This is a genomic window from Bacillus sp. FSL M8-0063 (assembly GCF_038005545.1).
Lineage (GTDB): Bacteria > Bacillota > Bacilli > Bacillales > Bacillaceae_G > Bacillus_A > Bacillus_A wiedmannii.
The window spans coordinates 1-57,671 of sequence record NZ_JBBOTJ010000002.1 but is presented as its reverse complement, the minus strand read 5'-3'; the positions used below and the strand labels follow the sequence as shown (position 1 = coordinate 57,671).

General features: G+C 35.2%; 60 protein-coding genes, 1 pseudogene and 3 riboswitches (1 of these 64 running past the window's edge). Of the genes and pseudogenes, 37 read left to right on the top strand and 24 right to left on the bottom strand.

Features of this window, described 5'->3' with window-relative positions:
- Nucleotides 1-644: the 3' end of a S9 family peptidase gene (locus tag MKX31_RS22735; RefSeq protein WP_340981587.1), read on the top strand. 1,321 nt of this gene lie to the left of the window's left edge; 644 of the gene's 1,965 nt are visible here — the last part of the coding sequence; the start codon falls outside the window, past its left edge; it ends in the stop codon at nt 642-644.
- Nucleotides 645-762: 118 nt separating this feature from the next.
- On the top strand, nt 763-1,329 hold the full coding sequence (locus MKX31_RS22730) for a DUF4256 domain-containing protein (RefSeq protein ID WP_088048207.1): 567 nt from the start codon (nt 763-765) through the stop codon (nt 1,327-1,329).
- Between the two features lie 72 nt (nt 1,330-1,401).
- Here the strand turns inward: MKX31_RS22730 and MKX31_RS22725 are convergent, their stop codons facing one another.
- Both MKX31_RS22725 and MKX31_RS22720 read right to left on the bottom strand, forming a co-directional pair.
- Nucleotides 1,402-1,908 carry a DoxX family membrane protein gene (locus tag MKX31_RS22725; protein WP_088048208.1) on the bottom strand — a complete coding sequence of 169 codons (507 nt, stop codon included), beginning with the start codon at nt 1,906-1,908 and terminating at the stop codon, nt 1,402-1,404.
- Nucleotides 1,909-2,065: 157 nt separating this feature from the next.
- Nucleotides 2,066-3,352, bottom strand: coding sequence for a DUF5068 domain-containing protein (locus tag MKX31_RS22720; protein ID WP_088048209.1), 1,287 nt, complete (start codon nt 3,350-3,352; stop codon nt 2,066-2,068).
- A 433-nt stretch (nt 3,353-3,785) separates the two neighbouring features.
- Between MKX31_RS22720 and MKX31_RS22715 the strand changes: the two genes are divergently transcribed.
- On the top strand, nt 3,786-4,562 hold the full coding sequence (locus MKX31_RS22715) for an SDR family oxidoreductase (protein ID WP_142289416.1): 777 nt from the start codon (nt 3,786-3,788) through the stop codon (nt 4,560-4,562).
- A gap of 37 nt (nt 4,563-4,599) precedes the next feature.
- On the opposite strand, the gene MKX31_RS22710 is transcribed toward MKX31_RS22715, so the two are convergent.
- The 4 genes from MKX31_RS22710 to MKX31_RS22695 form a co-directional block, all read right to left on the bottom strand.
- Nucleotides 4,600-5,268, bottom strand: coding sequence for a methionine ABC transporter permease (locus MKX31_RS22710; RefSeq protein ID WP_000527133.1), 669 nt, complete (start codon nt 5,266-5,268; stop codon nt 4,600-4,602).
- Nucleotides 5,243-6,283, bottom strand: a complete 1,041-nt coding sequence (locus MKX31_RS22705) for a methionine ABC transporter ATP-binding protein (RefSeq protein ID WP_222655835.1) — start codon at nt 6,281-6,283, stop codon at nt 5,243-5,245. The genes MKX31_RS22710 and MKX31_RS22705 overlap by 26 nt, the downstream gene beginning before the upstream one ends.
- Nucleotides 6,284-6,295: 12 nt before the next feature.
- Nucleotides 6,296-7,108 carry a MetQ/NlpA family ABC transporter substrate-binding protein gene (locus tag MKX31_RS22700; protein WP_088048212.1) on the bottom strand — a complete coding sequence of 271 codons (813 nt, stop codon included), beginning with the start codon at nt 7,106-7,108 and terminating at the stop codon, nt 6,296-6,298.
- A gap of 85 nt (nt 7,109-7,193) precedes the next feature.
- A riboswitch (SAM riboswitch) is annotated at nt 7,194-7,308 on the bottom strand.
- Between the two features lie 80 nt (nt 7,309-7,388).
- Nucleotides 7,389-8,297 carry an NAD(P)-dependent alcohol dehydrogenase gene (locus tag MKX31_RS22695; RefSeq protein WP_088048213.1) on the bottom strand — a complete coding sequence of 303 codons (909 nt, stop codon included), beginning with the start codon at nt 8,295-8,297 and terminating at the stop codon, nt 7,389-7,391.
- Between the two features lie 145 nt (nt 8,298-8,442).
- Between MKX31_RS22695 and MKX31_RS22690 the strand changes: the two genes are divergently transcribed.
- From MKX31_RS22690 to MKX31_RS22665, 6 genes are all read left to right on the top strand, one after another.
- Nucleotides 8,443-9,207 (top strand): hypothetical protein, encoded by a 765-nt coding sequence (locus MKX31_RS22690; RefSeq protein WP_088048214.1) that lies wholly within the window; start codon nt 8,443-8,445, stop codon nt 9,205-9,207.
- 112 nt (nt 9,208-9,319) lie between these two features.
- Nucleotides 9,320-10,756 (top strand): FAD-binding oxidoreductase, encoded by a 1,437-nt coding sequence (locus MKX31_RS22685; protein ID WP_141525451.1) that lies wholly within the window; start codon nt 9,320-9,322, stop codon nt 10,754-10,756.
- The gene (locus tag MKX31_RS22680) at nt 10,753-11,286 is read left to right on the top strand and encodes an MFS transporter (RefSeq protein WP_000222364.1); all 534 of its coding nucleotides are present in this window, start codon (nt 10,753-10,755) and stop codon (nt 11,284-11,286) included. The genes MKX31_RS22685 and MKX31_RS22680 overlap by 4 nt, the downstream gene beginning before the upstream one ends.
- A gap of 78 nt (nt 11,287-11,364) precedes the next feature.
- Nucleotides 11,365-13,083 (top strand): DUF3981 domain-containing protein, encoded by a 1,719-nt coding sequence (locus MKX31_RS22675; RefSeq protein WP_088048216.1) that lies wholly within the window; start codon nt 11,365-11,367, stop codon nt 13,081-13,083.
- A gap of 127 nt (nt 13,084-13,210) precedes the next feature.
- Nucleotides 13,211-14,461: a multidrug effflux MFS transporter gene (locus MKX31_RS22670; RefSeq protein WP_088048217.1), complete on the top strand. Its 1,251-nt coding sequence runs from the start codon at nt 13,211-13,213 to the stop codon at nt 14,459-14,461.
- A gap of 249 nt (nt 14,462-14,710) precedes the next feature.
- Entirely contained in the window at nt 14,711-15,214 is a 504-nt protein-coding gene (locus MKX31_RS22665) for a hypothetical protein (RefSeq protein ID WP_088048218.1), read from the top strand.
- Nucleotides 15,215-15,236: 22 nt separating this feature from the next.
- Here the strand turns inward: MKX31_RS22665 and MKX31_RS22660 are convergent.
- Nucleotides 15,237-15,446 (bottom strand): annotated as a pseudogene (locus MKX31_RS22660) (DUF3951 domain-containing protein); the annotation flags it as partial.
- A 171-nt stretch (nt 15,447-15,617) separates the two neighbouring features.
- A riboswitch (SAM riboswitch) is annotated at nt 15,618-15,723 on the top strand.
- A gap of 128 nt (nt 15,724-15,851) precedes the next feature.
- Between MKX31_RS22660 and MKX31_RS22655 the strand changes: the two are divergent.
- From MKX31_RS22655 to MKX31_RS22635, 5 genes are read left to right on the top strand one after another with little or no spacing between them, the layout of a single operon-like run.
- The gene (locus MKX31_RS22655) at nt 15,852-16,769 is read left to right on the top strand and encodes an ABC transporter permease (protein WP_242290153.1); all 918 of its coding nucleotides are present in this window, start codon (nt 15,852-15,854) and stop codon (nt 16,767-16,769) included.
- Nucleotides 16,770-16,785: 16 nt separating this feature from the next.
- A complete protein-coding gene (locus MKX31_RS22650; RefSeq protein ID WP_064474406.1) occupies nt 16,786-17,790 on the top strand; it encodes an ABC transporter permease in 1,005 nt (334 codons plus the stop codon).
- A complete protein-coding gene (locus MKX31_RS22645; protein ID WP_340981584.1) occupies nt 17,747-18,757 on the top strand; it encodes an ABC transporter ATP-binding protein in 1,011 nt (336 codons plus the stop codon). The genes MKX31_RS22650 and MKX31_RS22645 overlap by 44 nt, the downstream gene beginning before the upstream one ends.
- Nucleotides 18,754-19,527, top strand: coding sequence for an ABC transporter ATP-binding protein (locus tag MKX31_RS22640; protein WP_064474404.1), 774 nt, complete (start codon nt 18,754-18,756; stop codon nt 19,525-19,527). Before MKX31_RS22645 ends, MKX31_RS22640 begins: the two co-directional genes overlap by 4 nt.
- A gap of 13 nt (nt 19,528-19,540) precedes the next feature.
- The gene (locus MKX31_RS22635; protein WP_154131611.1) at nt 19,541-21,130 is read left to right on the top strand and encodes a peptide ABC transporter substrate-binding protein; all 1,590 of its coding nucleotides are present in this window, start codon (nt 19,541-19,543) and stop codon (nt 21,128-21,130) included.
- Between the two features lie 29 nt (nt 21,131-21,159).
- Here MKX31_RS22635 and MKX31_RS22630 read toward each other — a convergent pair whose 3' ends face one another.
- The gene (locus tag MKX31_RS22630) at nt 21,160-21,627 is read right to left on the bottom strand and encodes a YusW family protein (protein WP_064474402.1); all 468 of its coding nucleotides are present in this window, start codon (nt 21,625-21,627) and stop codon (nt 21,160-21,162) included.
- Nucleotides 21,628-21,799: 172 nt separating this feature from the next.
- Between MKX31_RS22630 and MKX31_RS22625 the strand changes: the two genes are divergently transcribed.
- Genes MKX31_RS22625 through MKX31_RS22615 form a run of 3 tightly spaced genes read left to right on the top strand, consistent with a single transcriptional unit; the run spans nt 21,800 to nt 23,246 of the window.
- Nucleotides 21,800-22,699, top strand: coding sequence for a helix-turn-helix transcriptional regulator (locus MKX31_RS22625; RefSeq protein WP_088048221.1), 900 nt, complete (start codon nt 21,800-21,802; stop codon nt 22,697-22,699).
- Nucleotides 22,700-22,710: 11 nt separating this feature from the next.
- Nucleotides 22,711-22,902, top strand: coding sequence for a hypothetical protein (locus MKX31_RS22620; protein WP_064474400.1), 192 nt, complete (start codon nt 22,711-22,713; stop codon nt 22,900-22,902).
- Nucleotides 22,903-22,937: 35 nt separating this feature from the next.
- Nucleotides 22,938-23,246 carry a hypothetical protein gene (locus tag MKX31_RS22615; protein WP_064474399.1) on the top strand — a complete coding sequence of 103 codons (309 nt, stop codon included), beginning with the start codon at nt 22,938-22,940 and terminating at the stop codon, nt 23,244-23,246.
- Nucleotides 23,247-23,285: 39 nt separating this feature from the next.
- On the opposite strand, the gene MKX31_RS22610 is transcribed toward MKX31_RS22615, so the two are convergent.
- The 7 genes from MKX31_RS22610 to modA form a co-directional block, all read right to left on the bottom strand.
- Nucleotides 23,286-24,929: a peptide ABC transporter substrate-binding protein gene (locus MKX31_RS22610; RefSeq protein ID WP_340981580.1), complete on the bottom strand. Its 1,644-nt coding sequence runs from the start codon at nt 24,927-24,929 to the stop codon at nt 23,286-23,288.
- A gap of 408 nt (nt 24,930-25,337) precedes the next feature.
- Nucleotides 25,338-26,978 carry a peptide ABC transporter substrate-binding protein gene (locus tag MKX31_RS22605; RefSeq protein WP_088094838.1) on the bottom strand — a complete coding sequence of 547 codons (1,641 nt, stop codon included), beginning with the start codon at nt 26,976-26,978 and terminating at the stop codon, nt 25,338-25,340.
- 132 nt (nt 26,979-27,110) lie between these two features.
- A riboswitch (SAM riboswitch) is annotated at nt 27,111-27,215 on the bottom strand.
- Between the two features lie 153 nt (nt 27,216-27,368).
- Nucleotides 27,369-28,202, bottom strand: coding sequence for an aldo/keto reductase (locus MKX31_RS22600; protein WP_064474396.1), 834 nt, complete (start codon nt 28,200-28,202; stop codon nt 27,369-27,371).
- A 1-nt stretch (nt 28,203) separates the two neighbouring features.
- Nucleotides 28,204-29,007: a pyrroline-5-carboxylate reductase gene (proC, locus tag MKX31_RS22595; protein ID WP_340981579.1), complete on the bottom strand. Its 804-nt coding sequence runs from the start codon at nt 29,005-29,007 to the stop codon at nt 28,204-28,206.
- Between the two features lie 212 nt (nt 29,008-29,219).
- Entirely contained in the window at nt 29,220-30,071 is an 852-nt protein-coding gene (locus tag MKX31_RS22590; RefSeq protein WP_000353549.1) for a GRP family sugar transporter, read from the bottom strand.
- A 300-nt stretch (nt 30,072-30,371) separates the two neighbouring features.
- On the bottom strand, nt 30,372-31,046 hold the full coding sequence (modB, locus tag MKX31_RS22585) for a molybdate ABC transporter permease subunit (RefSeq protein WP_046956647.1): 675 nt from the start codon (nt 31,044-31,046) through the stop codon (nt 30,372-30,374).
- A 5-nt stretch (nt 31,047-31,051) separates the two neighbouring features.
- Nucleotides 31,052-31,858 (bottom strand): molybdate ABC transporter substrate-binding protein, encoded by an 807-nt coding sequence (gene modA, locus MKX31_RS22580; protein ID WP_098110821.1) that lies wholly within the window; start codon nt 31,856-31,858, stop codon nt 31,052-31,054.
- Between the two features lie 133 nt (nt 31,859-31,991).
- On the opposite strand from modA, the gene MKX31_RS22575 reads away from it, so the two are divergent.
- Nucleotides 31,992-32,939, top strand: a complete 948-nt coding sequence (locus MKX31_RS22575; protein WP_103656048.1) for a helix-turn-helix transcriptional regulator — start codon at nt 31,992-31,994, stop codon at nt 32,937-32,939.
- A 65-nt stretch (nt 32,940-33,004) separates the two neighbouring features.
- Here MKX31_RS22575 and MKX31_RS22570 read toward each other — a convergent pair whose 3' ends face one another.
- Both MKX31_RS22570 and MKX31_RS22565 read right to left on the bottom strand, forming a co-directional pair.
- Complete coding sequence (locus MKX31_RS22570) at nt 33,005-33,106, bottom strand: DUF3948 family protein (RefSeq protein ID WP_001060020.1); 102 nt, start codon at nt 33,104-33,106, stop codon at nt 33,005-33,007.
- A gap of 255 nt (nt 33,107-33,361) precedes the next feature.
- Complete coding sequence (locus MKX31_RS22565) at nt 33,362-34,228, bottom strand: LysR family transcriptional regulator (protein WP_103656046.1); 867 nt, start codon at nt 34,226-34,228, stop codon at nt 33,362-33,364.
- A 128-nt stretch (nt 34,229-34,356) separates the two neighbouring features.
- Between MKX31_RS22565 and MKX31_RS22560 the strand changes: the two genes are divergently transcribed.
- Nucleotides 34,357-35,325: a DMT family transporter gene (locus MKX31_RS22560; protein ID WP_064474391.1), complete on the top strand. Its 969-nt coding sequence runs from the start codon at nt 34,357-34,359 to the stop codon at nt 35,323-35,325.
- Nucleotides 35,326-35,346: 21 nt separating this feature from the next.
- Nucleotides 35,347-35,487, top strand: coding sequence for a YrzO family protein (locus MKX31_RS22555; protein ID WP_000894064.1), 141 nt, complete (start codon nt 35,347-35,349; stop codon nt 35,485-35,487).
- Nucleotides 35,488-35,547: 60 nt separating this feature from the next.
- Here the strand turns inward: MKX31_RS22555 and MKX31_RS22550 are convergent, their stop codons facing one another.
- A complete protein-coding gene (locus tag MKX31_RS22550) occupies nt 35,548-35,643 on the bottom strand; it encodes a DUF3948 family protein (RefSeq protein ID WP_001060007.1) in 96 nt (31 codons plus the stop codon).
- A 336-nt stretch (nt 35,644-35,979) separates the two neighbouring features.
- On the opposite strand from MKX31_RS22550, the gene MKX31_RS22545 reads away from it, so the two are divergent.
- Entirely contained in the window at nt 35,980-36,585 is a 606-nt protein-coding gene (locus tag MKX31_RS22545) for a lysophospholipid acyltransferase family protein (protein ID WP_000277789.1), read from the top strand.
- A 73-nt stretch (nt 36,586-36,658) separates the two neighbouring features.
- On the opposite strand, the gene MKX31_RS22540 is transcribed toward MKX31_RS22545, so the two are convergent.
- A complete protein-coding gene (locus tag MKX31_RS22540; RefSeq protein WP_001060010.1) occupies nt 36,659-36,754 on the bottom strand; it encodes a DUF3948 family protein in 96 nt (31 codons plus the stop codon).
- A gap of 305 nt (nt 36,755-37,059) precedes the next feature.
- Between MKX31_RS22540 and MKX31_RS22535 the strand changes: the two genes are divergently transcribed.
- From MKX31_RS22535 to MKX31_RS22515, 5 genes are all read left to right on the top strand, one after another.
- Nucleotides 37,060-38,037: a LacI family DNA-binding transcriptional regulator gene (locus MKX31_RS22535; protein WP_064474390.1), complete on the top strand. Its 978-nt coding sequence runs from the start codon at nt 37,060-37,062 to the stop codon at nt 38,035-38,037.
- A gap of 147 nt (nt 38,038-38,184) precedes the next feature.
- Nucleotides 38,185-38,514 (top strand): PH domain-containing protein, encoded by a 330-nt coding sequence (locus tag MKX31_RS22530; protein WP_064474389.1) that lies wholly within the window; start codon nt 38,185-38,187, stop codon nt 38,512-38,514.
- 117 nt (nt 38,515-38,631) lie between these two features.
- Nucleotides 38,632-39,468, top strand: a complete 837-nt coding sequence (locus MKX31_RS22525; RefSeq protein WP_064474388.1) for a YitT family protein — start codon at nt 38,632-38,634, stop codon at nt 39,466-39,468.
- Nucleotides 39,469-39,606: 138 nt separating this feature from the next.
- The gene (locus MKX31_RS22520) at nt 39,607-39,963 is read left to right on the top strand and encodes a YxeA family protein (protein WP_048563001.1); all 357 of its coding nucleotides are present in this window, start codon (nt 39,607-39,609) and stop codon (nt 39,961-39,963) included.
- A 746-nt stretch (nt 39,964-40,709) separates the two neighbouring features.
- Nucleotides 40,710-41,543: a TatD family hydrolase gene (locus MKX31_RS22515; RefSeq protein ID WP_340981576.1), complete on the top strand. Its 834-nt coding sequence runs from the start codon at nt 40,710-40,712 to the stop codon at nt 41,541-41,543.
- A 191-nt stretch (nt 41,544-41,734) separates the two neighbouring features.
- Here MKX31_RS22515 and MKX31_RS22510 read toward each other — a convergent pair whose 3' ends face one another.
- Nucleotides 41,735-43,384 carry a polysaccharide deacetylase family protein gene (locus tag MKX31_RS22510; RefSeq protein WP_340981575.1) on the bottom strand — a complete coding sequence of 550 codons (1,650 nt, stop codon included), beginning with the start codon at nt 43,382-43,384 and terminating at the stop codon, nt 41,735-41,737.
- A gap of 250 nt (nt 43,385-43,634) precedes the next feature.
- On the opposite strand from MKX31_RS22510, the gene MKX31_RS22505 reads away from it, so the two are divergent.
- A complete protein-coding gene (locus MKX31_RS22505; protein ID WP_064474425.1) occupies nt 43,635-44,168 on the top strand; it encodes a transglycosylase SLT domain-containing protein in 534 nt (177 codons plus the stop codon).
- Between the two features lie 11 nt (nt 44,169-44,179).
- Here MKX31_RS22505 and MKX31_RS22500 read toward each other — a convergent pair whose 3' ends face one another.
- Complete coding sequence (locus tag MKX31_RS22500) at nt 44,180-44,974, bottom strand: DUF4931 domain-containing protein (RefSeq protein WP_064474386.1); 795 nt, start codon at nt 44,972-44,974, stop codon at nt 44,180-44,182.
- 134 nt (nt 44,975-45,108) lie between these two features.
- Nucleotides 45,109-45,237 (bottom strand): hypothetical protein, encoded by a 129-nt coding sequence (locus MKX31_RS22495; protein WP_064474385.1) that lies wholly within the window; start codon nt 45,235-45,237, stop codon nt 45,109-45,111.
- A 420-nt stretch (nt 45,238-45,657) separates the two neighbouring features.
- On the opposite strand from MKX31_RS22495, the gene MKX31_RS22490 reads away from it, so the two are divergent.
- Together MKX31_RS22490 and abc-f are read left to right on the top strand one after the other, a co-directional pair.
- Complete coding sequence (locus MKX31_RS22490) at nt 45,658-45,792, top strand: RAxF-45 family protein (RefSeq protein ID WP_046956655.1); 135 nt, start codon at nt 45,658-45,660, stop codon at nt 45,790-45,792.
- 124 nt (nt 45,793-45,916) lie between these two features.
- Complete coding sequence (gene abc-f, locus MKX31_RS22485; RefSeq protein ID WP_149173327.1) at nt 45,917-47,797, top strand: ribosomal protection-like ABC-F family protein; 1,881 nt, start codon at nt 45,917-45,919, stop codon at nt 47,795-47,797.
- Nucleotides 47,798-48,042: 245 nt separating this feature from the next.
- Here the strand turns inward: abc-f and MKX31_RS22480 are convergent, their stop codons facing one another.
- Entirely contained in the window at nt 48,043-48,240 is a 198-nt protein-coding gene (locus tag MKX31_RS22480) for a hypothetical protein (protein WP_000369259.1), read from the bottom strand.
- 237 nt (nt 48,241-48,477) lie between these two features.
- Between MKX31_RS22480 and MKX31_RS22475 the strand changes: the two genes are divergently transcribed.
- The 6 genes from MKX31_RS22475 (at nt 48,478) to MKX31_RS22450 (ending at nt 56,101) form a co-directional block, all read left to right on the top strand.
- Nucleotides 48,478-50,178 carry an ABC transporter substrate-binding protein gene (locus tag MKX31_RS22475; RefSeq protein ID WP_064474383.1) on the top strand — a complete coding sequence of 567 codons (1,701 nt, stop codon included), beginning with the start codon at nt 48,478-48,480 and terminating at the stop codon, nt 50,176-50,178.
- A 241-nt stretch (nt 50,179-50,419) separates the two neighbouring features.
- Nucleotides 50,420-52,147 carry an ABC transporter substrate-binding protein gene (locus tag MKX31_RS22470; protein ID WP_064474382.1) on the top strand — a complete coding sequence of 576 codons (1,728 nt, stop codon included), beginning with the start codon at nt 50,420-50,422 and terminating at the stop codon, nt 52,145-52,147.
- 108 nt (nt 52,148-52,255) lie between these two features.
- On the top strand, nt 52,256-53,212 hold the full coding sequence (locus MKX31_RS22465; RefSeq protein WP_064474381.1) for an ABC transporter permease: 957 nt from the start codon (nt 52,256-52,258) through the stop codon (nt 53,210-53,212).
- A gap of 12 nt (nt 53,213-53,224) precedes the next feature.
- Entirely contained in the window at nt 53,225-54,148 is a 924-nt protein-coding gene (gene opp4C / locus MKX31_RS22460) for an oligopeptide ABC transporter permease (RefSeq protein WP_340981574.1), read from the top strand.
- A gap of 10 nt (nt 54,149-54,158) precedes the next feature.
- Nucleotides 54,159-55,139: an ABC transporter ATP-binding protein gene (locus tag MKX31_RS22455; protein WP_000030797.1), complete on the top strand. Its 981-nt coding sequence runs from the start codon at nt 54,159-54,161 to the stop codon at nt 55,137-55,139.
- Complete coding sequence (locus MKX31_RS22450) at nt 55,136-56,101, top strand: ABC transporter ATP-binding protein (RefSeq protein ID WP_340981573.1); 966 nt, start codon at nt 55,136-55,138, stop codon at nt 56,099-56,101. Before MKX31_RS22455 ends, MKX31_RS22450 begins: the two co-directional genes overlap by 4 nt.
- A gap of 36 nt (nt 56,102-56,137) precedes the next feature.
- Here the strand turns inward: MKX31_RS22450 and MKX31_RS22445 are convergent, their stop codons facing one another.
- Nucleotides 56,138-57,010: a Cof-type HAD-IIB family hydrolase gene (locus tag MKX31_RS22445; RefSeq protein WP_142315334.1), complete on the bottom strand. Its 873-nt coding sequence runs from the start codon at nt 57,008-57,010 to the stop codon at nt 56,138-56,140.
- 451 nt (nt 57,011-57,461) lie between these two features.
- Here MKX31_RS22445 and MKX31_RS22440 point away from each other — a divergent pair, with 451 nt between their 5' ends.
- Together MKX31_RS22440 and MKX31_RS22435 are read left to right on the top strand one after the other, a co-directional pair.
- Nucleotides 57,462-57,569: a DUF3948 family protein gene (locus tag MKX31_RS22440; protein ID WP_000664237.1), complete on the top strand. Its 108-nt coding sequence runs from the start codon at nt 57,462-57,464 to the stop codon at nt 57,567-57,569.
- 41 nt (nt 57,570-57,610) lie between these two features.
- Nucleotides 57,611-57,671, top strand: a 61-nt coding sequence (locus MKX31_RS22435) for a DUF3948 family protein (RefSeq protein WP_033666960.1), incomplete at its 3' end; no start/stop codon positions are given.

Below are 57,671 nucleotides of genomic sequence, written 5' to 3'. Positions count from 1 at the left end.
ATCCGATTGAACAGTTTGTTGAAAAAGGCTTTATCGTTTTAGAACCAAACTATAGAGGAAGTTCTGGTTATGGTAATGAATTTTTAAAAGCAAACTATAGAAAACAAGGATTTGCTGATTATGATGATATTATATCTGGAGTGGATGCACTAGTTGAAAAAGGGATTGTAGATAAAGATAGAGTAGGAGTTATGGGATGGAGTAACGGAGGATATATATCAGCTTTTTGTTCTACATGCAGCAGTAGATTTAAAGCTATTTCAGTTGGGGGCGGAATTACGAACTGGGGTACCCATTATGTAAATACAGATATCCCTTACTTTATTAGCATGTATTTAGGAAATACTCCATGGAATGATCCAGAGATATATAAGAAAACATCACCAATGACATATATTAAATCAGCCTGTACGCCTACGTTAATTCAACATGGGGAAATGGATGCAAGAATTCCAATTACAAATGCATATGAGCTATATGAAGGATTAAGAGATATGGAAGTTGATACAGAACTAATTATATTTAAAGGAATGGCATATAGCTCGGATCAGCCAGGAATGAGAGTAGCTATTATGAGGCAGAACTTGATGTGGTTTTCACACTATATTCTTGGAGAAAGCATGAAAGGTTTTCGTACTATATAATGGATATCCGCACAGGGATTTTTCGTTGTGCAATTGTATCAGAGTGTTGTAAACTGTATGCAAACCATTATTGAAAAGATTTAAATGATTATAAGGAAACGTAATTCGGAGGACTAATATGACAGAGAATACAAATGCATTATCTGTAGAACAACGTGAAGAACTACTAAAAGTATTACAAGCACGTTTTGAGAAAAACATGAACCGCCATGAAGGTCTTGAATGGGCTAAAGTTGAAGCAAAGCTAGCTACTAATAATGAAAAATTATGGTCAATTCATGAAATGGAAGTAACTGGCGGTGAGCCGGATGTTGTTGGTTATGATGAAGAGAAGGATGAGTATACTTTCTATGATTGTTCAAAGGAGAGTCCTAAAGGTCGCAGAAGTTTTTGTTATGATCTGGAAGCGTTAGAGGCAAGAAAAAAACATAAACCAGAAAATAACGTTATTGACGTGGCAGCTGCTATGGGCATTGAATTATTAACAGAAGAACAATATCGAGAGTTGCAACAGCTTGGGGATTTCGATATGAAATCATCAAGCTGGGTACAAACGCCTTCAGATATTCGAGAACTCGGTGGTGCTCTATTTTGCGATTATCGTTTTGGACACGTTTTTGTGTACCACAATGGAGCAGATTCATACTATGCTGCTAGAGGATTTCGCGGTTCGTTAAAAGTTTAAATTTGAAGTAAGTAAGAAAAGAGCCTATACGTAGGCTCTTTTTCTTACTTATATTTTAAAAGTAAACTGTTACTACGCAGTTTTACTTAATTTATATGTTTCATGGTTGTTTTTACGGAAAAGTTTAGGGAAAACATAGCCATCTAATCCAATGCGTCCAGCGTTATGACCTGCAACTAAAATGAACATAGTCAGAATAAGTAGATTTGGGTTTACACTAACAGTTCCACTTAGTAAAAAGGAAAGATTCATTATAACTCCAAAGAATGCAGCAGTTTTTGTTAATCCGCCTAAAATTAAACCTAGACCTACTAAAATTTCTCCCCATTGAACTAAAAAGCTAAATAGGTCTGCGTTTGGAAGAACAAAGTGTTGAAGGAAATCTGCCCACCAACTTTGTACGGCAGGGTGATCACCTGACGCTTGAGCGATAGCTCCCTTTAGAAAACCACTTGCATCAAAAGATTGTCCAAAAACTTTACCTATCCCAGCAGCGAGCCATGCATATCCTATGTAAAAACGTAAAAATAATAATATGAAAGCAGCACGTTTATCAGTTCTTAAAAAATTGATAACCATTGAAATCCCTCCAATATTTTATTTACATGTTTATTATATATCCAATGTGAAAAGATTCACAATGGATAAAGTGTGAACAAAAATGGTGTTTTTATAAAATAAAGAAGGCATATAACAATCATATGTTATATGCCTTTTCTAATATATACTTAGTAATTTATTTAGGTAATGTAAATTTAGCTTTTTTACCTTGTGAAATATCTTTTGCTTCTTTATTTCTCATAGGTCCTAACTCAATCTCAAAGCTTTTGTCTTTCCAAATCTTTTCATACTGCTCTTGATCTAAAATATACACTTGCAGTAACTCTCCAGATGTTCCTGTTTTGACTGAAGCGTTATAGTCGTAATTTAGTAGCATACCTTCATTAATCGTATATTGTGTACCATCATTCACTCTCAATGTAGAGCTTATAGGAGATAGTGAAACGTCTTGAGCATCTTTGTTATCAAGCTTGAATTTCACTGTTAATAGAACAAGACCGTTTTTAAAATTTGCAAAGCGTGGAGCTTCGACGGAATTTGGTGTGAATTGAGTGAATTGGTATCCGTCTAATGTAACATTAACAGCGCCTAATTCTTGGCTGTTATTAATACTTGATTTCTCTTTTAACATTTTTTTATCGCCCATGTTATTAGCTGTAGCTTTATCTTGGTAGAAAGTATTATCTGTTGCAACTTTTTCAGCGCCTTGCTTGTTTAAACTTAATGAAAAGTTTCCAGGGCTTCCGATTGGAGCATCAAATTTTCCTTTATTAGCTTGTGCAGTTGGGACTGTGACGGAGACTGTTGAGAGACTTGAAATTTTCGCTAGATCATCTTTTCCGAATGGATAAGCGATATAACCAGAAATAGTTTCTCCTGCTTTTACTAAGTAATCATTCGTTGGAGCAAGCTTAGTTGGGAGCTGGTCTTCTTTTGGAATTAAGTCTTTATAGTTACTATATGTTTTCTGTGCACCAGTAAATGATATGTCCAATGCTGGCATATAGTAAATATCTTTAGCTGAACTATTTTTTACGCTGTAGTTCACAAGAATAACTCCGCCCTCTGTTTGACGATTAAACGGAATGTCGAAATTTGTATGGAATCCATTTAATTCAACTAATGTATAACTGTTCATTGATACTGAAACATCCTCAGCTTTATACATTTGTGGTTCCTTATTTTCAAAAAGAACTTTTGTTTTACCACCTGTTTCTTTTTCCATATAGGAAATCAGCTTAGAGTAATCGCTTGAGCTAGTAGCTGTATTTTCAGGCTTTTTATCTTCGGATTTTTTTTCTTCAGGTTTATTTTCTTTCGTTGTATCCGTTTTTTCTGTTTTGCTTTCTTTTGTTACATTCTCTTTTTGTTCTTTATTTGTCGTATCGCTTTGACCACAGCCAGTTATTACAAACGCTGCTACGATTACTGTAGAAAATAAAGAAAGTAATTTTTTTGACATGTTTCTTCCCCCTATTTGTGTAAAACTAGACTCTCACATTAGCCCCACGTTTTATTATAAAAAATAAAGACATTATTTACCAGTGTTTTTCTGATTGTTTTAATTATTTAATTATTTTAATATACTAAAATTAGCAGAAGGTCGGCATGGAATATTGATTTTTATTTTTTTATCATTTGAAATATTACATCATATTGGTATGATAGAAATAGAGATATATGGAAAGGGGACAAGGACTTAATATGTGGATGAGCTTGTAATGATTAGAAACTAGATAGATAAATTTTTCTCTCATAAGTGAGGGTTTATTTAGTTATCTGTAAATCATTCAAGGACTGCATATTTGGCTTGTATATCCCTTTTGTAAGGATAATGTGTAGGGAAATTCATATCTCTTATATAAAGTATGCGTCCTTTAAAATTGGAGGAGTATATGATGAATCAATTAAAAAATAAAATAGCAGTTGTTACAGGTGTAAGTCGTCTAGATGGTATAGGCGCAGCAGTTTGTAAAGAATTAGCTGGAGCAGGATACGATATATTTTTTACGTATTGGACAGCGTACGATCAAGAGATGCCTTGGGGCGTTGATCAAAGTGAACAAACACAATTAAAAGAAGAGTTACTAGAAAGCGGTGTTAAAGTATTGAGTATGGAGTTAGATTTAACTCAGAATGATGCACCGAAAGAGCTTATAAATAAAGTTACTAAACAACTAGGCTACCCTCATATATTAATTAATAATGCAGCGTATTCTACAAATAATGACTTCTCTAATTTGACTGCTGAAGAACTAGATAAGCACTACATGGTAAATGTCCGTGCGACTACATTGTTAAGTAGTCAATTTGCCCAAGGGTTTGATAAGAAATCTGGTGGTAGAATTGTTAATATGACATCGGGACAATTTAAAGGACCTATGGCAGGAGAACTAGCGTATGCAACAACGAAGGGAGCTATTGATGCTCTTACTAGTACGTTGTCAGCTGAGGTAGCTCATTTAGGAATAACAGTGAATGCAATTAACCCAGGTCCAACTAGTACAGGATGGATGACTGAAGAGATAAAGCAAGGATTAAAGCCGATGTTTCCTTTTGGTAGAATTGGTGAGCCAAGGGATGCAGCAAGACTCATTACATTTTTAGTAAGTGAAGAAGCAGAATGGATTACTGGACAAGTCATTCATTCTGAAGGTGGATTTAAAAGATAAAAATAAGGTATCTCACCCTGGTGAGATACCTTATTTTTTAATCTTTCTTCAATCTTCGTGCAACACCATTTCCTAAAGACTGTAGTCCTTGAACGAGGATAATTAAAATAAAGACGGTTGCATACATTACTTCAGGTTCGTAGCGTAAATGTCCGAATCGATATGCTAAATCACCAAGACCGCCAGCACCTACAAGTCCAGCCATTGCTGTTGCGCCAATTAAGCCGATTGTTGCGATTGTTAATCCAAGTATAAGGGAGGGACGAGCTTCTTTCACCATAACGTGCCAAATGATTTTTATAGTAGAGATGCCCATCGCTTGGTAAGCTTCAATAACACCACGATCTACTTCTAGTAAAGCTGTCTCCATTAATCGTGCAATATAAGGAGCTGTGAATACGACAAGTGGTACGATAACACCTTGCACACCAATGGATGTTCCCATTAGAAACTTTGTAAAAGGTAAAATGAAGAATAATAGAATGATAAATGGAAGAGAGCGAATGATATTAATAATGGTATTAAGAATAGGATAAATGATTTTATTTTCGTGCTGTCCACCAGGTCTTGTTAAAACAAGTGTGACGCCAAGTGGTAATGCAATAAGGATAGAGATGAATAGTGAAATAGATGTCATTTGAAATGTTTGAATGGTTGCTTCCCATATGACTTTACCCCATTCATCCAAAAAGGACTTGTTTCCCATAGCCTGTTCTACCTCCTTCTACAATGATCCCTTGCTCTTGTAAGAATGCTAAAGCGCGGTCTACTTCATTTTTTTCCCCTTGCATATGAATGACTAGTTTCCCATATGCTTCATGTTTTAACTGTGTAATATTACCGGATAGAATATTTGGATACACTTGAAAACGTTTTGTAGCGATAGCTAACGCTGGTTCGCCAGAAGAAGTTCCTATAAATGAAAGTGTTACGATTTCCCCGGTTCTTTGAAGTTCTTTTTGTACTTCTTCTGGAATTTTAGCTGCAAAGGCGCTGTTTACGAATTTCTTCGTTGTTGCATGTTGTGGGTTTGTGAAGATATCCTTCACAGTCCCGCTTTCGACTACTGTTCCATGTTCCATAACAGCAACTCGGTCACATATACGCTGGATAACATTCATTTCATGTGTAATTAATAAAATTGTGATCCCAATTTCTTCATTAATCTTTAATAACAAATCAAGAATAGATTCAGTTGTTTCTGGGTCTAAAGCACTCGTTGCTTCGTCGCTTAATAACACTTCCGGTTCATGTGATAGTGCACGAGCGATTGCTACACGTTGTTTCTGGCCGCCAGAAAGTTCACTCGGGTAGGCATCTTTTCGATTGAAAAGATCGACAATACGTAAATACTTTTCTACTCTTTTTTCAATTTCTACTTTTGGAATGCCAGCAAGGCGTAAAGGTAATGCGATATTTTCATAAACTGTCACGGTTTTAAGTAAGTTGAACCCTTGAAAAATCATTCCGATTTTTTGTCTCGCTTTTGCGATTTCTTTTGCTGATAAAGTTGTTAAGTCTTTGTCGTTTACAATGATATTTCCTGTCGTTGGTTTTTCTAATAAATTTACACATCGAATTAATGTACTTTTACCAGCACCACTATATCCAATGATTCCAAATACTTCACCCTTTTTTACTTGAAGGGAAGTAGGTTTAAGAGCTTCTACATTCCCTTTTTTTGTTGTAAATATTTTGGATATATTTTTTAATTCAATCATTATCGTCAGCTCCTACCAAGACGGCAAAACAGAACCATCAAATTTTTTCTCGATAAATTCTTTTACTTCTTTAGATTGATAAGCTTTCTTTAATTTATTTACAACAGCATCATCTTTATTTTCAGTACGAACAACGACCCAGTTTACATATGGTGAATCTTTTCCTTCACGGAAAATAGAATCTTTCGCAGGGCTTAATTTTGCACCTAATGCAAAGTTTGTATTAATTGCAGCTGCTTTCACTTCACTTAGTTGTGTCGGTAATTGAGATGCCTCTAATTCAACGATCTTTAATTTCTTTGGGTTTTCAATTACATCTTTCGCAGTCGCTTTTTCTGTAGCCTTTGGATCCACTTTTAAAACTCCTGCTTTTTCAAATAGTTTTAAAGCTCGAAGTTCATTCGTTGGATCATTTGGTACAGCGATTGCGTCGCCCTCTTTTAAATCTTTTACATCTTTTATGTCTTTAGAGTATACGCCCATAGGGAATGTTACTGTTGAAAATACTTCAGTTAATTTCATATTACGTTCAGCTTTAAATACGTCTAAATAAGATTTCGTTTGATAGCTATTTACATCAAGACTTTTTTCATCTAGGGATACGTTTGGTGCTACATAATCATTAAATACTTTTACATCAATTTCGAGACCGTCTTTCGCTGCCACTTCTTTTACCTTTTCAAAAATTTGTTCATGCGGTCCGCCTGTTACGCCGACAGTAATCTTTTTCTCATCTAATGCTTTTACCTCTTTATCAGAATTAGCGCCACATGCACCTAACAATAATACCGCTCCACTTACAATGCTTAATAATATTTTTTTCATCTATAATTCCCCCTTCATATACGTTCCAAAATAAAAAGCACCTCTCAAAAATAAGAGAGGTGCCGAATAGACAAAATAGGTTCCTCTCTTATCTGCCAAAACGAAAACTCGTTTTGCAGGAATTAGCACCTTAGCTTATACGTCATAAGCTCGGTTGCCGGGCATCATCGGGCCAGTCCCTCCGCCACTCTTGATAAGAGTATGTGTATGTAGTTTTTTAATATGGTACTAATAGTAAATCTTACAAAAAGAATTGTCAATGTTATTTTCTGAATATATTTTATTTTAAGGCAATCGAAACATTCCCTTTTTTATGTCCCTTTTCCACATACATATGAGCTTCAGCAATTTCTTCTAATCGGTAAGTTCTATCAATAACGGGTTTTAGTTTTTCCGTTTCGACTAGTTTTTTTAATAGAATCATATCGTCTTTACTTACCTTTGCCATCATTCCATTAACAGATACATATTTTCCATTGGGTGTTAATGTATTTGTACAAAGGGATTTTTTATATTTCCCAACTGCATCAAATATAATATCGTAGCGCTCGCCCCGCTTAGTAAAATCTTCTTTCGTATAATCAATTACTTTATCAGCTCCTAAAGATTGGACGAGTTCAAAATTTGAATTACTACAAACAGCCGTAACGGTCGCGCCGAAATATTTAGCAAGTTGTACAGCAGCTGTTCCTACTGATCCGGAGGCACCATATATGAGCACTTGTTGCCCTTTTTTTATACGGCCCTTTCTCAGGAAATGTAATGCTGAAGTTCCACCAAAAGGAATAACGGCCGCTTCTTCATACGTCACATTGGTAGGTTTTAATGTTATTAATGCACTTTCATGTACGCATGTGTACTCGGCATAACCACCAAGGTTTAGTTCTGTTAATGCAAAAATTGGATCTCCTATTTTAAATTGAGTTACATCTGTTCCTATTTCTTCGATTTCACCGGATAACTCTACGCCGAGTATAGGTTTTCTCGGTTTTCTGAAACCTAATATGATCCGCATAGGAATCCAAAATAAGAGGGGGCTATTAAATCCACGTATTCTACAATCTCCAGTCGTTACACTTGTTGCGTGAATTTTAATTAATACTTCGTTCTTTTTAGGTGTAGGTTTCTCTATATTTTGAAGCTGAAGAACGTTAGGTGGTCCATACTGTGTGCAAATGATTGCCTTCATAATAACCTCCTGAAATGAGTTGTTGTTATTTACATCATATTTAAAATCTTCATTAAACATGTCGCTATATAGCGAATAAAGATTAAAAATTATATAGATTTCATAGGAAAAGAGGTGATATCATTTTTGGAAAGGGGGCGACATTATGAAAAAAACTATTTTTATTTCAAGTTTAGTGCTTGCAATCAGTCTAGGGGTAGGGTGTAGTAATGAGAAAACAACAAAGACTGATGAACCGAAAAAAGAAGCCATGCAAAAAGAAAAAGAATTAGCAGCGAAGGATGTTTTCAAGAAAACAAATGACGCTTTTAAAAATGAAGAACATGTAACGATGACATATGATGTAGCGATAAAGGCTGAAGGAACAGAGATGGATATATTAAAGGCTAAGATGCAATTAGAGCCAAAGACAAAGAATTCTCGTTCTGAAATGAATATTTCTGGTACAGATGTTGTAGTGTATACTGTGGACGGCAAAGTTGCTGGTGAGGTGAAAAACCCTAATACAGGAGAAGTTATAACCGTACCAGAGGAGCAGTTAAACGCTGGTGGAATGAAGGCGACTCAAGATATTATAGATAATTTAGAAGTACCAGCAGTAGTTTTAGATAAAATGAAGATGGAGAAAAGCGGAGATAAATATAAACTGAAATTTACATTAAAAGGGCAAGAAACAGAAAGTATGTTAACTAGCATGGATGAAACGCAGAAGAAAATGTTACAAGCACAAAATGCGAAGATAGAAGAAGTGGATGCAGAATATATCATTACAAAAGATTTTAAATATGAATCAGCAAAGATAGACATGATTATGAGTAGTAACGGCAAGGATAAAGCACACATTATTACGAACGCAAAATATACGTCGTACGAAAAGTTTGACCCAATACAATTGCCGGCAGCAAAGTAACAGTTTTGATGAGGGGGGACCTAAAATAAGGTGCCCTCTCTTTTTTATACTTTCTTCTTAGGAAAATAGGTACAATATGAAGAGGAAGAATTATAGAAGAGGAGAGTGCCATTTGAAAAAAAGAAAGATAGTAGTTGTCGTTGTAGCATATACGGTATTACTTGCGACTTCTATATATACATACAAGGAGCAACTAAATCACCCCATTATGAGCGATGTAGGAAAGTTGCTTCCAACGAAAATTAAACGTGTTGAAAATGCTGAGGATGAACGTTCATTAAAACAGGTAGTGAAAGATGCAAATACTTCTGGAGAGAAAATTTCCATTGCAGGTATGCAACATAGCCAAGGAGGACAGACGTATTATCCGAACGGCACGATGCTTGATATGAAGGGGTATAATAAAATATTAGAATTTGATCCGGAGAAGAAGAGGATTAGGGTGCAAAGTGGCGTCACATGGAATGACATTCAAAAGAAAATCAATCCATATGGCCTTGCGGTTCAAGTAATGCAATCTCAAAACATTTTTACTGTTGGTGGTTCATTAAGTGTAAATGTACATGGGCGTGATATTCGTCATGAAGCATTGATTGATACAGTAGAGTCGTTTAGATTGTTAATGGTAGATGGTACGGTGCGTAATGTAAGTAGAGAAGAAAATGCAGAGTTATTTCCATATGTCATAGGTGGTTACGGGTTATTCGGTGTCATTTTAGATGTGACATTAAAGTTAACTGATGATGAATTATATGAAATGCATACGAGAATGATAGATTATAAAGAGTACACATCTTATTTCAAAGATAAAGTGAAAAGAGATGAAAATGTTCGTATGCACTTAGCCCGTATTTCTGTTGCCCCCAATTCATTTTTAAAAGAAATGTATGTGACAGATTATACATTGGCGAAAAATCAAAATATGAGGGAAGAGTACAGTGAATTAAAAGAGGAAACTATTATAGCTGCACCGAAATTTTTACTCGGATTATCTCGTTATAGCGATTGGGGAAAGAATACATTTTGGGATATACAAAGAAGTTATTTTGAACGTACAGATGGAACGTATGAGACGCGAAATAATGTTATGAGGTCAGATAGTGCCTTTATGGAATATGAAAATCCGAATCGAACAGAAGTGTTACAAGAATACTTTGTGCCTATAGATTTCTTCACGGAATACATAGATGATTTACGTAACGTATTAAATGAAGAAGAGTTTAATTTGCTCAATATTACGATTCGTTATGTGGAAAAGAATGAAAATGCAGTTTTATCCTATGCGAAAGATGATATGTTTGCGCTGGTTCTTTTAATTAACCAGGGACGCTCAGAGGGTGAAATAAAGAAAACAGAAGATGTCATTCAGAAAATGATTGATGTTACTTTAAAACATAATGGTAGTTATTATTTACCTTACTATTCGTATCCAACGAAGGCACAGTTAAAGAGGGCATATCCTCGTATCGAAGAATTTCTTCAGAAGAAAAAAGAAGCGGATCCAAAAGAGAGATTTGTGAATTTATTTTATAGGGAGTATACGAAATGACATATAGAAGATTTGTAGCGTCACAAAGCATAATTATGATGGCGGGAAGTATGGTATTTCCCTTTTACATTCTATTGCTTCGGAATGTTGGGAATAGCTTCTCGCAGTTTGGCTGGGCGTATGGCTTATTTGCTTTAACTTCAGCACTTGTATATCCATTAGTAGGAAAGATGTCTGATCGAGTAGGCGATCAAAAATTATTAATTATATATGCTTGGTCCATGGCAATATTAATGCTTTGTTTCCCGATTGCCACGGAAGTCTGGCATGTTTATATTCTTCAAATTGTAATGGGAGTTTTAGGTGCTGTGCAGCGTAATACTGAGAAGACGTCGTTAGCACGAAAGGTTGTGCAAGAAAATGCTGGTTATGAGATTGGAAAATATCATGTGTGGACATCGATTGGAGGAGCAGTAGCAATTATTGCAACGGGATATTTAGTAGATTTCTTTACGATTGGTACCATTTTTTATATTGCATCTATCTTATATGTAGTGAGTGGGATTGTATTAAGTAGTAAAAAAATATAATCATCCCCATTTTTACCTGAATACCCTTTATTTGTTATACTAAAAGGGAAAATAAAAGAAAAGGGGACATTGCCTTTGATGAAATTTTTAATTTTAGCTATTCTCACTTTGTTTTTGATTCCATGGACAAGAAGCGGTAGTAAACTTCGAGCAGTGGATAAGAAGGGGGATGAGAAGGTTGTAAAGGGTAAGAAATCATCCATTTTAGTTATTCCTGTATTATTTTGGATAGGTATTGCAATCTACGAATATCTTTGGCTAATCGATGATCGAGCAGATTCGATTCTTACTCATTATGCCGTTGCGGTAGCAGTTTTAATTGGGCTTGTTTTATTTTCACAAAATCAAATAGGGAAATTAGAAGGTACGTTAAAGGGACTTCTAATGTTTGTTTTACTCGCAAGTTACGGCTATTTTGGTTATTTGCACGATCTAGTAATCACGCAAAAAAAATATGATTCTGTTGTGAAGATCGAGAAAGATATTTCAGAGCCGTTTACTGAAAATGATCAACCATTTACAGTGCCGCCAAAGACAGCGGAGAATAAAATGAAAAAAGTATTTGGGGATATTCCGAAAGTAGCTTATTTTGAGCTAGGGGAATTAACGCCACAAATGGTAAATGGTGAGGCTTTATATGTAGCACCGATTGAAGTTTCAGGCTTTTTTAAAGCACGTAAAGCTGAGACAATTCCAGGGTACGTAACGATGTCAGGTACGAATCCTGATGCGGAAGCGAAACTGCATCTTGGTTATAAAATGAAATATGTGCCGAGCATGTTTTTTGGTAATAAATTAGAACGTGTCGTTCGAAAAGCAGAACCGGATTTGATTTTTAAAGGGAAACCTAAATTCGAAGTTGATGATAAAGGGAAACCGTATTATACAATGACATATGGTGAATTTATTTCAGGAAGATCTGGATTTGAGGTAGAGGGCGTTGTAGTAGTAGATGCACAAACAGGTGAAGTGAAAAGATATGATAAAGGTAAAGCGCCTAAATTTGTTGATGGTGTATTAAATCACGAGACCGCATCTACATTAAATACGTACTTCGGTAAATATATTCACGGATTTTGGAATACGAAATTCTCGCAAACGGATATGAAGATTCCGACTGAGTGGGGAACGAAAGAAGGAGTTACACCAATCTTCGGTAAGGATGGAACGTTATATTACTTTACTGATTTCACCTCTCCGAAAGAGGGAGTAGATTCTGCGTTAGGTTACTCGCTTATCGATGCGCGTACAGGTAAGTTGTATTACTATAACGGAAAAGAAGTGAAGGGGATTATGGATGGTTCAGCTGCTTCGGAAGTAGTGGATAATTCCTTTAAGAGAGAGAAATGGCATGGAACGATGCCGGTTATTTATAACGTATACGGTAAACCTTCTTGGATTGTACCTGTTATTGATGACGGGGGATTGGTACGTGCTCATACAGTTATCTATGCTTCTAATGCGAAAATATTTGCAACAGGTTCGACGCAAAAAGAAGCGCTTGAGAATTATAAAAATGCGCTGAGTGGAAGTGGAGATTCATTTAGACCGACTTCAAATGGTAAAGAAGCACAAAAAGAAGGCGTTGTACAACGTGTATATAAAGAAAAATCAGGTGAAAATACAATTGTGTATGTACTGTTAGAGAATGAACAAAAAGTATTTATGATACCGGTGAAGAAATTCCCATATGCTATGTTTACAGAAGTGGGAGATCCAATTCAAATCACATATTTAGATACAGGAGAGGCAATGTCTTCCGTATCTAAATTTACAAATAGCAATTTAAAAAAGTAAAGCGATAGAAATTCTATCGCTTTTTTTTACGGTATGAAACAGGAAAATGCACTATACTTGACGTATGTTTATGTTGTAACTATAATTGTTACGATTTAGTATTTATCGGAAAGGGTGAACGGAAGAAGTGAATGGAGTTAATCACGAAATATATAAACCTGTAAAGACAAATAGGTTATGGATGATTCTTGTATTAGGGACACTTACGGCGATTGGGCCATTATCTATTGATATGTATTTGCCTTCTTTACCAAAATTAACGGATGATTTACAAACAGGCGCATCTCTTGCACAGCTTACATTGACAGCTTGTTTGCTTGGGCTTTCAGTAGGACAATTATTTGTTGGTTCGATTAGTGACATTTACGGAAGGCGCAAACCTCTTATTATCGCTCTTTTTATTTATGTTGCTTCTTCTTTACTTTGTGCTATTGCACCATCTATTTGGAGTTTAGTGTTATTGCGCTTCTTACAAGGGGCTTCAGGATCGGCCGGGATTGTTATATCACGTGCAATGGTACGTGACATGTATTCAGGTTCTGAAATGACAAAGTTTTTCTCACTGCTCATGTTAGTAAACGGAGCAGCGCCTATTTTGGCACCGATTATTGGGGGACAATTACTACAGTTCACAACATGGCGCGGTGTCTTCATCGTTCTTGGAGCAATTAGTGTATTCATGTTAATATCAGCTACTTTCGTATTACGTGAAACATTACCTCCTGAAGAGAGAGAAACAGGTGGATTGTCAGGGACGTTGGCGACGTACGGAAAACTGTTAAAGGATCGTCTGTTTATGGGATATGCATTGTCACAAGGGCTAGTAACGGCGGCAATGTTTGCTTACATTTCGGGCTCACCATTTGTGTTGCAGAACATATACGGAGCATCACCACAGCAATTTAGTTTATTCTTTGCGATTAACGGTATCGGTATTATTATTGCTAGTCAGGTAACGGGTCGTTTAGCAGGGAAAGTGAATGAGAAGACACTATTTGTTGCTGGTATTATTATCGCAGCTGTTGGTGGCCTATCTTTATTACTGACAATCGTACTAGGAATAGGTTTAATTGGTGTTTTATGTTCATTATTCCTTGTTGTATCAAGTGTTGGGGTTGTCTCAACAACTGGGTTCTCGTTAGCGATGAGAAATCAGAAACAAGCTGCAGGAACGGCATCGGCTTTATTAGGTTTATTACAGTTCATTTCAGGAGCACTTGTTGCACCATTAGTAGGTATTGGCGGAAGCAATACCGCATTACCGATGGGGGTTGTGATAGCTCTTTGTGAAATTGGTGCTGTATTATGTTATCTATTTATGGCCAGAAGAAGTGAAAAGCAGTTTGAATTGCAACAAAGACAAAATTTAGAAGCTTAAATTATAAAAAAGAGCTGATTCAAAAATATTTGAATCAGCTCTTTTTTCATTTCTTTGAAATAACTCATACAGCTTTGTAAGGTGATGCAAAAGTTATTTGCATAAAGTGACGATACTGTGACAAAAATGTAGGCATGTATATTAAGGTAGCGTCTTAAGTGTAAAAAGTAGGATGTTCTCGGTATAATAACAAGTGGAGATAAAAGAAACTATAATGAGTAGTAGCTGTAGATAAAAGGAGAAGAAGAGATGAAGAAGGTTTTGGGTATTGCTGTAATGGGAAGTATGCTCCTTCTAGCAGGATGTAATGGGAATAAAGAAGCGAAAGAACCGAAAGAAAAGGTAGAGCAATCTACTGAGCAAACAGAAGAGATGAAAACATATCGCGAAGTACATGAAAAGTACGATGTGAAGATGAACAAAGAAATTAATAAAGCGTTACAGTTGTTTGAAGTGGCAAAAGAAAAGGGCGGTAAGGAAATAACGAATGCTAAATATAAGGAAGACGTACAAACGGTAACAACAGGCATGTTAGAAGATATTGATCATATGCGTAAAGAAATTCGTGTACCGAAGTCGAAAGAGCAAGAGCATGAGGTATATGTTGGTTTCTTGAATGAATCGGAACAAGCAATGAAAAAATTACAGAAGTTAGCTAAAGAAGAAGACTCATCATTGATTCGTGATATAGAAATTAACTTTGCAACAGCATCAACATACTATAAACGTTTTCAAGCAGAAACGAAAAAATAACCTTGCGTACGCGCAAGGTTATTTTTTTCTTACCATCTCCGTCTTCATCCTCGGATACTAATACCTTCTGTTCTTCGTGAAATTCAGAGATTGTTTGTCCGGTAATATTATCGAATGGAGTATAAAAAGAAGTGATACGTTTCTTTTTAATAAAGAGATTATAGAAGCCGATGATGACAAGTATTACGATTGTTAATGGTAATCCTATAGTAGCAAGAAGTAAGGGATCCATTTTATAACTCCTTTAATACACTTTTTTTATTATAAGCGAAAGATTGTAATTTCAATAACTAATATCGTAGAAAACTGATTTTTCTAAATATATCCAATTTGATTGACTTTTCATTTTTTCAGAATTATAATTCAAAATATACAATTTGAACCAAATAATAATATAGCAATTTACTTATCCAGAGAGGTAGAGGGACTGGCCCTATGACACCTCAGCAGCGGGTTCTGTAACAGGAACACCGTGCTAATTCCAGCAAGCAAGTCTTGAAAGATAAGTGATGGGCCTTCGTTTATTAAGCCTTGATCTTATTTTTTAAGATCAAGGCTTTTTGTGTTTTAAGAAGAAGTAATGGGAAAGATACGTTAACAAAACAAAGTAAATTTATGAGTTTAGGGGGTTATTGGAGTGTATGTTGTTAAAAAACTATCAGTTATGGTGTTTACACTATGGATTATTACAACCGTAACATTTTTGATTATGCACATTATTCCGGGGGATCCATTTTCATCGGATGCAAAGATCTTTCCGGCGGAAGTTGTGCAGAACATGAGAGCAAAGTATCACCTTGATGAACCGCTATGGAATCAATATGTTGCTTATTTAGACGGTGTAGTTCATTTTGATTTTGGTGAATCTGTTCAATCGACGGGGCAAGGCGTATCAGAAATTATTACAACAGGATTTGGTCCATCGGCAATTATTGGTTTACAAGCACTTGTTATTTCACTATTAGTCGGAATTGCAGTAGGTACATTTGCTGCTCTCTATCACGGGAGAGTAATTGATTATGGTGTGAGTTTACTTGCGATTCTCGGCATATCTATTCCAAGTTTTATTTTAGCACCATTATTTATACAAGTATTTGCTATACAATTTGAACTTTTACCAGTAGCGTCTTGGGGCACATTTGAACATACGGTATTACCGTCATTCGCATTAGCATTAGGGCCAATCGCGGTTATTACAAGATTTATTCGCTCTAATATGATTGAAGTTTTGCAGAGTGATTATATTAAGCTAGCGAGAGCGAAAGGTATACCAATTAAGAAGATTATTATTAGGCATGCCCTTCGAAATGCGATTGTTCCAGTATTAACGTTTGTTGGACCGTTAATGGCTGGGCTTTTAACGGGAACTTTCATTATTGAAAAGATCTTTGCGATTCCCGGTCTCGGAAAATATTTTGTAGATAGTATTTTTAACCGAGATTATCCAGTAATTATGGGAACAACAATTTTCTATAGTGCATTATTAATTTCTTGTATTTTCATTACAGATATTATTCACCGTATTGTTGATCCGCGTATTCGTTCTATTACGTAAGGAGGGGGGCATTTAAATGGGAGCTTATGAAATCAATAAACAGTTATTAACGAATGAAGAGAAAAAAGAATTAACGATAAATAAAGAGCAGCAAACGATTAGTCGAAAAAAAGAAGTGTTTCGTAAGTTTGTATCAAATCCGATCGCAGTTCTAGGAGCGGTGACATTATTACTCATTATTATTTTCTCTCTTATCGGTGAAAGTTTAACCCCTTTTACCGCGAGTGAACAAGTAAAAGAGGCGACAAATTTACCTCCTAGTAGTGAGCATTGGTTCGGAACAGATGATTTAGGTCGGGATATTTGGGCACGTACTTGGGCTGGTGGGAAAATTTCATTAGTAGTTGGATTAATAGCAGCCGTTCTTGATATAGGACTTGGTGTACTGATTGGGGGATTTAGTGGATATGTGAGAGGGCGTAATCGCCTTGGAACGTTAATTGATGAGTGGATTGTACGAGGGATTGAAGTATTATACGGTATTCCATATTTATTAATTGTTATTTTACTATTAATCATTATGAAACCAGGACTTTTTACAATTATCATTGCTCTTGCATTAACAGGGTGGATTGGTATGGCACGTCTCGTTAGGGCACAAGTCTTATCTTTAAAGCAAAGAGAATTTGTTATTGCAGCAGAGCGATTAGGTACATCGCATATGAAGATTATATACGGACATATCATTCCGAACTTAACAGGCATTATTATCGTAAATTTATCATTTACAATTCCCGCAGCTATTTTCTCAGAATCATTTTTAAGTTTTATCGGACTCGGGGTACAATCACCAGCAGCAAGCTGGGGGACGATGACGAACGATGCGCTCGGGACACTATTAAGTGGGGAATGGTGGCAACTTTTCTTCCCATCGCTGATGATTGCGCTCATCATGTTCGCATTTAATGCAATTGGTGATGGTTTGCAAGATGCAATTGATCCAAAAATCGTAAAAAGGAATCGAAAGGAGAAAAAACATGGGACAGCTCTTATCTTTAGAAAACGTAACATTGGCCGTTGAAAAAGAGAATAGTAAGCAAGCAATTGTGAAGCATGTTTCCTTTTCTATTAACGAAGGTGAAATCGTTGCACTTGTAGGAGAAAGTGGTTCAGGAAAAAGTGTTACAGCACAATCCATTGTCGGACTAAATCAAGAATCTATTCACATCGATGATGGAAGCATTTCTTTCCAATCTCAAGGATTAACGAATTTACAACAATCAGAATGGAATCAAATTCGAGGGAAAGATATTTCGTTTATCTTTCAAGACCCTCTGTCCTCTTTAAATCCGACGATGAAAGTAGGAAGGCAAATTACAGAGGTGATCTTGCAACATGAGAAAAAATCGAAAAGAGAAGCAAAAGAAATTGCGATTAACTTATTGAATGATTTAGGGATACATGAAGCAGAGAAACGTTTTGAACAGTACCCACATCAATTAAGCGGAGGTATGAGGCAACGTATTTGTTTAGCAATTGCGTTTGCGTGTCACCCAAAGCTCGTTATTGCAGATGAGCCTACAACTGCATTAGATGTAACGATTCAAAAGCAAATTATGGGGTTATTAAAAGAGCGAAAAGAAAAACAAAATACGAGTATTTTATTAATTACCCACGATTTGGCACTTGTACGTGAAGTAGCCGATCGAGTAGTTGTGATGTACGGGGGACGTGTTGTTGAAAAAGGGACGATACAAGAAGTGATAGGTTCACCTAAGCACTCATATACGAAAAGTTTATTGCAAGCTATTCCAAATATGGATGATTCCGAAAAGGTACTTAGGTCCATTGAGGGAACAACACCATCAATTGAAACGCTAAATAGCTTTGGGTGCCCATTTGTAAATAGATGCCCAGTAGCAATACAAGAATGCATTCATCGTTTCCCTGATAGAACATCATATTCTGAGGAACACAGTTCACATTGTTGGCAACATGTTTTAGAGCATGGCCAAGCGAAATCAAAAGAGAAGGTGAATGCCTCATGACGACAGATTTAATTACTGTAAAGCAAGTAACGAAAACGTATGGAAGTAAGAAGAAAGAAATAGCGGCGTTAAAAGATATATCACTTTCTATCCCGAAAGGAACAACGCTTGGCATTATTGGAGAAAGTGGTTCAGGGAAAACAACACTTGGTAAGCTCATAGCTGGGATCGAGAGCCCAACGTCTGGTGAAATTGATTATAACGATCAAGTTGTTCACAAGTTGAAGTCAGCTCATAAGCGAGATTTCTTGCAGAAAGTACAATTCATTTTTCAAGATTCAACAGCTGCATTAAATCCGCGCTGGAAAGTACGCGATAGCGTAACAGAAGGATATATTTCATTCGGTTTAGGTGATAAAGGATTGAAAGATGAGGTAGCAGGTGATGCGCTAGAACGTGTTGGATTAGATAGACGATATATTGATCGATACCCACACGAATTTAGCGGGGGACAACGTCAACGGATCGCTATTGCAAGGGCGTTATTATGTGATCCAGAAGTATTAATCCTGGATGAACCAATTTCAGCATTAGATGTTTCACTTCAAATCCAAATTGTGCACTTGTTGCAAAAGATTCAAAAGGAACAAGGCTATACATATTTATTTATCGCACATGATTTACCGATGGTTCACTACTTATGTGAAAAAGTGGCTGTCTTATATAAAGGAGAACTTGTTGAATTTGGAAATACGGATGAAGTGTTCCGTAATCCACAACATTCTTATACAAAAACATTATTAGCATCAACACCAAAAATTTCAGGTTAAAGGAGAATGTAAGATGAAGAAGTTTTTATTATTTGTCATTATGACCGTATTAGCAATTACTTCTGTAGCTTGTGGCAAGAAAGATACTTCAAAAGCAAGTGCTAGTAAAGGAGACCGTTTTGTAACGAATCTTGGTAGTGACCCTTACACGCTAGATTCAGCGATTTCAACAGATAATAACTCTAATTATGTAATTGAGCACTTATTTGCAACTTTGTATAGACAGACAACTGACGGGAAGTTTGAAAAGGATTTAGTAGAGAAAGAGGAAGCTGGAGCGGATGGAAAAGAGTATACATTCTATTTGAAAAAAGGATTAAAATGGTCTGATGGCTCCCCGTTAACAGCAAAAGATTTTGAATTTGCTTGGAAGAGAATATTAAATCCTAAAACGGGTTCTATGAATGCAACAGAACTATATTTCATTAAGGGTGGAGAAGCATTTAATACAGGGAAAGGTGCAGAAGATGCAGTAGGAATTCAAGCTGTAGATGATGTAACTCTAAAGCTACAATTTGAACATCCAGTGACATCTATTAAACGGACATTATCCCAGTCGTTATATATTCCACTTAATAAAAAATCTATTGATGAAAAAGGTAAACTAAAAGTAGATCCAAAAGAATTAATTACAAATGGTCCTTTCACATTGAAAGAATGGAAGCATAATCAAACGATTATTTTAGAAAAAAATAAAGAGTTTCATGATAAAAAAGTAGCATCAAAAGAGATTGAATTCCGTATTATCCCTGAAGGTAAAACAGCGTATCAATTATATAAATCTGGAGAATTAGATTTACTATCTCACATACCAACAGATTTAGTTGAAAAGGAACAGAATAATAAAGAGTTTAAAAAAATGCAAGACTACTCAACTCATATTTACTCATTTAATTCAGAAAAGCCGCCATTTACAAATGCGAAAATTCGTAAAGCTTTTGCAATAGCTGTAGATCGCAAGTTTATCGTAGAGAAAATATTAAAGAATAATGCAAAAGAAGCATATGGCTTTGTGCCAGAGGGAGCAAAAACAGAAAGTGGTCGCGACTTCCGTAAAGAGAAAGGTGACTATTTTAAATATGATCCTGCAGTAGCTAAGACTCTATTAGAAGAAGGAATGAAGGAAGAAGGATGGACTACACTTCCAGAAGTAACAGTGAAATATTCAGATAAGAAGAAAATAGCTGAAACACTTCAAGAAATGTTTAAGAAAAATCTTGGTGTAGATGTAAAAATAGAAGGTAAAGAGTGGAAAAGTTATATTGATATGTACAAACAAAGTGACTTCCAAATTGCATATATGGGATGGGGAGGATCTACATTAGATCCAGCTGCACAATTAGAAATTTATGCAGGTGATGGTCCAAATAACTATGCAAAATGGTTTAATAAAGACTTCGATAATTTAATTAATCAAGCAAAATTAGAACAAGATGAAAATAAACGCTTTGACTTATTACATCAAGCAGAGGATATTATGTTTACAGAATATCCTTTAATCCCACTTGTATTCCCAACAGATTCTTATTTACAAAAATTATCTGTATCTGGATTAGAATACTATGTAGGATCTCAACCGAGCTTACGATATGCTAAAAAATAAAATAAAGAAGTAGGCAACCGCCTACTTCTTTATTTTATTTCTCTTTTATATTCTTTTTTCGTTCCATCAGAGAAGACAACTTCTAAATCAAACTTTTGATAGTCTTTATCAAGTTTGAACACATTTACTACTTGATCGATTACTTCTTGGTCAGGAGTATCTTTATCAAATTTTAATTCTTGTAGAAGTGGGCTTAATTTTGTAATAGCCTCGTCACCTGTAAACTTTGCATTTGATTTGTGGTCTTCAAGTTTTGCTTCCATTTTTTTATCTGCTGCTGCATTTTTATAATCAGCCTCGTAGTCTTTCTTCGTATCTTGATAGTCTGCATCTAAACTAAATTCATTGAAGTTAAGTTTTAAATCAGCAGGAGCTTCATTTTTTGCTTCTTCAGTAGTTTTCTTATTAGAAGTTGTATCTTCTTTCGCAGGAGCTTTACATCCTGTTAATACAGGTACTAGCATAAGCGCTAATAAAACTGATAGTAAAATTCTCATTATAATTTCCTCCTTATGTAAATTCGTTCTATACAAGTTTTTCCCAAAATCATGTAATTATGTATGTGTTGAAAATAAATTATTAACTTGTAGCCACAAAGTTTAATTCGCAATTTAAATCAAAAATGATTTGTATGTATATGGTAAATTAAGGTTGTGAGGGGGTACTAAAATGCATGGAGAATATAAAGAGATGATAAAACAAGCAATTGAATATATAGAGGATCACTTACATGAGGAGCTTACAACAGAAAGAGTGGCGTCTCACAGTGCAGTATCGATGTACCATTTTCATCGCATCTTTCAAAGATATGTTGGGATGAGTGTAACGGATTATATTCGAAAGAGAAGGTTAACTCATGCTGCGCAAGTTTTAGTGTCAACGGAGAGAGCTGTTATTGATATTGCAGTGCAATACGGTTTTTCCTCACAAGAGGCATTTACAAGAGCTTTTAAAAGAATGTTTCAATTGCCACCAAAGAAATATCGAAAGTACTTTCAGTCATTTTATATAGAAAGAGAGGGTGTTTCAATGCAAAAAGGTATACCGAAAGGATGGATCTTAAGTGGAAGTCATCCTGCTGAATATGAGATGGGTTTAGATTATGAAGTTGCCCATCAAGGAAAAGTATCTGCATACATAAAAGCAAAAGAGAATGTTACGCACGGAGGATTTTCAACATTAATGCAAATGTTCCGAGCCGATAGATATGTAGGTAAAAGATTACGTTTAACAGCATTTGTTAAGAGTGAGAACGTAAGAGATTGGGCAGGATTGTGGATGCGAGTAGACGGAAAAGATACAGAACCACTCGCTATGGATAACATGCAAAATCGCCCAATTAAAAATACGAATAACTGGCAATCGTATTCGGTTGTATTAGATATAAAAGAAGGAGCGCTTGGTATTGCATTTGGTGTCTTATTAGCAGGAGAAGGTTGTGTGTGGCTAGATAGTATTCGATTTGATGAAGTGGATGAAAAAATTCCTTCAACAGATTTGGCTGAAAACTTTTATGAAACACTCCTAGAAGAGCCGGTAAATCTGCAATTTGAAGAGATAGAAAAGTAAGGAGAAAAGATATGCTCAAATATGTAAAACTAATAAGTATTAGTTTAGTAGTATCGTCTTGTATTATGGGAATTAACTATTTCATTAGCTATCTTTGGTCAGGGCATATACCCTCTTTGACGTGGAGAACATATTTGATGTTTGTGTTTATATTTATGATGAGTTTTGGTTCAATGCAAAAAGAAGGGGAAGAGGATTATTAAAAATAGTCTTCTTCGCCTTTCTTTCATTAACACAAATGTTCATAATTGTTTTCGGAAATGCAGGTATGATCTTTAATATAATTTCACTATCGTTACAACTTGTAAGTTCGGGTGTAATTGTACCACACGAGATGCTTTCTAAAACATATGAAACAATCGGCGAATTATTTCCCGCAACATATGCAGCGAATGGCTATTATACAATAATATTTGGGGGAGTTAGTTTAGAAAAAAATATTATTTCATTATTAGTCATTATATTAGTTACACAATTGGTAGCAGTAATTACTGTATCTATAAAAGGAATAGTAAAGAGAAGAAGTCATGTAGTTAAAGAAGTATAAAATAAAAAAGGTATCCTGCGATTGGATACCTTTTTTATTTTAATATTTTGCAACTTCTGTCCACTTGTAGTTAAATTCACCGCCGAAGTCAGTTGTTACAAGCCCTTTAATAAATCCGCGTTGTAGGTAAGAACGACCTTGTTGGTATAAAGGAGCGACAGCACCGTCTTGTAATAGGATTTTTTCAGCTTGCTTCATTGCTTCAAAGCGAGCCTTTTCATCGCCAGCTAAATCTGTTTTCACTTTATGAATGAGCGCATCGTACTCTTTGTTAGAGTATTTATCGAAGTTATAAGCGCTATCTGTTGTAAATAAATCTAAGAATGTAATTGGATCAGCGAAGTCAGGGCCCCAGCCATCAATACCGATTTCATAGTCACCACTTAATAGTAGTTTCAGCTGTTGTTTACGTGGTTGTGGTTTTAACGTCAATGTTAATCCATCTAGATTCTTTTCTAGTTCACCTTTTAAATATTCACCAGTCTTTTTAGCTAAAGCATTATCACTTGTTAATAGTTCGATTGTTACTTTGTCAGTACCAAGTTCTTGTTTCGCTTTTTTCCAGTTTTCTTTTGCTGTTTTCACATCATCTTTGACTAGGTTTCCATTTTCTTTACGGAAGTCAGTGCCTTCTGGACTTTTCGCGAATTTCGCAGGAACCACTCCTTCAGCTGGAACAGCACCATTATTTAAAATTGTTTCTACGTATGCTTTTTTATTCATTGCTCCGTTAATAGCAAGCCGTGCATGTTGATTTTTTAATGTTTCATTTTTTTGATTGAGTCGTAAGAATTGAATACCAACTTCAGCGCGGTCCTTGAAGTTTGGATCGCCCTTATATTTATCAACAAACTCTGCAGTTAAAGCAACACGATCGATTTGTCCTGAATCGTATAAGTTAACTTCTGTAGACTTATCTTTAACGACATTGAAGTTGATTTCTTCTAATTTTACAGTTTTGGCATCCCAATAGTTAGGGTTCTTCTTCAATTGGAAGCTTTGCTCGTGTTTCCAGTTATCTAATGTGAAAGCACCGTTGTAAATTAAATGATTTGTTTCTAAACCATATTTATCGCCCTGAGATTTTAAGTAATCTTCATTAATTGGTAAGAATGTTGAGAATGTCGTTAAGCTTAAGAAGTAGGGAACAGGACGGTCTAGTTGTACTTCTAACGTTTTATCATCAAGAGCTTTGACCCCTAGTTGATCAATTGGTAATTGTTTCTGGCTTATTTGTTTCGCATTCTGTATATCGAAGAATAAGAATGCATATTCAGCTGCTGTATCAGGATTTACGGCACGTTGCCAAGCGAAGACAAAGTCCTTTGCTGTAACTGGAGTACCGTTTGACCATTTTGAATCACGCAGGTGGAATGTATATTTTGTTTTATCAGGACTAAGGTCAACCGACTCAGCAACACCAGGAATTGGTTTGTTATCTTCTCCCATTGCATATAAACCTTCAAAAACATTGCGCATTACGCTCATGGATTCCCCATCCGTTGCTTTTGCAACATCCATTGTTGGAATTTCTGAAGCGAATGATAAGTTAATTGCCTGCTTATCAGGTGCTTTATCATTTGCTTTCGCTCCGCTTGCATGATCTTTATTTCCCCCGCAAGCAGTTAGTAATAGACTTGCCCCTAAAACAGATGCAACAACAGGTACAACTTTTTTCTTCATTGTTCGTTCCTCCCTAAAAGTGTTGTTCGTAACGTCGTAATTTCCAAGTTTTGAAGTGTAGCTATAGAAGAAGAGAAAACCTATTATAGATATGTGTATGTAGTTAATCAGATGTTCTATATGTATATACATGTTGAACTATAATCTATCGTTATATGTTTCAACGTAGTAGACGTTATATTTTGATGGTGAAATATTTCGTTTCTTTGATTATTTAGAATATTAACACTGGAAATAACTATATGTCAATAATAAAAATAGATTGTTAATTTCTTAGAATAATATATTAAAAAAGCAGATTTCCTCGTATTAGGGAATCTGCTTTTCATATGTTTTGCTAAAAAAATAATTGGTGTGGGCTAATAATCAGTGGAGGATGAAGAAAAACCCACTGATTAAAGTTGCGCTTTATTTTTCAATTTTTGCCCATTTGAAGTTTAATTGACCTGCAAAGTCTACTTGCACAATTCCTTTCACATAAGAACGTTCTAAATAAGATTCGCCTTTTTGGTAAAGAGGAGCGATAACAGAGTCTTTAAATAATATTTTCTCGGATGCTAGTAATGCTTCCCAGCGAGCTTTTTCATCACCGGCTAAAGTCGTTTTCACTTTTGCTATTGTTTCATCAAACTCCTTATTAGAGTAATGATCTAAGTTGTAAGGGTTATTCGTTGTAAATAGCTCAAGGAATGTAATTGGATCCGCAAAGTCAGGGCTCCAGCCGTCAATTCCAATTTCGTAGTCACCTTTTAATAAAAGTGAAACTTGTTGTTTACGTGGTTGCGGCTTTATATTTACTGTTAATCCATCTAAATTCTTTTCTAGTTGTCCTTTTAAGAATTCACCAGTTTTCTTTTCAAGGTCACCGTCACTTGTTAATAGTTCTAACGTTATTTTTTCAGACCCAAGTTCTTGTTTTGCTTTTTTCCATAATTCTTGAGCAGATTTTGTATCAACCTTTGTTAAATCGCCGTTTGCAGCACGGAAGTCTGTTCCGTCAGGTCCTTTTGCAAAGTTTTTCGGCACGAGACTAGAGGTTGGGGTAGAGCCGTCATTTAATAACGTATTTACAAAGGATTTTCGATCAATTGTTTGATCGATTGCTTGGCGTGCAGAAACGTTTTGAAGTACTTTGTTTTGTTGATTCATACGTAGAAACTGTACCCCTACGTTTGGCCGTTCTTTAAAGTTAGCATCCTTTTTATATTTATCAACGAAGTCAGATGTTAGTTTGATACGATCTAATTGTTTTGACTCGAATAAATTTACTTCTGTAGATTTTTCTTTTACGACGTTAAAATTGATTTCTTCCAGTTTGACAGTATCTTTATCCCAATAGGTAGGGTTTTTCTTAAATTTAAAGCTTTGCTCATGCTTCCAATCGCTTAGTGTAAAAGCTCCGTTGTACAAGATTGTATTGTCTTCTAAAGCGTACTTATCACCTTGTGATTTAAAGAATTCCTCGTTAATTGGTAGAAATGTTGGGAACGCTGTTAAGCTAATAAAGTACGGAACAGGACGTTCTAATTCTACCTCAAACGTATGGTCATCAATTGCTTTTACACCAAGTTGATCGGCTGGAAGTTCTTTGTTGTTAATTTTTGTTGCGTTTTTAATATCAAAGAATAGAAATGCATATTCAGAGGCTGTTGCTGGATCGACAGCTCTTTGCCAAGCAAAGACAAAATCTTTCGCTGTGACAGGAGTGCCGTTTGACCATTTTGAATCTCGTAAATGGAATGTGTATTTCGTTTTATCGCCACTTACTTCATGAGATTTTGCAACGCCAGGGACAGGTTTGTTGCCTTCACCAAGATTATACAAACCTTCAAATACGTTTCTCATTACTTGACCAGAATCAGTATCTGTAGCACGGGCTGTATCCATTGTTCGTATTTCAGTAGGTGAAGATAAGTTTAAAACCTGTTTACTAGGTGCCTCGTCTTTTGCATTTGCTCCGCTTGCTTCGTTTTTATAACTACCGCAACCAGTTAATAAAATACTTACTCCTACAACTGATGCAATACCGGGTACAAACTTCTTTTTCATTTGATTTTCCTCCTAAATAATTAAGTTTGGATGATGATGAGGGAAATGAAAAATAAAAAATCCCTCTTTTCATATTGAGAAAGAGGGATTTTTACGTACAAGTTATGCACCCGTATATAAACGAAGTCCCTCATTCTATCTTTCAAGCACAAAGCTTGCAGGAAGTGGCACAGTGTTCAAAATGAACCTGTTGCCGAGGTTTCAAAGGGCCAGTCCCTCCACCTCTCTTGATACAATGAGTAAACGAATGAATTTTATTAATTTTTGTGTTTCTTTGATAATTCAAAATCTTACACCTTGGATAATGAAGTGTCAACCAATTGAAATATAGTTTAAATTTTCAGTTTTATTAAGTGAAAAAAACCACTGCATATGGCAGTGGTTTTTCTACTAGAAGTTAAAGTTATCTGGATCTGGACCAACGCGACGCTCTTCATTTAGAGCTTGAATTGCTTTCATGTCATCAGCACTTAATTCAAAATCGAATATATTTGCATTTTCAATAATGCGATGTTCTTTAATAGATTTAGGGATTGTTACAACTTCATTTTGTAAATCCCAGCGTAAAATAATTTGTGCAGTTGATTTATTATATTTTGTCGCAATGTCTTTTAATGTTGAATTATCCAGTAGTTGTCCCTGCATTAATGGTGACCAAGCTTCAAGCTGGATGTTATGTTCTTTACAGAAAGCGTGTAGCTCTTCTTGTGCTAAACGTGGGTGGTATTCCACTTGGTTGACCATTGGCTTAATCTCAGCGATTTCAAATACGTCTTGTAAGTGGTGAATGTGGAAATTACTCACACCGATAGCACGAACACGGCCATCTTTATAAAGTTTTTCTAACGCTTTCCATGATTCAGTATATTTCCCTTTTACAGGCCAATGTACTAAATATAAATCTAAATATTCTAGACCTAATTTCTCTAATGTAGTTTCAAATGCTTGAAGTGTTGTTTCATATCCTTGATCGCTATTCCATACTTTTGATGTAACAAATAATTCTTCACGTGAAACACCTGATTCACGAATCGCTTGTCCAACGCCTTCTTCGTTTTGATAAATTGCTGCAGTATCAATGCTGCGATAGCCATTTTTAATTGCTGCTTTTACAGATTCAATTACTTCTGAACCATCTTCTACTTTAAAAACACCTAAACCGAACCAAGGCATTTTTACACCGTTATGTAATGTTGTATAGTCTTTTAAACTTGTTAAATTCATATTATTTCCCCCTAGCTTTTTTGTTTGTTGCTTCTACTGCTTTTTGAATTGCCTCTGAAAAATTATATTCATATAAAGCTTTGAGACCCTCAGCTGTGGAACCACCTGGTGTTGTCACTTGTTCGCGGAGGTTAGCTGGATCTTGCGTTTGTTCAAGCATAGAAGCAGAGCCGGAAATCATTTGAATGACAAGGTGTTTTGCGGTTGCTTCATCGACTCCATAATTTTTTGTTGCTTCAATTAAGCTTTCAGCAAAGTAATAAAGGAAAGCTGGTGCACTTCCAGTAACTGCAGTAAGCTGATGAACTTCTTCTTCAGTGCAAAGTTGCGAAGTGCCAATGCCTCTTAAAAGCAGTTGCAGGGTTTCTTGATGCATCTCGTTTACTGATCGTCCCATTGTATATAAGGAGATAGACTTTCCAATTTCAGCAGCTGTATTTGGCATAATCCAAGCGACAGGTGTTCCCCCGGGAAGTTTTTCTTCTAAATAAGATGGGCCAATGCCAGCAGCTACCGTTACGACAAGTTGATTCGATAGTAACGGAGATAATTCTGCTAATAATTCTTCATGTGCAGAAGGTGGCATTGCTAAAACAATCGTATCAACAGATGTAACATGCTGCTTCCAATCTGTTGTGATAGACACATTATATCGCGCTCGTAATTGTTCTAGCTTTTCTACGTTGCTGCGGTTAGAAACGATAATTTCTTCGATGTATTCTTTGCTTGTTTTAAGTAATCCGGAAAATATAGCTTCTGCCATACGACCAGCACCAATAAATAGAATTCGATGTTTAGTTAGCATATCCTTTATTCCTTTCTAGTGAAGATATGTTATAAAAAACGATACCATTTTTAAGAGGATTTTGTAAAAAGAAAAGAATTATCGTGAAAAGGATGAAAATGGAGGGAGGAGGGTTAATACAAATAAGGTTATAAAAATTATTATACTTAAAAAATAGTTGTAATAAAAAATCCCTGAAGCATAATTGCTTCAGGGATTAATAGATTATAAGTTTATGCTTTTGTCATACCTAACAATACAGCGCCGCCGATAATTAAAACACTACCTAGTGCAATAAAGATCAATTGACGTTTTGTTTTCTTTTCACCTAAGAAGACAATCGCACCGAATGTTGAGATAACGATTCCAGTTTGAGATAATGGGAAGCTTGTTGCTACTCCGACACGTGGTAATGAAAGAAGTAAGAATAAGTTTCCAGTTCCCCATAGTAAACCAGATAAAGCATTACGGATTGCATATTTGTTAAATGGTTTATGTTTAGATGTCAATACAACCGCACCGACAAACATACCAACTGCTTGTGGTAAAATAGCAGACCAACCATCGATATTATACCAACGAATAATAATTACATATACAAGGTAACCGAAAGTAGAAACAATTAAAGTAAGAAGTCCTTTTTTCAATTGTCCTGGTGGCTGTGCATTTTCTTTGTCATCTAGTGATGTGAATACAACACCAACTACGATTAATAGGATTGCAATCGTTCCCAGAACAATCGTTGTTGTAGTAGTCCACTCACGGAAAGCGATAACTCCAAAGATAGAAGTTGCAACAAGTTGCATACCAGTAGAAATTGTTACGGTAGTTGAAACACCTAGTTTTTCAACTGTTTTTAATTGGTTTACTTGTCCTAAAGCCCAGAATAAACCTGAAATAAAACCAACAATCAAGACTGTCATTGTTAAAGCTGGTTGAGTAAATACATACATAATTGTTGCGAAGAATAGAGCACCGATTGTCATACCTACCGTTTGGCTATATGCACCACCACCCATTTTTACGCTTACTAATAAGATGTTTCCCCATGCAATTGCAGGAAGAAGCGCTAATAAAATGTCCATTACAAGACTCCCTTCGATTTCCTATACCAATATAATTACATATCGTTCTAACGATCGGTAATGCCCCACTAATAGAGTAGAAGATTACCGATCGCTAAAACAGGATGAAGAATTCACGATATAAATGCGTTTTCATTTCTTCATTTTTTGAAACACCTCCATATAATAACAGGAAATTGCCTATTTTAGAAAGTGAATTCAAATAAAATGTATATTTTAATAAAATATAAAATTCAGTTATTTCCCATTGGTATATTTTATTTCCTAAGAAATAATGAAGCAGCTTCGACAAAAGCTGCTTTAAGGGTTAGTAATTCTTTTATTAATAAGCTGAATACATAGCAGAAATAGGAGTGACATACTAATAGTGATAACTACTAGTGTCCAAGCGAGTTGCATATTACTTGCATCAATCGCCATATAAATTGCAGTTGGGATTGTCTGTGTTTTACCAGGGATATTTCCAGCAAACATGAGCGTAGCACCAAATTCCCCTAGTGCACGAACAAAGCTTAAAATCATTCCGCTTAGTAAGGCCGGAAATGCAAGCGGAAGTGTGACGTGTAGAAAAACTTGATATTCACTTGCACCAAGGTCACGAGCACTTTCTTCAATTTGTACATTCGCGATAGAAAATCCTGTTTTTGCTGATTGGTACATAAGCGGAAATGCAACAACTGTAGAAGCAATGATCGCAGCAGTAGATGTGAACATAATAGACTGCTGAAATATTGATTCTACCCACGTTCCAATGGGACTATTATTTCCAAAAATGATAATGAGAAAAAAGCCGATTACGGTTGGCGGAAGTACCATTGGTAATAAGAAAATAGTTTCTAATATTACTTTATATCTCCATGAGGAGCGTGCTAGCGCTCGTCCGATTATCGTTCCTAAAATTGTAACGATAATGGTGGCGCATGCAGCTACTCGTAAAGATAGAAAGATCGGTGACAAAATGGCATCAAAGCTCATGGCAATTATGATAGGACTGTAAATCCATATTTCTTAAAGATAGATTGTGCATCTTTTGACTGCAAATACTCATAAAATGAAGTCGCCTCTTTCTTATGCTTAGATTCCTTTATAACACCTAAAGGATAGTGGATTGGCTCATGCGAAGTCGCTGCTGCTGTCTCGCCAATCTTTACTTTGTTTGAAATAAGAGCATCGGTTTTGTATACAATACCAGCATCGACATTACCTGTTTCTACATATGTTAACACTTGGCGAACATCTTTTGTAAATACGATTTTATTTTGAATGTCATTCCATAGATTTTCATGTGTGAGAGAAGCCTTTGCGTATTTTCCCGCAGGTACTGATTCAGGTGTACCAAGTGCGATTTTCTTGATTTTTTCATCTTTTAAATCTTGAATTTTTGTAAGAGAACTATCTTTTGGGACAACTAGAACGAGTTCATTTCCAAGAAGATTTTTCCCTTCTTTTTCATTAATAAATCCTTTTTTAACAAGGGTTTGGAATTTATCTTCGGCTGCTGAGAAGAATAAATCAGCAGGCGCGCCTTGTTCAATTTGTTGTTGAAGTGCACCAGAAGCACCGAAGTTAAAAGAAAGTTTAATATTAGGTTCTTTTTCTTTATATTTTGTTTCAATTTCTTTTAGTGCATCTTGTAAGCTTGCAGCAGCTGATATAGTAAGTTCTACTGCTTTTCCTTCTTTAGCAGTTGATTTTTCTTTCTTTTCGCCGCTTGTACATGCAGCACTAAATATAAGAAGAAAAGAAAGTATAAGTGCTCCGATGGATCGTAATGTAAACTTGTTCATAAAAAAATCCCCTTTCGTTTTGACATATTTAATTATAACTAATTATAACTAGATATAACTAGTTATAATTGAATATAATTTGAACGATATAGTTGTTTTTTAATATAGGAGAAATATTCTTTTCTTTGTTACAATGAAGAAAGAAAGTGAGGAATCGTCTATGGATCATCATTCCTACACAACGGAAGAAGTAGCGAAGCGATTAAAAGTATCAAAATTAACTGTATACGATCTAATTAAAAAAGGAGAACTGCCTTCTTATAGAATCGGTAGACAGATGCGCATTGATGCAACGGATTTAGAACAATATATAAAGCAAATGAAAACAGGGAAAATACAAGGAACTCCTGTAAAGAGTGAAGATAGTAGGGGCTTGGATACATTTATTATTAGCGGACAAGAACTAACGTTAGATATGTTGGCAAAACGTATAGAAAATCGCTTGCCAAGTTCAAATGTATTAAGGGCATATCAAGGTAGTTTAACGAGTTTAGTAAAGATGTATCAAGGAGAAGGAAGTATCGTTAGTCTGCATTTGTTTGATGGCGAAACGGGTACATATAATGTTCCGTATGTAAAACGTATTTTAGTTGGACAACCATGTACGATGATTAATTTATTAGCAAGGAACGTTGGGTTTTATGTGCAAAAGGGAAATCCAAAAAATATAAAAACATGGGCTGATTTATCTCAATCATCTATACGATTTGTAAATCGAGAAAAAGGTTCTGGCATTAGGGTGTTAGTGGATGAACAATTGCGCATTCAAAAATTAAATAAAGAGCGTATTAGTGGATATGAATGGGAAGAGTCGAATCATCTTGGTGTTGCCACGCAAGTCGCAAATGGAAAAGCTGACGTAGGAGTAGGGTCAGAAAAGTTTTCACAGATTGTAAACGTAGACTTTATTCCAATCATGAAAGAACAGTATGATTTAGTGATTTTGAAGAATAAAGAAAATGAAGAGCTGATCGAAGTTGTGAAAGATATTCTGCAATCGGAAGAATTTCGTAATGAATTAAAAGCGATTGGCGGATACGATATGACGAAAACAGGTCAAATTATATATGAAATAAACTAAAAAGCTGCTTGTCTATAAGACAAGCAGCTTTTTCTATATATAAAGGGGTTTGGGGAAACAAAGTATTAAACAAGACTTTGAGCAAGTGTATAAATGAAGGCCGTAAGAAGAGTAGCTCCACTTGCAAGTCCGATAAAGTCTGATTTGTTGAAAGTAATGTTGTTCATTATAATCTCTCCTTATTTGTTTAATGTAGTTGCAACGGCTTTTGCATCGACAAGTGCGGATAGCACCATGCCCATTGTATTTAAAAATTTGTTTAATTTCATTTTGTTCATCATGCGTATCCGCTCCTTTTCGAATTGTTGTTGCCCTGCTTTATGTCTTAATTATAGGAAATATGATCGCCTGCAACTATCGAATTAGCTTACGGGAGACTTACATTTTTGTAAGAAAAAAAGACATTCATGTAAGAATGTCCGTTAAAGCATATTGATATGATGATGCTCTTCAATTGTTTTTAAAAAGCTGCGCATTGAATTTGTCATGTAGCTATCTTTACGGCGTATGAAAACCGTTGAAATACTACCGTATTTTTCAGGAATTGCATGACAATGTACCTTACCTGCTTTAGAAAGATGATGGACAGCAGACTGTGGTACGAGTGTAATTCCAAGGCCGAGTGCAACACTGTTTAATATTGTCTCTAATATATTAAATTCCATAATTCTTTTTGGGAGCAAACCTTCATCTTTAAGCCATCGTTCTAGTTTGGAACGGTATCCACATCCGTGGTTAAAAACGAGTAGGGGCGTTGTTGTAAATTCTTCTATATGAAAAGCTTTATTTTGTGTTACAAGCATTAATTTTTCTGTACTAACATCGTATTGTTCAATTAGTGGATGTTTAATAGGCCCTGATATAAAGGCGCCATCTAATTGATGATCAAGTACTTCTCTAATCAATGCTTCTGTTAGACCTGCTTGTAATGATAAATCGACATTCGGATAGCGTTTATAGTAAGAAGATAAAATGGTAGGTAATGTACTTACTGTTTCGACTGTACCGATTTTTAATATGCCAGAGGGAGTTTCACTATCTAAAAATACTTGTTTTAGCTCGTCAACATCTTGCAAAATTTTATTAACATAAACGAGCATTTTTCTTCCTTCAGCTGTTAAAGTCATGCCTCGTTTATGACGATAAAAGAGCGGTGTTTTTAGCTCGTTTTCCAGTTGTTTAATACGAGCAGTTACATTTGATTGTACGTAGTTTAATTCCTTTGCTGCACCGCTTATACTACCGCGGTCGGCAACGCTTTGGAAGATTTGTAAGTCTCTTAATTCCATAGCATGATCCTCCTTGATGTTAACTATCATTATAAATGATAGTTAACATCATTTTGAATCATTTTACGTGATATATTTTTTCTTTTACAATTCTCTTTGTGCAAATAGAAAGAAGTGGGGGAATTGTGTTGAGAAAAGGTCAAATGATAGTAGGGGCTTTAGCATGTTTAATTGCAAGTATGTCATGGGGGGCGATGTTTCCGGTTGCTGATCATGCGCTAGAATACATAGATCCATTTTATTTTTCGCTTATTCGCTATGGAGCGGTGGCGATCGTACTGATTGTATTGTTGTTAATGAAAGAAGGAAAGCAGGCATTTCGTTTAGAGGGAAGAGGAAAGTTACTCGTCTTTTTCGGAACGATGGCGTTTACTGTATATAATGTACTTATATTTTTAGGTCAAATGTTAATGGGGAAATCAGGCGTGATGGTTGCTTCTATTATGGAAGCACTGATGCCGATGATTTCTATTTGTATTCTATGGGGATATAAGCATGTAAAACCGAAAAAGTATATGATAACGAGCATGATGATTGCTTTTGTAGGAGCTGTATTCGTTATTACGAAAGGTGATATGAGTTTCTTTTTAACATTGAAAGATAACATGTTTTCGCTGGCCTTTATATTTGTTGGTGTTGTAGGTTGGGTTATTTATACGATGGGTGGTCAAACATGTAGCGATTGGTCAACATTACGTTATTCTACGTTGACGTGTGTATTTGGTACGACTGTCACAGCGATTATAACTGTCATCATTACATCGTTTGGATACGTATCGGTTCCGAGTATGGGAACGATTTCTATCGTGAAATATGATTTATTGTTTATGATGACATTACCAGGTATCGTAGCGTTACTTGCTTGGAACTATGGTGTGAAAATTTTATCGTCCATTAATGGGATTTTATTTATTAATTTTGTACCAATCACGACTTTAGTTATTATGATGATGCAAGGATATCGAATAACAATGTTTGATATTATAGGGACTTTACTTGTTATTGCATCACTTATTCGCAATAACGTTTGTCAGAGAAAAGAAGAAAATATAAACAAGCGAATTTTACAAGAAGAGCAATTACGTCAAGCTGTTTAATAGGCAATTGGAGGATTTCACATGTTAGAAAGTTTATTGTTTTTCTTCGCCGTCGGAGTTGCCTGCGAGCTTGCAGCAATTAACCGAAATGGTCGTAAAAAGATAAAACAACAAGCTGAGCTGATACAGCTTTTAAAAGAATTAAAAGAAAGAAAAATGTAAAAAGACGACCGGGCATAGACGGTCGTCTTTTTCTATATAAAGGGGAAAGGGGACACAAAGTTATACAAGCGTAGCAGCGTAAATAAAAGCAGTAAGAAGAAGAGAGCCGCTAGCTAATCCTAAAAAATCTAATTTGTTAAAAGTGATGTTATTCATGATGCATTCTCCTTACTTGTTTAATGTAGAAGCAACAGCTTTTGCGTCGATTAGAGCGGAAAATACCATGCCCATTGTATTTAAGAAATTGTTCGTTTTCATTTTGTTCATCATATTGATCCGCTCCTTTTCGAATAGTTGTTGTTTCTTTCTGACTTAATTGTATGAAATATTTTGGGAAGTAACTATCGAATTAGCTTACAAGAAAATTACACTTTTGTAAGAATTGAAATGTAACAATTAATACTTAAATTTATTACCAACTCCTAAAACTTAGTGTTATAATCGTTGTAAGAGAATGATTATAATTCGGATGTTCAGAAAGGAACGAAACAAATGTATAAACCAATTACATTTTTGTTGAAATATATATTTAAAACAGCTGGGAAAGTAGAAGTGCAAGGAAGAGAAAAGTTACCAGAAGGCGGCCCGTATGTTGTTGCGTGTACACATACAAGTTTTATGGATGTATTAATGTTAGCTACAGGGATGTATCCGACCCAAATTCATTACATGGCCAAAAAAGAATTATTTGAAGGGAAATTCAAAAATTGGTTCTTTAAAAATGTAAATGCATTCCCTGTAGATCGTGCGAATCCAGGACCGAGTACACTTAAAATTCCGTCACGCCTATTAAAAGAAGGGAAAGTAGTAGGGATCTTCCCGAGTGGTACGAGATCAACAGAAGACGTGTCATTAAAAGCTGGGGCTGTTACGATTGCACTGCGTTCTAATGTCCCGTTAGTACCGGCAGCTTATGTTGGTCCATCAAGTGTAAAAGAATTAATAAAAGGGAAAAAGGCACAATTAATTTTTGGCGACCCAATTCAAATTGATGCTGAAGAACAAATCGATCGAAAAACAGCTATGAAAATGATGACAGATCAATTAAATGAGAAGTTTGAGGAGCTAAAGGAAACTTTGCAATCAAATCAAAAATAAGAAAAGACGACCGGGCATAGACGGTCGTCTTTTCTATTACTATTTATAATAAAGGGGAAAGGGGACACAAAAGTTATACAAGCGTAGCGGCGTAAATAAAAGCAGTAAGAAGAACTGATCCGCTAGCTAGTCCTAAAAAATCTAATTTGTTAAAAGTGATATTGTTCATAATGAATTCTCCTTACTTGTTTAATGTGGAAGCAACAGCTTTAGCATCGATTAGAACGGAAAATACCATGCCCATTGTATTTGAAAAATTGTTTGATTTTATTTTGTTCATCATATGAATCCGCTCCTTTTCGAATAATTGTTGCCCTGTTTCTGACTTAATTGTATGAAAAAAAGCGGAGAGTAACTATCGAATTAGCTTACAGGAAAATTACACTTTTGTAAGAAAAACGAATGGAGATGTAATAATGAGAAGGTTTGACATATGTTCATGGAATTCATTAAGTTAAAAGTAGAGGTGAGTGTATGGCTAATATTAAAGATATTGCAAAAATGGCGGGAGTTTCAGTTACGACTGTTTCGAGAGTATTGAATGATCATCCGTATGTAAGTGAAGAAAAAAGGAAAGCGGTTATGGAGATAGTTGAGAAGTTGAATTACTCACAAAACGCAAATGCCGTTCATTTATCAAAAGGGAAAACGAATATTGTTGGTGTAATTTTACCGTATATTAATCATCCATGTTTTGATGCGATGGTGGGCGGGATGATGGAGGTGGCGTTAGCCCATAATTACAGAGTGCTACTTTGCCAAACGAATTATAATAAAAAAGAAGAAATGAAAAGTTTACATATGTTAAAAACAAAACAATTGGATGGCCTTATTATTTGTTCTCGTGCGAATGATTGGGAAACGATAGAGCCGTATGCTTCCTATGGGACAATCGTTGCTTGTGAAGATAATGATATTTCAAATATCTCAAGTGTATATACGAATCATTCGGCAGCTTTTCAATTAGGAATGGATTATTTGATTGAGAAAAGTTATAAAAAAATTGGTTATTGTACGGGAAGGAAATTAGGTCCGAGTAGTCAAAAACGTTTTGATGTTTATAAACAGCAATTGCAATCTATAGATGAAGAAGTGAAGGAAGAATGGATTTTCACAGAATGTTTTACATTAGAAGATGGTGTGAAAGTGGCTCATAAATTAAAGGGGATGCAGCATCTTCCTGAAGCATTAATAGTAGCAGGAGATGAAGTAGCGATTGGGGTTATGACAGAAGCTGAAAAATTAGGTATTCAAGTTCCTGAGGATTTAGCGATTATTGGCTTTGATAATCAACCTATTTCGCAAGTGTTACAACTTACAACCATTGATCAAAATTTAAAGGAAATAGGTAAAAAGGCCTTTGAAATGTTTTACAGGCAAATACGTGATGAAAGTTCTAAACAAGAAAAAGTGGAAATTCCATATGAACTTGTGGAACGCTCTACCGTTTAGCTTCAATCCGTTATGTGTAAATCACATAACGGATTGTTTTTTTTGAAATATCTTTGACAGGAAACGCGTTTCATACTTTATAAAGGAGTTACACCGGTCTGTAATAATCCATGGATTCTTTTCAAAATAGTATTTGGAGGGATATGCATGAATGAACTTTTATTGAGTATGAAAAAGTATATAGAAGATGATGAAAAGGTTTTGGCTTTTGTCGTAGGGATATTTGAGAAGGATAATTTTACGCTATCGTATCAACATGGGATTTTTGCTGCTACTACTAGACGTCTTCTCTTTTATGGGAAATTTCCATACTATCCTGCAACATTTAAAGATTATTCATATTTGCATATAGATAGCATAGATTTTCGTCCGCATTTCGAATGTACTTGTAGTCATGAAACCATTCGAGCTAAGTATATTCAGAAGGGGAATGTGGAGCGATTTGTCCGTACAGTTAGAGCGAATATGAATAATTAATCACCCCTTTGTTTAAACATAATATCCCGATCTTTAAGAGTAAAAATGCGTAATAAAAACAACTTCTAAACCTCTAGGAGATAGTGATACAATGTCAAATGGGGGGAGGTATGAACTATGGTTAATCAACGTATAAAGGAAATAACACTAATTACAATTGGTTCATTATTATTCGCAATTGGTATTAATTACTTTGCAATTCCAAACCGTTTATCAGAGGGTGGAATTATTGGTGTAACGGTTGTTACGTACTATTTATTTGATTGGTCGCCGGGGATTGTGAACTTTGCTATAAATGCAATTTTACTAGTTATTGGTTATAAATTTTTTGATAAAAAAACGATGGTTTATACAATTTTAGGGATTGTAGAAACATCCTTGTTTTTATATGTTACGGAACATATTGAGTATCATGTAAATAGTGATACGTTATTAGCGGCTCTATTCGCTGGCTTATTTGTCGGTGTCGGATTAGGCTGTATGTTCAAAGCTGGAGGTACATCAGGAGGATCAGCAATTTTAGCTCAGTTAGCAAATCAATATTTAGGGTGGAGCGTTGGTAAAGGCGTACTTATTATTGATATTGTTGTAATTGCTGGTTCAGTATTTATCATAGGACAAGAAAAAGCAATGTACACACTTGTTGCAGTATTTATCGGAGCGAAAGTGATTGATTTCATTGTAGAAGGAATGGATACAAAAACAGCTGTTACAATCATCTCAAATCAACCAGATTTAATACGTGAAACTATTACGAAAAACATGACACGCGGTGTCACTGTATTAGAAGGACGCGGCGGATATACTGGTAAAAATAAAGAAGTGTTATATGTTGTTATAAATAAACAAGAGCTTGTTAAGTTAAAGCAAGTTATTAGTCGAGTAGATGAAGATGCTTTCGTTGTTATTCATGATGTACGTGATGTACTTGGCGGTGGCTTTAAAGCGAGCTAAAAGGTGAACGAGTAAATTCGTTCACCTTTTTTAATTCTTACAAAAATGTAAGTGTAATGTAATGAGATTCAATAGTAGATTTTATTCCTTCTTTTTAAAATGGATGTATATATATCCTGCAGAGGAGGAAGATTGATTATGAAGAAAAAAATGATCACTACTATAATAGCGATGATAGTGATAGTAGTAATGTTACTGCCTACGAAACTTGGACCAGTTATCGATAAATATAATCCACTTTATAAGACGAAAGAATACTATACGGTCGTGAATACAATTGGTCAGCATATTGGTGATGAGTGGTATGAATATGAATTTATTGCATTTGACGAACGTGGAAGAGAACAAAAAATAAAGAAGACTGTTAAGCATATGTTAAAGAGAGATGAAGCGTTAAAGGTGTATGCAAAAGGACGCTACGGAGAGGCGATTGAAGAAATTGAAGCTGTAAATATTCCTATTAATGCGAAGAGTAAACTTTTAACGATGAGATAGCGGGTTATACCCCCGCCTATTTTTTGTCGAAAATAAAAATACTAGGTAGGGGTATTTTAGAGTTCATGAAAAAGCCTTAGTCCGTATGGACTAAGGCTCTTTTTATTATATAAAGGGGAAGGGGGTACATTGTAGTAGCATGAGTGAAAGGTATAAGAAGAGTAGCTACTAGCAATGTAATTTGGTTATGTGAGTGTTCTTCTTATTTGGCTTGCTTTCTAACTTTATTGTACGAGATATAGGTAAGAGAAACTATCGAATTACATTACACATAGCTTACAAACATGTAAGTCTTCTGTAATGTAATTCGATGGTTAAAAGATAGTGAATTTCATATAGTGTAATTAGAAAGTCTCACTGTATTACTTTCTGTTTGTAATATTAATGAAGAATGAAAAACCAACTACTTTTTAATAGCCCTCATCTTTATTTGGATGAGGCTCTTTTTATAAACCTTACAACATTGTAAGGTTTACGTAAGTTAATTCGATAGTAAATTTGTCATATTTTTTGCATAATAGATACAAATAGATAAAATAATTAGGGATATAGTAAGAAGGGAGAAAATTGGGATGCGTAAAGAAGAAGTAGTGAAGTTTCCAATTAAAGATTTCTGTAGCTACTTTACTGTTGCCGTAGTATGTATTGGATTATTTGATATCATAACAAACTTAATTGTTAAATAATATAGATGATAAAACAAGAAGGGGGATCCTTTCTTGTTTTTTTTTTATGGGGGAATAAAGATGAAATGGATTGATAGTCATATACATGTTGATCAATATAAGGATGAAGAAAAAAGCAGGTTACTTAAAGATGTGGAAAATAGTGAAGAGATAAAGGGGCTTATTGCGGTATCTATGAATTATCAATCATGTAAAGAAACTTTATCTTTAGCAAAGCGATATCCTTTTGTACATCCAGCAATAGGTTTTCATCCGGAGCAACCGATTCATAAAGAAGAATGTGAGCAAATTTATAAATTAATTGAAGAGCATGTAGAAGACATAGTTGCGATTGGTGAAGTAGGCTTACCGTATTATTTAAGAAAAGAAGATGAGCGCATTACTATCGATTCATATATACCAGTGTTACAACGATTTGTTGAACTAGCTAGTAAATATGATTTACCCATTATATTGCATGCAGTGTATGAAGATGCTGATATTGTATGTGATTTACTGGAGAAATATAAAGTTTCACGTGCACACTTTCATTGGTTTAAAGGAAGTGAAATAACAATGAAACGGATGATGAGGAACGGTTATTATATTTCTATTACGCCAGATGTTTTACATAAGGAGAAAATTAGAAAAATTGTTTCGTATTATCCACTTGAATATATGATGGTAGAAACAGATGGACCGTGGAAATTTCAAGAGGATGTTATGACGCATCCGATAATGATTCGAGAGGTATTAAAGGAAATTAGTGTTATAAAAAACATATCTGTTGATAAGGTTGCGAAAACGATATATGAAAATACGATTCAATTTTACCCCGCATTAACGGGCAGTAAGACTCCCACCTCAAAATTCGACGAATGCGGAGGCGTTAGGTGGGAAATCAACTGCCCGTAAAAACCCGATTGGTGAGGGCTGATAATCAGTGGGGGATGGACAAAACCACCACTGATTAAAGTTTCACTTTATTTGAAAGGATAGGAGCGTTACTCTTGTCCTTTTTATTATGAATAATTTTTCTAATATTTTCTATAATTTATGAAAATAATCAATGGGTTATTAATAACATGCCACGTTTTGGTTTTATATTAGGATTCTAATTTTTTTGCACGTCTTAATAATAAAAGAAAGACAATGATGAAGAAACCAAGTATAAGGAAGAACCCATATTGTTTTACATAATCCATTACGTCACTTACGCCTGTTGGTTTTTCAACGTGAATGCCGTCTTTATTAGTAGTAATATGAATATCTTGCATTTTCACTTCATTTGCTTCTTTTTGTAAATCAATCCATTCTATATTTGGAATGCTTTCTAGATCCTTTAATACTTCTTTTAATGGTTTCACACCTAAGTAAGGATGATAGAATGCACCAATAACTCCATCGGATAATTTAGCAACAGATACAGCATTAGCTTTCATCTTTGCAATAGCTTGTGGCTTATCTTCTTCAATAAAGCCAACTGTTTCAGGCATTAATTTCATTCCATGTAAGAAGGATGGTGTGCTTCTGTATGCTGGAGAGTGCATGGATTTCCAAGTTGTATCACTTAACTGTAGTTGTCCTACATAAGTTGAAAAGTACTTTGATAATATTTCATATCCTTTTTGAGACATCGTGTAATGGGGTGCTTCAAAAGCGACAGGATACAGTTTGGCATCTACAAGTTCTTGAATGCCTTTTTCAATATGCTCAGTCGTATATTTTTCTTCAAACTCTTCCCCTTTTTTTACATATGCATTATATGCTTCGATATTAGGAAAGTCATCTTTTGTTTTTGGTTTTTCATGCTTCGGTTGACGAATTGGTTGATCTGTTTTTACGTCCCAAAATTCAAAACCTTCCCCAGTTTCACTGTCATAAAATTGGTGCGTATAACCATGCATAATAATTGCTGCACCATCATCTTGCATAGAGCGTAAAAGATCGACTAGTTCGGGTTTATCTTTTAAATGCAGTGTTTTACCTGTATCTGGATCTGTATATACAGGAATAACAGTAATCATGTAGGGAATCTTTTTCTCTTTTAGTAATTCAGCAATTTCTTTTAATTGATTTGTATCTGCGGCTGGATGAACATCCTCAAGGCGTAAATAAGTCTCTACTTTATTTGTCGTTGGCTTTTGACCAAAGTAAGAAAATAACATTTCGCCGACATAATGAGACATCCAGTTAAAGAGATTTGACGTTGCAACGTAATAAGATGTTTCGTGCCGAACGATTAGTGGGCTTTTGCTATTTGAGCTTAAAGCGTTAGCAAGAACAGTTCCGTTTGTATCAAAAGATTGAACCAATCGTTCCTCTTCTAAAGTGTTTTTTAGTTTATTACTTGGATATTCGATTTTATTAACTCGTATATCATCAGCCTTTAGGGTAATGAAAGAAAAGCGATTAGATAATTGTTCAACATTTTGTCCTAAAACTAATACTGGACCTGAGAAATTTTCTAGAAGTTGCTTTGTTTCAATAGGAAACTCCTCTTTTTGTTCACCGATATAAACAATATGTGTATAAGAAGATGAATTAGTAATTTCATTAACCCTTTTTAAACTTTTCGTAGTTATATCGTTTGTAAAATGTCCTAATTGGGTATTAAGGATTTGAATATTATTTGTAATTTTATCGTCTTGTGTACTGTATAAAACAAGTACTTTTGGTTTTGACGGTGTTTGTGCAGAGGTGTGGATAGGGATAAGTAGTAAAACGCTGAACAAGAGTATTATGCACTTTTTCATTTGGTCTGCTCCTATTCTATATGTAGAGTTCAATTTACAATTATATACAAAAAATACGTTGTAGTCTATGAAAGTTACATTTTTGTACGTATTTACCAGCTGTTTTTTCACAAAATCGGTCTAAAGCATGATGATAATATATATAGTTATTTGCTATGATAAAAGAGTAAGAGAATGATAGAATGTGGGTAATTGTAAAGGGAAGAAGGCTGAAAGGGGACAAATTTCAGCGGAGAAAGAGGTAGTGGTAGTGAAGAAATTCTTTGTAGGATTTTTAGTTGTTCTTGGGGTGTATTTATATTTCCAAGGAAAGTCTGAAGGAATGGGCAAGTTAGTGAATGAGACAAGCTATGTTGACTCAGAAGAAGCAAAACAGATGAAACAAATTATTATAGAGGAAGCAAAGAAAGTCAATCTTCCAGAATGGATACCTCTTACAATTGCCGAACATGAAAGCCGGTTAAATCCAAGAAGTGTTGGAGATAACGGAACTTCATTCGGATTGTTTCAATTGCACCGTGGCGGTGGCCTTGCACCAGATCATTTAACTGATGAAGAGTTGAAAGATCCGCGCATAAATGCGCAAATTGCAATGCCGCATTTAATGAAAGGATATAAGCGTGGGGTGCAAAAAGGTTTGACTGATTTTGCATTACTAAAATATGTAGCAAATACATCTGGATGGCCAGGGAATTTAGGGCCGGAGTGGACGGATAATAATATGAAGTATAACGTCGGGTTAGAAGATGTGTACTATCGAAATAAAGGTGTAATTAAAGAGTAGGTTTTTGAGACCTACTCTATTTTTTTGTGGATAATCGCGTCGTTTTGTTTTGTGAAATACTCCGCTAGTTGTATTTTCACTTCTTCTAGTTTTGTGGAAACTTGTGGTATTTTATATCCTACATATAACGGTGAAACGACAAATCTAGGAACAACTTTACAAATGATTTTTCCGTTTGTGTGATAGAAGAATAAGTTATAACTACTACATCCTTTATGGAAATCTGTCAGTATGTAACGTACAGTTTGCTGAATATAATTTGCCAGTTCATCTATGCATTCAACATCTTCAATGATGATATTAAATTCAGTAAAACCGATAATAGGGCGATCTGAAATATTGAGTTCAATGCGTTCGTTTTTTTGTACAATGACTCCTCGGAAGTTTTCCTGTTCTACGTTACCGAGATAGTCTACATATTTCATTCCGATAATCTGCATGTGTGCATGATGCAAACTTCCGCCGGAGAATGGACCATGATTTTTATATAAAATCACAGATGTGAATTCTTCATTCTTCTGCAAATCTAACCAATGTTTAATGGAAAAACGAATTAGCGATTTCATATGTTCTTCTGTATATGTCGCAATATGTTCTTCACAATTATCTGTTTCGATTAGCACCGTTTGAAATGTATCTTTTAATGTAGGAAATTTGTTTTTTAGCCAAATAATTGATCCTTCAGTTGCTAAAATATCCGTTAAATTTTCTCTGTCACAAAAAGGACATGCCGCGCTTCTATTCCGGATGCTTTCTGGTTTTTGTTTGCCGATATCGTTTAAAAAGTATAGTTGTTGTGTATCCATTTGTATATATGCCCCTTTAAAATATGTGTAAAAATCCCGCTTAATACATTCGGGAAAAGGAGAAGGAAATCCTTTAAAAGGAATGGGAAAAATAAAAGACAAGATATCCTCATTAAGATAGGGTACCTTGTCTTTTATTTTTTCTTTAATAATGTGTATGGATAATATAGATCATTTTTATTGTGCTTCTTTTTTCTATTTTTTATTGTGTATAAGGCAATTGCTGAACTTGCGATTACAATAATGGCTTTCTTCATATTCATTTACCCCTTTTTTATTGTTGGTTTAATTCTTGGCTAACTGCTTTTGCATCAACTAGAGCGTGTAAAATCATTTTTACCATGTTCATCATATTCCTTCACTCCTTTTTATAGTTCGTTTAGTTCTTTTACAACTGCTTGTCCGTTCACTAATACTTCAAAGATTGCTTTCACAATTTCTTTCATCATGATTGTTTCCTCCTTTTGTTGTCTCTCTTGTTTACATCTTTATTGTATAGGGAGGCATCTTTTCGTACTATCGCTTTCCATTACGTGAACATAACAGTTTTGTAAGATTTGATGTCACTTATTGAAATGTTTAGTCTATCTTCATTATTTTCAGAAAAATGACTATTCAAACATGAAATGGGAAAGTATAATAAAGAAGTAAGTATTAAATTCCGTACGAAAGAGGTGAATGAGATGAAACGTTCTTTAGCTGCACGTGCCAAATTTTTAGATTATATCTATTTTTGTCGTGCGATTTTTCATGATGTAGTTGTTAACGGGATACGTCTGTCCTTTTTTAACAACTGCATAGTAGCTATTGAACGATAGAAATCTCTTCACCCATTTTTAATAAACGTGTGAAAAGGGAGCTATTTGGCTTCCTTTTTCTATGTCGAAAACCATGGGGAATGTTTCTTTCCCATGGTTTTTTATATTGAAAGGAGTACGGAAAATGACAATTTGTAGTGTAAATAATGTAACGAAATCTTTTGGTGGAAACATCATATTTGAAAATATATCGCTTGAAATAAAGAATGGTGAACGTGTTGGATTAGTTGGTCGTAACGGTAGTGGGAAGACAACAATCTTTCAGCTTCTAACTGGAATGGAAAGTTTAGATGCAGGAGCCATTCATATGAAGAAAGGTACACGTATTGGTCATGTGGCACAAATTCCGAAATTTGATGAGGGTATGACTGTATATGATGTATTGAGTTCGGCTTTTAAAGCTGAAAAGGAATTAGAAAGAGAAATGCGTACTTTAGAAAAAAATATGGCGGAAGAACAGGAAACGTTTGCTTTACAAAAATTAATGGAGAGATACGGAGTAATCCAAGAAAAATTTGCGTTTCTCGGTGGTTATGAAATAGAAGCGAATATGATGAAGGTAGCAAATGGTCTACAGGTGATAGAACTATTTCCTCGATCATTTCTGGAGTTAAGTGGTGGGGAACAAACAAAAGTAAGCCTTGCGTACATGCTATTGCAGAAACCAGATTTACTTCTATTAGATGAACCAACTAATCATTTAGATTTATTCGCCGTAGAATGGCTAGAGCAATTTTTAAAAGAATACAATGGAACGGTTATGGTCATTTCACATGATCGCTATTTTCTTGATGAAGTTGTAACGAAGATTTTTGATTTAGAAGATGGAGAGATTCACGTGTATCATACGAACTATTCTCAGTTTGTTGAGGAAAAGGAAGAACGGTTGCTTCAGGAGTTTCAGGCTTATCAAGAACAGCAAAAGAAAATAAAGAAAATGAAAGAAGCAATTAAGCGACTACGTGAATGGGCAAATCAGGCGAATCCTCCGAATGAAGGATTGCATAAGAGAGCGAGAAGTATGGAACGTGCACTGGAACGTATAGAGAAACTAAAGAAACCTATTTTAGAACGAAAACAAATGGGACTTCAGTTTGAAGGGCAAGAGAGAAGTGGGAAAGATGTTGTTGTAATGAAAGAAGTGAGTAAAGGGTTTGCTGACCACCCTTTATTTAACGAAGCGAATTTACATGTTCGTTTTCAAGAGCGTGCGGCGATCGTTGGTCGTAATGGTACAGGAAAGACAACGCTACTAAAGTTATTATTAGAAGAAATAGAGCCAGACGTTGGAGAAATCCGGATTGGTAGTAGTGTGAAAATCGGTTATTTATCACAACATGCGTACGGAAATATGAAGAGTAGTGTATTAGAGGCTTTCAGGGAATATGTAGCTGTAACAGAGGGAGAAGCGAGACATATATTAGCTAAGTTTTTATTTTATGGTCCAGCGGTGTTTAAGAAAGTAACGCAACTGAGCGGTGGAGAAAAAATGAGGTTAAGACTTGCGCAACTTATGTATCAAGATATCAATTTTTTAATTTTAGATGAGCCGACAAACCATCTCGACATTGAATCAAGGGAAGTTTTAGAGGAAGCTCTTGAGCAATATAATGGAACGATTTTAGCTGTTTCACATGATCGTTATTTTTTAAATAAGTTATTTGAAAAGACGTATTGGATTGATGAGCATAAATTATTTGAGTTTGCAGGGAACTACGCATGGGCTCGTCAAAAGTGGGAAGAAAAGCTCGAGAAACAAGTAATAAAGCAGCAACGCCAAGGAAGAAAAAGTATGGAAACAGCTCCTGTAAAAAAGAAAGAAGTTAGGAATGTTGAGGATATTGAAACGGAGTTAATGCATGTAGAAGAGGATATATATATGCTTGAGTGTAAGATGGAACATGTAGTTGATGTTGAAATGCTTGAACAATTGTATGAAGAAAAAACGAAGAAAGAGTTGTTACGAGCGGAGTTATATAATGAGTTAGAGAATATTGTGGAGTAAAAAGTAGAAAGCGAATCCTTTCAGCTTTGCTGAAAGGATTCGCTTTTTTTATACTGATATTTTACTTTAAGAGAAAAATAAAAATTGTGTTTCACGTGAAACAGTAAATTTGATACATCTTTGTTCCGTAATTTACATAGATTGTAAAACATAAATGATATTAGGGATTTTTTGGATTGGTTACTTATTTCCTGAGACATAAGTATGTGAAACGGCGGATCAGGATTGAAAATAAAAAAGCAGAGTTACAGCTTTACGCGCTGAACTCTGCTTTCTTTTTGTGTCGTATCTTCCCTTGTTGAAATGATAATGGCGATCCCGAGCATAATAAAAAAAGCTAAAAAGAGGACGAACTTTGGGAAGAATGGGAATAGTAATAGAGCCCCGACTATCATAATTGTTAATAATACGTAGTGCAGGACGTATTGGAATAGGTTGTCCATGTTTTCGCCCCCTTTTTGGTAATTGGTTATTAGTATTCTATGTTTCATACTGAACGAATAGAATTGAATTTTTAATTTTTTAATACGAAATAAAAGAGAACGATTGACATGTTTAAAGGAAAGGAATAATCTTGAAATTAATTCATACTATTTTTATAGGAAAAATAAAGATAGTTACAGGGAGGAGGCCTATGTTCCTGCATCGATAAAAATTAGGAAGGTAAAGGTGAGAGGGCAATGAAAAATGCTTTTAAAGGAGCACTTGCTACATTTCTTAGTGTGTCAGTATTACTAGCCGGATGTGGTCAAGAGGAAGCAAGTACAAATGAAGCCGGGAACGTACTAAAAGTAAAAGATGAATTTATTAAGGCGAGCGACAAATCAAAAAGTCCTACAAAAGTAAATGAAAGAAAAGATATTTTTGTAGTTGGAATGCCGAGCCCTGGAGGGATATTCCTTCCGCACTTTATGGAGAATGGATGGGATGGTAATATAACGCAAGCTATCTTTGCGCCTCTCGTTGGACTGGATAAGGAAGGGAAACCAATTCCCATTTTGGCGAAGAGGTGGGATATTTCGGAGGATCAGCTTACATATACATTCCATTTGAAAGATGATTTGAAGTTTAGTGATGGTACACTGTTAACTGCGGAGGATGTAGCATTTACATTAACGTTATTACATGATCCAACTTATAGTGGTGCGACTGATATAAGCCAAACAGCAATAAAAGGTGGGCAAGCATATAAAGAAGGAAAAGCGAATTCTATTGAGGGGATTCAAGTCATTGATCCGAAAACAATTACGATTACGACTGAAAAAGTAAATGCTCAAACGCTATCATTAATCGGTGGAGAAGTTATATCTAAAGCGTATTACGGGAAAGAGTATAAACAAGGACACTTGGAGTATTTAAAAGAGTTGTATGGGAAGCCGGTGGGAGCAGGAGCTTATAAGTTAGATAAATATATTCCTGGTCAAGAGGTTCGATTTGTAGCAAATGAAAATTATTTTGAAGGAAAACCGAAGATTGAGCACTTTATTTATAAAATTACAAAGGGTGATACGAAGTTACAACAATTTCAAGCAGGAGAAGTAGATTATGATGGTTTTACGACAAACGTGGAGACCATTGAGCAATTAAAAGATTTAGGTTTTGCTAATATTAATGTGTATACAGGAAGCTCTTATGGCTACATTAAAATGAATTATAAGAAGCCATACTTTAAAGATAAACGTGTCCGCCAAGCATTTATTTACGGATTAGAGCGTCAAAAGGTTATTGATACGTATTTCCAAGGATATGCGTCACTCGTTAATGTACCGATTACGCCAGTTTCATGGGCGTATACAGAAGAGGGCATTAATAAATATGAGTATAATTTAGAGAAGGCGAAGAAATTACTGGATGAGGCTGGATGGAAAGCAGGTTCGGATGGAATTCGTGAAAAAGATGGACAAAAATTGAAAGTAAGTTATTTTGCCTCATCAGCAAGTAAAATAAATGATGTAATGATTCCTGTGATGAAAGAAGATTATAAAAAGTTGGGTGTAGAGTTTAACCCAGAATATATGGACTTTAATACGATGATTTCAAAAGTGATAAAAGGTGATTATGATTTAGCAATGGTATCTACGCCAATGATTGATGATCCGAGCGGAACGATTGAAGAGTTTGTTTCAACAAGTAAACGAAATTATGATGGATATTATAATCCGAAAGTAGATGAATTAGCTAAGCAAGCATTAGAAACGTTGGATATTGAAAAACGAAAAGAAATTTATAAAAAGTTATATCAAGAGTTAAGTGAAGACCCGCCTGTAATCTTCTTGAATAATAGCAAAGTGGTGTCTGCACATCATGCACGAATTCAAGGATTACAAGAAGATAACTATAACGGTATTTTATTAAGTTTACCTAAATTAAAGATAGAATAATAATTTTTAAAAAATTCTCAAAATATTTATTTAGAAAGAATTGACAAAATATAACGGACGATATAAGCTAATAACCATAAAGTCTACCGGAAAGGTCGGAATATGATTGTTACCCCTCAAAAACATCTATTTTTTACGATTAAAACCGACTTTTCCGATTGGCTATAAATATGCTGTGGGAGGCATACATAAGCTAATAAGTTCGAAGGGTATAACTATTAAACAGTTAGGGGTGGGGACAATGAAGAAAAAGACAAAAAAATGGGCTGGTGTATTTTCGGTATTACTGAGTAGTTCGCTTGTGTTATCTGCTTGTGGGGGACAGGAAGATACGGCTTCTACAGAACCGGTAAAAAAGCAGGATTTAAAAGACGCTAAGATTGAATCAATTCCAGCTACAGATAAAAAGAAAAGTCCAGAGAAAGCAAATCAGCGAAAAGATACTTTTATTACAGCCATTTCTAAGCCAGGGGGAGTTTTCCTTCCGTATTTTCAAGATAATGGTTGGGATGGAAATGTAACGTCTGTTATTTTTGCGTCACTGGTAACAACAGACAAACAAAGTAAACCTATTCCGGACCTTGCAGAAAAATGGGATATTTCTGCTGACCAGTTAACATATACATTCCATTTACGTAAAAATTTAAAATTTAGTGATGGTTCGTCTTTAACAGCGGATGACGTAGCATTTACATTAACACTACTTCATGATAAAGCGTATGAAGGTGGATTGGATATTGCTCAGTATGCTGTTAAAGGCGGGAAAGAATATAAAGAAGGAAAAGCAACTTCTATTGAAGGAATTCAAGTTGTTGATCCACAGACAATTAAAATTACAACTGAAAAAGTTAATTCACAGGCGCTAACGAATTTAGGTGGCCCAGTGCTATCAAAAGCTTATTATGGAAAAGATTATAAACAAAATACAAGTTTAGACTATTTAAAAGCATTATATGGGCAACCAATTGCAGCGGGTCCATATAAATTTGAAAAATATGTTCCAGGTCAAGAAGTACGCTTTGTTGCTAACGAAAATTATTATGCAGGTAAACCAAAAATCAAAAACTTTATTTATAAAATCACATCAGGTGATACTGGATTCCAATTATTCCAAACAGGTGAACTGGACTATAGTGGATTTAGAGCAAATCCTGAGAATATAGACCAATTAAAAGGATTAGAGTTTGCAAATATTAATCTTGAATCATCAAGTGATATTGCTTATATCTATGTAAATAATAAGAAATCGTATTTGAAAGATAAAAAGGTACGCCAAGCACTTACTTATGGATTAGACCGTAAGAAGTATGTGGATACAGCTTTACAAGGATATGGCTCTGTTGCTAACGTACCAATTGCGCCAGTTTCATGGGCATATACAGAAGAAGGTATTAATAAATATCCACACGACGTAGAAAAGGCTAAAAAATTATTGGATGAGGCTGGTTGGAAAGTAGGTTCTGACGGGGTTCGTGAAAAAGATGGTCAAAAATTAAAATTAACATACTACGCATCAAATACAGGTAAAACAAATGATATCTTTATTCCGATTGCAAAAGAAAGTTACAAAGAAATTGGTGTTGAATTAAATCCAGAATTGATGGACTTTAATACGATGCTTTCAAAAGTAGGAAAAGGTGACTACGATTTAGCAGCAGTTTCAACACCAGGAATTAGTGATCCAAGTGAAGTTGTAAGTGAGTACTTATCAACTAATCCAAAAAGTGATACGGGTTATAATAATCCGAAAGTAGATGATTTGATTGTAAAAGGTATAGGAACGACAGATATTGAAAAACGTAAAGCGATTTATAAAGAGCTGTATAAAGAGTTAAGTGATGATCCACCAGTTATTTTATTAAACTATCGTAAACTACTTTATGCTCATAATGCACGTATAAAAGGAATTGATCCAGAAAAGTACGATAGCATTAGTTCCAATTTACCAGTGTTATCTATTGAACAATAAGGGTTGACCTAAATAATAGAAGACGTTTTTTCACACAGCAATGGAATGGTAGCTGTTTTGAAAAAATGTTCTTCTATTTTTAAGTAAATAGGATTGGGGAGACAAAAGGTGAAAACATATATCATTCGTAGGTTCCTTCAAATGATCCCTACATTGTTTGGTACATCTATTATTATTTTTTTCTTATTTGCACTTTTGCCGGGAGATTATATTGATTCAAATCCAAAGTTAACACCAGAGAGAGCCCAAGAATTAAGGGAATTATACGGCTTAAATAAACCAATTATTGAAAGGTATTTTCATTGGTTAGGGAATGCTTTGCATGGTGATTTTGGATTTTCTTTACAGTATCAAGAACCTGTAACTTCATTACTTAATAAATTTATTTGGAATACATTTATCGTTGCTGTTGCCGCTTTATTTTTCACTTGGATTATCGCTCTTATTATTGGGGTTATTTCTGCAACAAAGCAGCACTCTTGGTTTGATAGATTGGTAACAATCGGTGTCTTTGCAGCAATGTCATTTCCATCATTCTTTATAGGACTATTTTTAATTAAATTATTAGCAGTTGATTTAAAATTACTACCTATTGGTGGCATGATTGATATTGGGAGTAACTCAACAGGGATAGCATACATATTAGAAGTATTACGTCATATGATTCTACCTGTATTTATTTTAACGCTTCTTGGTGTAGGATCATTAACACGATATTTTAGAACCAGCATGTTGGATGTTGTTAGGCAAGATTACATTCGTACTGCTCGTGCAAAAGGCTTAAAAGAAAGAACCGTTATTTATAAACATGCATTGAAAAATGCAATTTTACCAGCAATTACATTACTCGCTTTTGAATTACCAGGTTTATTTTCAGGGGCTATTATTATTGAACAGATTTTTAACTGGCCAGGGATTGGGAGTATTCAATTAGAAGCATTAAACTTCCGTGATTATACGGTATTAATGGCTTTTACGATGTTTCTTTCGTGTTTAACAATTATGGCTAATTTCTTAGCAGATATTGTATATGCGTTTGTTGATCCAAGAATTCGATTGAAGTAAGGGGGGAAAGATATGGAGACTATTACACCACTAATAAAGAAAAAGAAAGAACGGAAAAAGGGTAACGAATCATCACCATGGCGCCAAGCGTATAAAAAAATTAAGAAAAATAAGATGGCATTGTATGGCCTATACGTTTTAATATTTATGTTTTTATTTAGTTTTATCGGTCCGATCTTTTCACCGTATGCTGATGGGAAAGTACAAGTAACACAAATTAATAAACCACCCAGCTTGTCACATTGGCTTGGAACAGACCAGTTGGGACGAGATATTTTAACTAGACTTATGCAAGCAGGACGTATTTCATTAACAATTGGTTTAGCGTCGATGCTACTATCCGTTATACTAGGTGCTCTATTAGGAGCAATTGCTGGTTTTTATCGAGGGGTTGTGGATCATCTAATTATGCGTGTTGCGGATGTGTTAATGTCCATTCCGGGATTACCGCTACTTATTATAATGGGAGCAATTTTATTAGAATGGAAATTACCATCGGAATACCGTTTATATGTTGTAATGATTATTTTAAGTTTAGTAGGATGGCCAGGACTTGCCCGGCTTGTGAGAGGACAAATTTTAACATTGCGGGAGCAAGCCTTTATGCAAGCAGCAGATGTATTAGGATTAAAGGATTCTCGGAAAATTATTCATCATTTAATTCCTAACGTCTTTCCGTTGCTTATTGTTGTAGCAACTTTGGGTGTTGCAGGTTCAATTTTAAGTGAATCCGCACTAAGTTACTTAGGTCTCGGCGTCGTTCCACCTACACCATCATGGGGGAATATGATTAGTGCAGCTAACTCGTTAATTGATTTCCAAAAGCGTCCGTGGTTATGGATTCCGCCTGGTTTTGCAATTTTTATAACAGTTGTATCCATTAATTTACTTGGTGATGCACTTCGTGATGCGTTAGATCCAAAGATGAGACGGTAGGTGAGAAGGTATGAGTAAAGCGGTAGTAGAGCTGAAAGACTTACAAACACACTTTCAGACAGAAGAAGGGACAGTAAAAGCTGTGAATCATGTTAGCTTTACAGTTCGAGAAGGTGAAACTGTTTGTGTTGTAGGCGAATCAGGTTGTGGGAAAAGTGTAACAGCTTTATCTATTATGGGACTTATTGCTGAATCAGGCAGTGTAGTAGGTGGAGATATTTTATATGAAGGAAAAAGTCTTTTAGGAATGAAAGAGAAAGAGCTTCGTAGTTTACGAGGTAATGATATTGCGATGATTTTCCAAGAACCGATGACATCGCTGAATCCAGTCTTCACTGTAGGGGAACAAATCGTAGAGACGTTAAGGGAGCATGAATTACTTAGTAAGAATGAAGCGTATAAGAAGGCAATTGAGTTAATTCGTAAAGTCGGCATAGCTCGTGCGGATGAAATCGTCCATTCATATCCGCACGAACTGAGTGGTGGTATGTTACAACGTATTATGATTGCTGTTGCACTTAGTTGTAATCCGAAGTTATTAATTGCGGATGAACCGACAACGGCTCTTGATGTTACGATTCAAGCTCAAATATTAGACTTATTAAGACAAGTAAAAGAAGAATTTAAAACATCCATTTTATTAATTACACATGATTTAGGCGTTGTAGCAGAAATGGCTGATTACGTTGTCGTTATGTATGGTGGGAAAGTAATTGAAGAAGCACCAGTACTAGAAATATTCCAAAATCCGAAACACCCGTATACGAAAGGCTTGCTGAAATCAAAACCAGTGATGGGGAAACGAATAGATAAACTATATTCTATTCCAGGGCAAGTTCCTAATTTAGTCGGTTTGGATGAATTTTGCTACTTCAGCGGTCGTTGTGAGCATTGTATGGAAATATGTAAAGAAGAAGCGCCAAATCTGAATGTACATGATGAGAATCATAAAGTAGCTTGCTGGTTATATGAGGAGCGTGCGGGACAATGAGTGAACCATTATTAGAAGTAAAAAACTTAAAAACATATTTCCCAATTAAAGGCGGCATATTTAGTAGAACGATTGGACATGTGAAAGCAGTTGATGGAGTAAGTTTTACTATTAATAAAGGTGAAGTTTTCGGTCTCGTTGGTGAATCAGGAAGCGGAAAAACGACGATAGGAAAAACAATTTTACGTCTCGTTCAAAAAACGGAGGGAGAAGTGAAGTTTAAAGGACACGATGTTCATTCTCTATCAAAAGAGGAATTGAGAAAACATCGTTCTAATATGCAGCTTGTGTTTCAAGATCCATTTAGCTCATTGAATCCGAGAATGAGGATTGGAGAAGCACTTGGCGAGCCGATGTTGGCTCACGGACTAGCGACGAAAGAAAATGTTCGTGAAAAAGTGACAGAAGTATTAGAGTTATGTGGCTTAGCCCCATATCATATTGACCGGTATCCTCACGAGTTTTCTGGTGGACAACGTCAGCGTATCGTTATCGCAAGAGCTATGGTATTAAATCCGGAATTTATAGTAGCTGACGAACCTGTGGCAGCACTAGATGTATCTATTCAAGCACAGATCATTAATTTATTTAGTGAGTTACAGGAGAAAAAGGGACTATCTTATTTGTTCATTTCACATGATTTAAGCGTAGTAGAGCACTTATGTACGAAAATTGGAATTATGTATTTAGGAACGATTGTGGAAACAGCGCCGCGTGATGAGTTATTTGCGAACCCACTGCATCCGTATACAAAAGCATTGTTATCAGCTGTGCCAATACCAGATCCAACAGTGAAGCGAGAGCGGATTATACTAGAGGGTGATATTCCAAGTCCAGCAAATCCACCTTCGGGTTGTCGCTTTCATACACGTTGCCCGTTTGCAACAGATATTTGTAAACAAACGGTACCAGAATTCCGTAATGTTGGTGAAGAGCATTTTGTTGCTTGTCATCATGTATAAAAGAAAAGGACCCTTTCAAATTGAAAGAGTCCTTTTTTATTTACTAGATGAAGTTTGTTGCAATACAAATTTCTCGATTGCGTGAGCAACACCATGCTCATTATTTGTTAATGTTACGACATCACATAATTTTTTTACATCTTCTTCAGCATTTCCCATTGCAACTGATAAGCCAGCTACTTGTAACATTGGCACATCATTAAAGTTGTCCCCAATCGCAATAGTATCTTCAATTGGTATATTGAAATAAGCAGCCATTTCTTGTAGACCGTTCCCTTTATGACCATGCTTATCCATAATTTCTAAATTAGTAGGAGCTGATGCCGTAACTGAAATATCAGTGTCTTCTTGTAACATGCTTAATAGCTGTGCACGATGCGCTGCATTAAATGTCAAAATGAAGAATTTAGATATTTCTAATTCTGGATTATTTACAACATCTTCTATTTTTTGGAAATCAGTAATTAAGTTTGATTTCTTTTGTTTTTCTGTAATTCTTTCAAGTTCTTCAAGTGTAACATCTAGTGCATGCTTGTTTTCTTCGAACGCTTGCATGACTTGATCTTGCCATGTATATGGAGAATAAACTCCTTTATTCGTATATAGCTTATAAGGAAAACCTTCAGATTCTAGTAATTTTGCAAGCTTGTATACTTTATCGTTTTGTAAACAACGCGAGTTAATTACTTTTCCATCCACATAAACAATTGCCCCATTGCTCGCTCCAACTGGAAGAGATAGTTTATATTCTTCCAATAATTTCAAAGCATCCTCTTTTGCACGACCAGAACAAATCATGACTATATGACCAGCCTCTTTTGCAGTTTGGATAGCTTGTAAGTTCTCTTTGGAGATTTCAAGATTAGATGATAGTAGCGTACCATCCATATCTAATGCGATTAATTTCAAAATGACCACCTCTTTGCTTTTATTATACATAGTTATATAGAGGAAACATATAAACTTATCTTGGAAAGATCGTATTTTATCTCGCGTGAACCGTCAGTAAAAATTTGATAGGCGCCATCTTATTACTTTGAATATGTACTTTAATTTGTAACAAAAATAGAGGTATGTATGAGGGTGTTTCGTTATATGACTGTAATGTTACAATAACATTACAAATGTCAGTTTAGTAGAAAGTGCATTAAAACGGGGTTTTTAAGGGTGTTTATAAAAAAACGTAAAAAAAGTGTAATAAAATTTACGTAATTATATTGCAACGTAGCAATAGTTATGTTACATTAATGTTACAAACGTTACGTTAATAACTTTAATGTAACGCTAACATAAAAACTATGAAATAAACATTTCTTAGAAATTACATATAGATAACTTATTAAAAAGGAGGATACATAAAATGAAAGAGCAAGTATTACAAGTAACAAAAGGTGACTTCGTAGGATCAGCAAGTGGAGCAGTAGTATTAACAGCATTAATCGTATTTCTATCAAGCGTATTAGTATAATAGAAGTTTTGTAATAAAAGAAAAAGAGAGGAGAATGCAAAATGAAAGAGCAAGTATTACAAGTAACAAAAGGTGACTTCGTAGGATCAGCAAGTGGAGCAG

Excerpts from the sequence above, each read along its gene's own strand:
- MKX31_RS22730 (WP_088048207.1), top strand. The coding sequence starts at position 763 with ATGACAGAGAATACAAATGCATTATCTGTAGAACAACGTGAAGAACTA.
- MKX31_RS22725 (WP_088048208.1), bottom strand. The coding sequence starts at position 1,908 with ATGGTTATCAATTTTTTAAGAACTGATAAACGTGCTGCTTTCATATTA.
- MKX31_RS22720 (WP_088048209.1), bottom strand. The coding sequence starts at position 3,352 with ATGTCAAAAAAATTACTTTCTTTATTTTCTACAGTAATCGTAGCAGCG.
- MKX31_RS22715 (WP_142289416.1), top strand. The coding sequence starts at position 3,786 with ATGATGAATCAATTAAAAAATAAAATAGCAGTTGTTACAGGTGTAAGT.
- MKX31_RS22710 (WP_000527133.1), bottom strand. The coding sequence starts at position 5,268 with ATGGGAAACAAGTCCTTTTTGGATGAATGGGGTAAAGTCATATGGGAA.
- MKX31_RS22705 (WP_222655835.1), bottom strand. The coding sequence starts at position 6,283 with ATGATTGAATTAAAAAATATATCCAAAATATTTACAACAAAAAAAGGG.
- MKX31_RS22700 (WP_088048212.1), bottom strand. The coding sequence starts at position 7,108 with ATGAAAAAAATATTATTAAGCATTGTAAGTGGAGCGGTATTATTGTTA.
- MKX31_RS22695 (WP_088048213.1), bottom strand. The coding sequence starts at position 8,297 with ATGAAGGCAATCATTTGCACACAGTATGGACCACCTAACGTTCTTCAG.
- MKX31_RS22690 (WP_088048214.1), top strand. The coding sequence starts at position 8,443 with ATGAAAAAAACTATTTTTATTTCAAGTTTAGTGCTTGCAATCAGTCTA.
- MKX31_RS22680 (WP_000222364.1), top strand. The coding sequence starts at position 10,753 with ATGACATATAGAAGATTTGTAGCGTCACAAAGCATAATTATGATGGCG.
- MKX31_RS22675 (WP_088048216.1), top strand. The coding sequence starts at position 11,365 with ATGAAATTTTTAATTTTAGCTATTCTCACTTTGTTTTTGATTCCATGG.
- MKX31_RS22665 (WP_088048218.1), top strand. The coding sequence starts at position 14,711 with ATGAAGAAGGTTTTGGGTATTGCTGTAATGGGAAGTATGCTCCTTCTA.
- MKX31_RS22650 (WP_064474406.1), top strand. The coding sequence starts at position 16,786 with ATGGGAGCTTATGAAATCAATAAACAGTTATTAACGAATGAAGAGAAA.
- MKX31_RS22645 (WP_340981584.1), top strand. The coding sequence starts at position 17,747 with ATGGGACAGCTCTTATCTTTAGAAAACGTAACATTGGCCGTTGAAAAA.
- MKX31_RS22640 (WP_064474404.1), top strand. The coding sequence starts at position 18,754 with ATGACGACAGATTTAATTACTGTAAAGCAAGTAACGAAAACGTATGGA.
- MKX31_RS22635 (WP_154131611.1), top strand. The coding sequence starts at position 19,541 with ATGAAGAAGTTTTTATTATTTGTCATTATGACCGTATTAGCAATTACT.
- MKX31_RS22630 (WP_064474402.1), bottom strand. The coding sequence starts at position 21,627 with ATGAGAATTTTACTATCAGTTTTATTAGCGCTTATGCTAGTACCTGTA.
- MKX31_RS22625 (WP_088048221.1), top strand. The coding sequence starts at position 21,800 with ATGCATGGAGAATATAAAGAGATGATAAAACAAGCAATTGAATATATA.
- MKX31_RS22620 (WP_064474400.1), top strand. The coding sequence starts at position 22,711 with ATGCTCAAATATGTAAAACTAATAAGTATTAGTTTAGTAGTATCGTCT.
- MKX31_RS22615 (WP_064474399.1), top strand. The coding sequence starts at position 22,938 with ATGTTCATAATTGTTTTCGGAAATGCAGGTATGATCTTTAATATAATT.
- MKX31_RS22610 (WP_340981580.1), bottom strand. The coding sequence starts at position 24,929 with ATGAAGAAAAAAGTTGTACCTGTTGTTGCATCTGTTTTAGGGGCAAGT.
- MKX31_RS22605 (WP_088094838.1), bottom strand. The coding sequence starts at position 26,978 with ATGAAAAAGAAGTTTGTACCCGGTATTGCATCAGTTGTAGGAGTAAGT.
- MKX31_RS22600 (WP_064474396.1), bottom strand. The coding sequence starts at position 28,202 with ATGAATTTAACAAGTTTAAAAGACTATACAACATTACATAACGGTGTA.
- proC (WP_340981579.1), bottom strand. The coding sequence starts at position 29,007 with ATGCTAACTAAACATCGAATTCTATTTATTGGTGCTGGTCGTATGGCA.
- MKX31_RS22590 (WP_000353549.1), bottom strand. The coding sequence starts at position 30,071 with ATGGACATTTTATTAGCGCTTCTTCCTGCAATTGCATGGGGAAACATC.
- modB (WP_046956647.1), bottom strand. The coding sequence starts at position 31,046 with ATGAGCTTTGATGCCATTTTGTCACCGATCTTTCTATCTTTACGAGTA.
- modA (WP_098110821.1), bottom strand. The coding sequence starts at position 31,858 with ATGAACAAGTTTACATTACGATCCATCGGAGCACTTATACTTTCTTTT.
- MKX31_RS22575 (WP_103656048.1), top strand. The coding sequence starts at position 31,992 with ATGAAGAAAGAAAGTGAGGAATCGTCTATGGATCATCATTCCTACACA.
- MKX31_RS22570 (WP_001060020.1), bottom strand. The coding sequence starts at position 33,106 with ATGAACAACATTACTTTCAACAAATCAGACTTTATCGGACTTGCAAGT.
- MKX31_RS22565 (WP_103656046.1), bottom strand. The coding sequence starts at position 34,228 with ATGGAATTAAGAGACTTACAAATCTTCCAAAGCGTTGCCGACCGCGGT.
- MKX31_RS22555 (WP_000894064.1), top strand. The coding sequence starts at position 35,347 with ATGTTAGAAAGTTTATTGTTTTTCTTCGCCGTCGGAGTTGCCTGCGAG.
- MKX31_RS22550 (WP_001060007.1), bottom strand. The coding sequence starts at position 35,643 with ATGAATAACATCACTTTTAACAAATTAGATTTTTTAGGATTAGCTAGC.
- MKX31_RS22545 (WP_000277789.1), top strand. The coding sequence starts at position 35,980 with ATGTATAAACCAATTACATTTTTGTTGAAATATATATTTAAAACAGCT.
- MKX31_RS22540 (WP_001060010.1), bottom strand. The coding sequence starts at position 36,754 with ATGAACAATATCACTTTTAACAAATTAGATTTTTTAGGACTAGCTAGC.
- MKX31_RS22535 (WP_064474390.1), top strand. The coding sequence starts at position 37,060 with ATGGCTAATATTAAAGATATTGCAAAAATGGCGGGAGTTTCAGTTACG.
- MKX31_RS22530 (WP_064474389.1), top strand. The coding sequence starts at position 38,185 with ATGAATGAACTTTTATTGAGTATGAAAAAGTATATAGAAGATGATGAA.
- MKX31_RS22525 (WP_064474388.1), top strand. The coding sequence starts at position 38,632 with ATGGTTAATCAACGTATAAAGGAAATAACACTAATTACAATTGGTTCA.
- MKX31_RS22520 (WP_048563001.1), top strand. The coding sequence starts at position 39,607 with ATGAAGAAAAAAATGATCACTACTATAATAGCGATGATAGTGATAGTA.
- MKX31_RS22515 (WP_340981576.1), top strand. The coding sequence starts at position 40,710 with ATGAAATGGATTGATAGTCATATACATGTTGATCAATATAAGGATGAA.
- MKX31_RS22510 (WP_340981575.1), bottom strand. The coding sequence starts at position 43,384 with ATGAAAAAGTGCATAATACTCTTGTTCAGCGTTTTACTACTTATCCCT.
- MKX31_RS22500 (WP_064474386.1), bottom strand. The coding sequence starts at position 44,974 with ATGGATACACAACAACTATACTTTTTAAACGATATCGGCAAACAAAAA.
- MKX31_RS22495 (WP_064474385.1), bottom strand. The coding sequence starts at position 45,237 with ATGAATATGAAGAAAGCCATTATTGTAATCGCAAGTTCAGCAATTGCC.
- MKX31_RS22490 (WP_046956655.1), top strand. The coding sequence starts at position 45,658 with ATGAAACGTTCTTTAGCTGCACGTGCCAAATTTTTAGATTATATCTAT.
- abc-f (WP_149173327.1), top strand. The coding sequence starts at position 45,917 with ATGACAATTTGTAGTGTAAATAATGTAACGAAATCTTTTGGTGGAAAC.
- MKX31_RS22480 (WP_000369259.1), bottom strand. The coding sequence starts at position 48,240 with ATGGACAACCTATTCCAATACGTCCTGCACTACGTATTATTAACAATT.
- MKX31_RS22475 (WP_064474383.1), top strand. The coding sequence starts at position 48,478 with ATGAAAAATGCTTTTAAAGGAGCACTTGCTACATTTCTTAGTGTGTCA.
- MKX31_RS22470 (WP_064474382.1), top strand. The coding sequence starts at position 50,420 with ATGAAGAAAAAGACAAAAAAATGGGCTGGTGTATTTTCGGTATTACTG.
- opp4C (WP_340981574.1), top strand. The coding sequence starts at position 53,225 with ATGGAGACTATTACACCACTAATAAAGAAAAAGAAAGAACGGAAAAAG.
- MKX31_RS22455 (WP_000030797.1), top strand. The coding sequence starts at position 54,159 with ATGAGTAAAGCGGTAGTAGAGCTGAAAGACTTACAAACACACTTTCAG.
- MKX31_RS22450 (WP_340981573.1), top strand. The coding sequence starts at position 55,136 with ATGAGTGAACCATTATTAGAAGTAAAAAACTTAAAAACATATTTCCCA.
- MKX31_RS22440 (WP_000664237.1), top strand. The coding sequence starts at position 57,462 with ATGAAAGAGCAAGTATTACAAGTAACAAAAGGTGACTTCGTAGGATCA.